At 44.3% G+C, this 55,450-nt stretch carries 60 protein-coding genes and 1 riboswitch (1 of these 61 running past the window's edge); of the genes, 38 read left to right on the forward strand and 22 right to left on the reverse strand.

Going from position 1 to position 55,450, the window contains the following annotated elements:
- Positions 1–150: 150 nt before the first annotated feature.
- Positions 151–1,119 carry a diaminopimelate epimerase gene (gene dapF / locus AS030_RS00380; protein WP_061967150.1) on the reverse strand — a complete coding sequence of 323 codons (969 nt, stop codon included), beginning with the start codon at positions 1,117–1,119 and terminating at the stop codon, positions 151–153.
- 155 nt (positions 1,120–1,274) lie between these two features.
- On the opposite strand from dapF, the gene AS030_RS00385 reads away from it, so the two are divergent.
- The 7 genes from AS030_RS00385 (at position 1,275) to AS030_RS00415 (ending at position 9,776) form a co-directional block, all read left to right on the forward strand.
- Positions 1,275–1,595, forward strand: coding sequence for a thioredoxin family protein (locus tag AS030_RS00385; RefSeq protein WP_061967152.1), 321 nt, complete (start codon positions 1,275–1,277; stop codon positions 1,593–1,595).
- 422 nt (positions 1,596–2,017) lie between these two features.
- Complete coding sequence (nfsA, locus tag AS030_RS00390; protein ID WP_061971367.1) at positions 2,018–2,764, forward strand: oxygen-insensitive NADPH nitroreductase; 747 nt, start codon at positions 2,018–2,020, stop codon at positions 2,762–2,764.
- Between the two features lie 88 nt (positions 2,765–2,852).
- Positions 2,853–2,998, forward strand: a riboswitch (FMN riboswitch).
- 178 nt (positions 2,999–3,176) lie between these two features.
- The gene (gene ribE / locus AS030_RS00395) at positions 3,177–3,824 is read left to right on the forward strand and encodes a riboflavin synthase (protein ID WP_061967155.1); all 648 of its coding nucleotides are present in this window, start codon (positions 3,177–3,179) and stop codon (positions 3,822–3,824) included.
- Positions 3,825–3,843: 19 nt separating this feature from the next.
- Complete coding sequence (locus AS030_RS00400; RefSeq protein WP_061967158.1) at positions 3,844–5,037, forward strand: bifunctional 3,4-dihydroxy-2-butanone-4-phosphate synthase/GTP cyclohydrolase II; 1,194 nt, start codon at positions 3,844–3,846, stop codon at positions 5,035–5,037.
- A gap of 19 nt (positions 5,038–5,056) precedes the next feature.
- On the forward strand, positions 5,057–5,527 hold the full coding sequence (gene ribH / locus AS030_RS00405; protein ID WP_061967161.1) for a 6,7-dimethyl-8-ribityllumazine synthase: 471 nt from the start codon (positions 5,057–5,059) through the stop codon (positions 5,525–5,527).
- 468 nt (positions 5,528–5,995) lie between these two features.
- Entirely contained in the window at positions 5,996–7,750 is a 1,755-nt protein-coding gene (locus AS030_RS00410) for an ABC transporter ATP-binding protein (RefSeq protein WP_061967164.1), read from the forward strand.
- Positions 7,751–7,754: 4 nt separating this feature from the next.
- The gene (locus AS030_RS00415; protein WP_141686997.1) at positions 7,755–9,776 is read left to right on the forward strand and encodes an ABC transporter ATP-binding protein; all 2,022 of its coding nucleotides are present in this window, start codon (positions 7,755–7,757) and stop codon (positions 9,774–9,776) included.
- A gap of 38 nt (positions 9,777–9,814) precedes the next feature.
- Here AS030_RS00415 and AS030_RS23305 read toward each other — a convergent pair whose 3' ends face one another.
- The 4 genes from AS030_RS23305 to AS030_RS00430 all read right to left on the reverse strand — a co-directional run bounded on the left by AS030_RS23305 (position 9,815) and on the right by AS030_RS00430 (position 12,260).
- Positions 9,815–9,976, reverse strand: coding sequence for a hypothetical protein (locus tag AS030_RS23305; RefSeq protein ID WP_156412538.1), 162 nt, complete (start codon positions 9,974–9,976; stop codon positions 9,815–9,817).
- Positions 9,977–10,100: 124 nt separating this feature from the next.
- Positions 10,101–10,436: a protein YmzB gene (gene ymzB, locus AS030_RS00420; protein WP_061967169.1), complete on the reverse strand. Its 336-nt coding sequence runs from the start codon at positions 10,434–10,436 to the stop codon at positions 10,101–10,103.
- Positions 10,437–10,528: 92 nt separating this feature from the next.
- Entirely contained in the window at positions 10,529–11,032 is a 504-nt protein-coding gene (locus AS030_RS00425) for a GDYXXLXY domain-containing protein (protein WP_061967171.1), read from the reverse strand.
- Entirely contained in the window at positions 11,019–12,260 is a 1,242-nt protein-coding gene (locus AS030_RS00430) for a DUF2157 domain-containing protein (protein WP_061967173.1), read from the reverse strand. The genes AS030_RS00425 and AS030_RS00430 overlap by 14 nt, the downstream gene beginning before the upstream one ends.
- A gap of 243 nt (positions 12,261–12,503) precedes the next feature.
- Here AS030_RS00430 and AS030_RS00435 point away from each other — a divergent pair, with 243 nt between their 5' ends.
- Positions 12,504–12,707, forward strand: coding sequence for an alpha/beta-type small acid-soluble spore protein (locus AS030_RS00435; protein WP_061971370.1), 204 nt, complete (start codon positions 12,504–12,506; stop codon positions 12,705–12,707).
- A 75-nt stretch (positions 12,708–12,782) separates the two neighbouring features.
- Positions 12,783–13,031: a hypothetical protein gene (locus AS030_RS00440; protein ID WP_061967175.1), complete on the forward strand. Its 249-nt coding sequence runs from the start codon at positions 12,783–12,785 to the stop codon at positions 13,029–13,031.
- A gap of 31 nt (positions 13,032–13,062) precedes the next feature.
- Here the strand turns inward: AS030_RS00440 and AS030_RS00445 are convergent, their stop codons facing one another.
- The 5 genes from AS030_RS00445 to AS030_RS00465 form a co-directional block, all read right to left on the reverse strand.
- A complete protein-coding gene (locus AS030_RS00445) occupies positions 13,063–13,716 on the reverse strand; it encodes an amino acid ABC transporter permease (RefSeq protein WP_205728262.1) in 654 nt (217 codons plus the stop codon).
- Positions 13,709–14,476, reverse strand: coding sequence for a transporter substrate-binding domain-containing protein (locus AS030_RS00450; RefSeq protein WP_061967179.1), 768 nt, complete (start codon positions 14,474–14,476; stop codon positions 13,709–13,711). The genes AS030_RS00445 and AS030_RS00450 overlap by 8 nt, the downstream gene beginning before the upstream one ends.
- Before the next feature lie 241 nt (positions 14,477–14,717).
- Entirely contained in the window at positions 14,718–15,818 is a 1,101-nt protein-coding gene (locus AS030_RS00455) for an ABC transporter ATP-binding protein (protein ID WP_061967182.1), read from the reverse strand.
- 135 nt (positions 15,819–15,953) lie between these two features.
- Positions 15,954–16,838 carry a PucR family transcriptional regulator gene (locus AS030_RS00460; RefSeq protein ID WP_061967184.1) on the reverse strand — a complete coding sequence of 295 codons (885 nt, stop codon included), beginning with the start codon at positions 16,836–16,838 and terminating at the stop codon, positions 15,954–15,956.
- Positions 16,839–16,920: 82 nt separating this feature from the next.
- The gene (locus tag AS030_RS00465) at positions 16,921–18,276 is read right to left on the reverse strand and encodes a YheC/YheD family endospore coat-associated protein (RefSeq protein WP_061967187.1); all 1,356 of its coding nucleotides are present in this window, start codon (positions 18,274–18,276) and stop codon (positions 16,921–16,923) included.
- Positions 18,277–18,391: 115 nt separating this feature from the next.
- Here AS030_RS00465 and AS030_RS00470 point away from each other — a divergent pair, with 115 nt between their 5' ends.
- The 4 genes from AS030_RS00470 to AS030_RS00485 all read left to right on the forward strand — a co-directional run bounded on the left by AS030_RS00470 (position 18,392) and on the right by AS030_RS00485 (position 22,643).
- Entirely contained in the window at positions 18,392–19,528 is a 1,137-nt protein-coding gene (locus tag AS030_RS00470) for a DUF445 domain-containing protein (RefSeq protein WP_061967190.1), read from the forward strand.
- Positions 19,529–19,578: 50 nt separating this feature from the next.
- Positions 19,579–19,941 carry a YlbF/YmcA family competence regulator gene (locus tag AS030_RS00475; protein ID WP_061967192.1) on the forward strand — a complete coding sequence of 121 codons (363 nt, stop codon included), beginning with the start codon at positions 19,579–19,581 and terminating at the stop codon, positions 19,939–19,941.
- A gap of 214 nt (positions 19,942–20,155) precedes the next feature.
- Positions 20,156–21,001: a Cof-type HAD-IIB family hydrolase gene (locus AS030_RS00480; protein WP_061967194.1), complete on the forward strand. Its 846-nt coding sequence runs from the start codon at positions 20,156–20,158 to the stop codon at positions 20,999–21,001.
- Positions 21,002–21,158: 157 nt separating this feature from the next.
- Complete coding sequence (locus tag AS030_RS00485) at positions 21,159–22,643, forward strand: aldehyde dehydrogenase family protein (RefSeq protein WP_061967196.1); 1,485 nt, start codon at positions 21,159–21,161, stop codon at positions 22,641–22,643.
- A 441-nt stretch (positions 22,644–23,084) separates the two neighbouring features.
- Here the strand turns inward: AS030_RS00485 and AS030_RS00490 are convergent, their stop codons facing one another.
- Together AS030_RS00490 and AS030_RS00495 are read right to left on the reverse strand one after the other, a co-directional pair.
- Positions 23,085–23,519, reverse strand: coding sequence for a GNAT family N-acetyltransferase (locus AS030_RS00490; RefSeq protein WP_061967199.1), 435 nt, complete (start codon positions 23,517–23,519; stop codon positions 23,085–23,087).
- Between the two features lie 77 nt (positions 23,520–23,596).
- On the reverse strand, positions 23,597–23,782 hold the full coding sequence (locus tag AS030_RS00495) for a YhzD family protein (RefSeq protein WP_061967201.1): 186 nt from the start codon (positions 23,780–23,782) through the stop codon (positions 23,597–23,599).
- 196 nt (positions 23,783–23,978) lie between these two features.
- Between AS030_RS00495 and AS030_RS00500 the strand changes: the two genes are divergently transcribed.
- The 7 genes from AS030_RS00500 (at position 23,979) to AS030_RS00530 (ending at position 33,343) form a co-directional block, all read left to right on the forward strand.
- A complete protein-coding gene (locus AS030_RS00500) occupies positions 23,979–25,193 on the forward strand; it encodes a metallophosphoesterase family protein (protein ID WP_162264533.1) in 1,215 nt (404 codons plus the stop codon).
- A gap of 12 nt (positions 25,194–25,205) precedes the next feature.
- Positions 25,206–28,235, forward strand: a complete 3,030-nt coding sequence (locus AS030_RS00505; RefSeq protein WP_061967205.1) for an ATP-binding protein — start codon at positions 25,206–25,208, stop codon at positions 28,233–28,235.
- Between the two features lie 57 nt (positions 28,236–28,292).
- On the forward strand, positions 28,293–28,964 hold the full coding sequence (locus AS030_RS00510) for a response regulator transcription factor (RefSeq protein ID WP_061967207.1): 672 nt from the start codon (positions 28,293–28,295) through the stop codon (positions 28,962–28,964).
- On the forward strand, positions 28,961–30,313 hold the full coding sequence (locus tag AS030_RS00515; RefSeq protein ID WP_061967209.1) for a sensor histidine kinase: 1,353 nt from the start codon (positions 28,961–28,963) through the stop codon (positions 30,311–30,313). Before AS030_RS00510 ends, AS030_RS00515 begins: the two co-directional genes overlap by 4 nt.
- A gap of 33 nt (positions 30,314–30,346) precedes the next feature.
- The gene (yhaM, locus tag AS030_RS00520; protein ID WP_061967211.1) at positions 30,347–31,306 is read left to right on the forward strand and encodes a 3'-5' exoribonuclease YhaM; all 960 of its coding nucleotides are present in this window, start codon (positions 30,347–30,349) and stop codon (positions 31,304–31,306) included.
- Between the two features lie 371 nt (positions 31,307–31,677).
- On the forward strand, positions 31,678–32,988 hold the full coding sequence (locus tag AS030_RS00525; protein WP_061967213.1) for an MDR family MFS transporter: 1,311 nt from the start codon (positions 31,678–31,680) through the stop codon (positions 32,986–32,988).
- A gap of 82 nt (positions 32,989–33,070) precedes the next feature.
- On the forward strand, positions 33,071–33,343 hold the full coding sequence (locus tag AS030_RS00530; RefSeq protein WP_082635661.1) for a sporulation YhaL family protein: 273 nt from the start codon (positions 33,071–33,073) through the stop codon (positions 33,341–33,343).
- A 112-nt stretch (positions 33,344–33,455) separates the two neighbouring features.
- On the opposite strand, the gene AS030_RS00535 is transcribed toward AS030_RS00530, so the two are convergent.
- A complete protein-coding gene (locus tag AS030_RS00535) occupies positions 33,456–34,334 on the reverse strand; it encodes a peptidylprolyl isomerase (protein WP_061967215.1) in 879 nt (292 codons plus the stop codon).
- A gap of 213 nt (positions 34,335–34,547) precedes the next feature.
- Here AS030_RS00535 and AS030_RS22780 point away from each other — a divergent pair, with 213 nt between their 5' ends.
- The 3 genes from AS030_RS22780 (at position 34,548) to AS030_RS22790 (ending at position 34,996) form a co-directional block, all read left to right on the forward strand.
- A complete protein-coding gene (locus tag AS030_RS22780; RefSeq protein ID WP_074440425.1) occupies positions 34,548–34,643 on the forward strand; it encodes a YjcZ family sporulation protein in 96 nt (31 codons plus the stop codon).
- A 117-nt stretch (positions 34,644–34,760) separates the two neighbouring features.
- Positions 34,761–34,856, forward strand: coding sequence for a YjcZ family sporulation protein (locus AS030_RS22785; protein WP_074440426.1), 96 nt, complete (start codon positions 34,761–34,763; stop codon positions 34,854–34,856).
- Between the two features lie 56 nt (positions 34,857–34,912).
- Positions 34,913–34,996, forward strand: a complete 84-nt coding sequence (locus AS030_RS22790) for a YjcZ family sporulation protein (RefSeq protein ID WP_074440427.1) — start codon at positions 34,913–34,915, stop codon at positions 34,994–34,996.
- A 36-nt stretch (positions 34,997–35,032) separates the two neighbouring features.
- On the opposite strand, the gene AS030_RS00540 is transcribed toward AS030_RS22790, so the two are convergent.
- Complete coding sequence (locus tag AS030_RS00540) at positions 35,033–35,218, reverse strand: hypothetical protein (RefSeq protein WP_061967217.1); 186 nt, start codon at positions 35,216–35,218, stop codon at positions 35,033–35,035.
- 89 nt (positions 35,219–35,307) lie between these two features.
- Here AS030_RS00540 and AS030_RS00545 point away from each other — a divergent pair, with 89 nt between their 5' ends.
- Positions 35,308–35,874 (forward strand): YpmS family protein, encoded by a 567-nt coding sequence (locus tag AS030_RS00545; RefSeq protein ID WP_061967220.1) that lies wholly within the window; start codon positions 35,308–35,310, stop codon positions 35,872–35,874.
- Positions 35,875–35,996: 122 nt separating this feature from the next.
- Positions 35,997–36,338 (forward strand): DUF1878 family protein, encoded by a 342-nt coding sequence (locus tag AS030_RS00550; RefSeq protein WP_061967222.1) that lies wholly within the window; start codon positions 35,997–35,999, stop codon positions 36,336–36,338.
- Here the strand turns inward: AS030_RS00550 and AS030_RS00555 are convergent.
- Both AS030_RS00555 and AS030_RS00560 read right to left on the reverse strand, forming a co-directional pair.
- The gene (locus AS030_RS00555) at positions 36,329–36,913 is read right to left on the reverse strand and encodes an HTH-type transcriptional regulator Hpr (RefSeq protein WP_061967224.1); all 585 of its coding nucleotides are present in this window, start codon (positions 36,911–36,913) and stop codon (positions 36,329–36,331) included. The two genes, AS030_RS00550 and AS030_RS00555, sit on opposite strands and share 10 nt — an antisense overlap.
- Positions 36,914–37,115: 202 nt before the next feature.
- Positions 37,116–37,472 carry a YtxH domain-containing protein gene (locus AS030_RS00560; protein ID WP_061967226.1) on the reverse strand — a complete coding sequence of 119 codons (357 nt, stop codon included), beginning with the start codon at positions 37,470–37,472 and terminating at the stop codon, positions 37,116–37,118.
- A gap of 452 nt (positions 37,473–37,924) precedes the next feature.
- On the opposite strand from AS030_RS00560, the gene AS030_RS00570 reads away from it, so the two are divergent.
- Positions 37,925–38,341, forward strand: coding sequence for a YkvA family protein (locus AS030_RS00570; RefSeq protein WP_061967231.1), 417 nt, complete (start codon positions 37,925–37,927; stop codon positions 38,339–38,341).
- Between the two features lie 23 nt (positions 38,342–38,364).
- Here the strand turns inward: AS030_RS00570 and AS030_RS00575 are convergent, their stop codons facing one another.
- The 3 genes from AS030_RS00575 to AS030_RS00585 form a co-directional block, all read right to left on the reverse strand.
- The gene (locus AS030_RS00575) at positions 38,365–38,916 is read right to left on the reverse strand and encodes a tryptophan transporter (RefSeq protein ID WP_061967234.1); all 552 of its coding nucleotides are present in this window, start codon (positions 38,914–38,916) and stop codon (positions 38,365–38,367) included.
- A 115-nt stretch (positions 38,917–39,031) separates the two neighbouring features.
- Positions 39,032–40,117: a 3-phosphoserine/phosphohydroxythreonine transaminase gene (gene serC / locus AS030_RS00580; protein WP_061967236.1), complete on the reverse strand. Its 1,086-nt coding sequence runs from the start codon at positions 40,115–40,117 to the stop codon at positions 39,032–39,034.
- A gap of 62 nt (positions 40,118–40,179) precedes the next feature.
- Positions 40,180–40,605: an HIT family protein gene (locus AS030_RS00585; protein WP_061967238.1), complete on the reverse strand. Its 426-nt coding sequence runs from the start codon at positions 40,603–40,605 to the stop codon at positions 40,180–40,182.
- A gap of 505 nt (positions 40,606–41,110) precedes the next feature.
- Here AS030_RS00585 and AS030_RS00590 point away from each other — a divergent pair.
- From AS030_RS00590 to AS030_RS00600, 3 genes are read left to right on the forward strand one after another with little or no spacing between them, the layout of a single operon-like run.
- Positions 41,111–41,854, forward strand: a complete 744-nt coding sequence (locus AS030_RS00590) for an ABC transporter ATP-binding protein (RefSeq protein ID WP_061967241.1) — start codon at positions 41,111–41,113, stop codon at positions 41,852–41,854.
- Positions 41,851–43,068 carry an ABC transporter permease gene (locus tag AS030_RS00595; protein WP_074440428.1) on the forward strand — a complete coding sequence of 406 codons (1,218 nt, stop codon included), beginning with the start codon at positions 41,851–41,853 and terminating at the stop codon, positions 43,066–43,068. Before AS030_RS00590 ends, AS030_RS00595 begins: the two co-directional genes overlap by 4 nt.
- 38 nt (positions 43,069–43,106) lie before the next feature.
- Positions 43,107–43,859 carry an EcsC family protein gene (locus tag AS030_RS00600; protein ID WP_061967245.1) on the forward strand — a complete coding sequence of 251 codons (753 nt, stop codon included), beginning with the start codon at positions 43,107–43,109 and terminating at the stop codon, positions 43,857–43,859.
- A 61-nt stretch (positions 43,860–43,920) separates the two neighbouring features.
- Here AS030_RS00600 and AS030_RS00605 read toward each other — a convergent pair whose 3' ends face one another.
- A complete protein-coding gene (locus AS030_RS00605) occupies positions 43,921–44,352 on the reverse strand; it encodes a ferritin-like domain-containing protein (RefSeq protein WP_061967247.1) in 432 nt (143 codons plus the stop codon).
- A 141-nt stretch (positions 44,353–44,493) separates the two neighbouring features.
- On the opposite strand from AS030_RS00605, the gene AS030_RS00610 reads away from it, so the two are divergent.
- The 3 genes from AS030_RS00610 to AS030_RS00620 all read left to right on the forward strand — a co-directional run bounded on the left by AS030_RS00610 (position 44,494) and on the right by AS030_RS00620 (position 46,131).
- Entirely contained in the window at positions 44,494–45,018 is a 525-nt protein-coding gene (locus AS030_RS00610; RefSeq protein WP_061967250.1) for a type 1 glutamine amidotransferase domain-containing protein, read from the forward strand.
- Between the two features lie 13 nt (positions 45,019–45,031).
- Entirely contained in the window at positions 45,032–45,370 is a 339-nt protein-coding gene (locus tag AS030_RS00615; protein ID WP_061967254.1) for a DUF3243 domain-containing protein, read from the forward strand.
- 77 nt (positions 45,371–45,447) lie between these two features.
- A complete protein-coding gene (locus tag AS030_RS00620) occupies positions 45,448–46,131 on the forward strand; it encodes a phosphatase PAP2 family protein (RefSeq protein ID WP_061967256.1) in 684 nt (227 codons plus the stop codon).
- 11 nt (positions 46,132–46,142) lie between these two features.
- On the opposite strand, the gene AS030_RS00625 is transcribed toward AS030_RS00620, so the two are convergent.
- Both AS030_RS00625 and AS030_RS00630 read right to left on the reverse strand, forming a co-directional pair.
- Positions 46,143–47,033 (reverse strand): diacylglycerol/lipid kinase family protein, encoded by an 891-nt coding sequence (locus tag AS030_RS00625; RefSeq protein WP_061967259.1) that lies wholly within the window; start codon positions 47,031–47,033, stop codon positions 46,143–46,145.
- Between the two features lie 141 nt (positions 47,034–47,174).
- Positions 47,175–47,669: an antibiotic biosynthesis monooxygenase family protein gene (locus AS030_RS00630; protein WP_061967261.1), complete on the reverse strand. Its 495-nt coding sequence runs from the start codon at positions 47,667–47,669 to the stop codon at positions 47,175–47,177.
- A 237-nt stretch (positions 47,670–47,906) separates the two neighbouring features.
- Here AS030_RS00630 and AS030_RS00635 point away from each other — a divergent pair, with 237 nt between their 5' ends.
- From AS030_RS00635 to AS030_RS00660, 6 genes are all read left to right on the forward strand, one after another.
- On the forward strand, positions 47,907–50,027 hold the full coding sequence (locus tag AS030_RS00635; RefSeq protein WP_061971375.1) for a transglycosylase domain-containing protein: 2,121 nt from the start codon (positions 47,907–47,909) through the stop codon (positions 50,025–50,027).
- Positions 50,028–50,249: 222 nt separating this feature from the next.
- Positions 50,250–51,287: a uroporphyrinogen decarboxylase gene (hemE, locus tag AS030_RS00640; RefSeq protein ID WP_061971378.1), complete on the forward strand. Its 1,038-nt coding sequence runs from the start codon at positions 50,250–50,252 to the stop codon at positions 51,285–51,287.
- Positions 51,288–51,292: 5 nt separating this feature from the next.
- On the forward strand, positions 51,293–52,231 hold the full coding sequence (gene hemH / locus AS030_RS00645; RefSeq protein ID WP_061967263.1) for a ferrochelatase: 939 nt from the start codon (positions 51,293–51,295) through the stop codon (positions 52,229–52,231).
- A 5-nt stretch (positions 52,232–52,236) separates the two neighbouring features.
- Positions 52,237–53,658: a protoporphyrinogen oxidase gene (hemY, locus tag AS030_RS00650; protein WP_061967266.1), complete on the forward strand. Its 1,422-nt coding sequence runs from the start codon at positions 52,237–52,239 to the stop codon at positions 53,656–53,658.
- Between the two features lie 112 nt (positions 53,659–53,770).
- The gene (locus tag AS030_RS00655; RefSeq protein ID WP_061967268.1) at positions 53,771–55,024 is read left to right on the forward strand and encodes an ATP-binding protein; all 1,254 of its coding nucleotides are present in this window, start codon (positions 53,771–53,773) and stop codon (positions 55,022–55,024) included.
- Positions 55,025–55,108: 84 nt separating this feature from the next.
- Positions 55,109–55,450: the 5' portion of a TetR/AcrR family transcriptional regulator gene (locus tag AS030_RS00660; protein ID WP_061967271.1), read on the forward strand. Its footprint extends 228 nt past the window's final position; the window shows 342 of its 570 coding nt (coding positions 1–342); it begins with the start codon at positions 55,109–55,111; its stop codon lies beyond the right edge, outside the window.

Raw genomic sequence — 55,450 nt, forward strand, 5'->3', positions numbered from 1 at the left:
ATTTAATTGTATTTTTTATGCAATTTTTCGTCAATGAGTTTATGAAATATTTTCGGGCAAAAAATGATCTTTTTCCTGTGTCGGTCCGTTAGCTTACTAAATAGTTTGTGTGCTAAAAAAGACAGGATCCACAAACAGGACCCTGTCATTCTATTGGACATTATTCGCGTAGGCTTCAAGCTTCCGGTAGCTTTCTTCTTCGTGCGGAAATTCTTCTTCCAAATGGAATTCCGAGTTTACGGGTTTGCTGAAGTCAAAATCAAGTGTTCCTGAGAAAACATACGTTGCATTCCCCTTGAGAAGAACGGAATAGCCTCCTTGTTTGAGATAATTGACTTTGCAGCGAACCATTCCGCCGTTGTTCAATACGGTGATTTCCTTTTCCGGATGATTAATGCCAAGCAGGCAGGTAATGAGGCTTGAGGCGGACATGGCTGTTCCGCAGGAATTGGTGATCCCTACTCCGCGTTCATAGGTCTGGACAAAGATCGTTGAATCGCCAAGGTCTTTTACAAAGCTCACGTTTACGCCTTTTGGGAACACATCCTTAATCTCATTGGCTTTTTTTCCGATTTCCGCTACCTGGTTTTCACGTATTTCATTTACCAGCGTAATAATATGGGGATTGGGCATACTGACAGCTGTAAACGTTAAGTCGGGTGAAAGTTTTGGTATAACGGTGTTCTGGAGCGTGTTTTCGCTATGGATAACGGGCAGAGTGGAAACATCAAAGGAAACTGGCCCGATCAGTACTTCAAAGGTTTGGATATCTTCATAAATGCTGTCCGTCTTTTGAACATTCAAGTTGGCTTTTTGCGTTTCAACCACAGCATGATCTCTTCCAAGAAGTTCCGTAATGTATCTTCCTGCAATGCGCAGGCCGTTTCCGCACATTTCCGGTTCCGTGCCATCTGAGTTAAAAATCCGCATTCGGGCATCCGCATTATCGCTTTTTTGGATAAAAAGAATGCCGTCTGCACCGATAGAGTGGTCGCGGTCACAAAGCGTTCTGGTCAGAGAAGTCCGCTGTTCATCATTTAATCCATAATCATGGCTATATTCATCAATTAAAATAAAATCGTTATAGGATCCATGTGTTTTCAGAATGTCGATCTTCATATGTTGTCGTCCTTTCGTTTCACTGTGTTTACTAGTATCATACCAGTAATCATGGAAAAATGTTAATATCATCATTTGGAAAGTGCATTATATTTCGTGTGGTGAACATGGCATGTTATATAATAGAAGTAAGAGTAGAAAGGGAGGTTATTTTAATGAAAGAAGTTCAAACGTTAGAAGAATTCAATGAGATTATTGCCGCAGATAAGGAAACGATCATGATTTTTACAGCAGGATGGTGCCCTGACTGCAGGCGCCTGGAAGTATTTCTTCCTGAAATTCTTGAAGAACATAAGGATAAAGCTTGGTATGAGGTTGATCGGGACAAATTTCCTGAGCTGGCAGAAAAGTATGAAGTGATGGGAATTCCAAGCCTGTTATTGTTCAAAGGCGGAGAAAAGCTGGCTCATTTGCACAGTGCAAACGCGAAAACACCAGAGGATGTTCGTGCGTATCTGGAAAGTCTCCCCGTTTAATCTGATCCCTCAAGCTGCGTTGCAGTTGAAAGTTTAGCTGCTTAACGCAGCTTTTTTTTTGTCTCTGACATGGGTAAAATGAATATATAATCATGTTTTAATAGCTAATGCCCGTTTCCATGTTTAACAAAGCGAATGATCCTAAGATCCAAATGGTTACTATTCAGGATGTAGATATCCTCAAGCACCTTGGGATTATTATGGAAAAGCAAAAATACAGAACATATGCCGTCAAAAAATTTATCCAGCACCTTCTGCAATATTAAACCTATAATCAAAAGGCATGATGGGCATTTCTTTTATGTATCTTACGAATGATGCCGCCAGAGGTCGCTTAAGCCGCTCTGCTTTTCGTTTTGATTAATCTTATGCTAGATTAGGTAACATAAATGATGTATCCAAAAGGAAAGGGTTTGAGCAGAATGAACGAAACGATAAAGAATATTCTTTCTCACCGGTCGATCCGCCGTTTTAAGGACGAACCGATTGAGCAGGAGACCGTGGAAACACTGATTCAATGCGCTCAGGCTGCATCTACTTCAAGCTATCAGCAGGTTTATTCGATTATTGGCATTGAAGAGCAGAGCATCAAGGACAAGCTGGCTGAGCTGGCGGGCAATCAAACCTATGTATCCCAAAATGGATATTTCTTTGTTTTTTGCCTGGATTATCACCGCCATCAATTGATGGCACAAATCGCCGGACAAAATGTCGATGATACGATTAAATCAAAAGAAGGTTTTATGGTCGGAATGATCGATGTTGCGCTTGCGGCCCAGAATGTGGCGGTGGCAGCAGAATCACTTGGATTAGGCATCGTTTATATCGGCGGCATCCGCAATAATCTGCCGGAGGTTTCAGAGCTTCTCCGCTGCCCCGATCATGTGGTACCCTTGTTCGGTATGGCTGTCGGCCATCCCGATGCTTCTCCAGGATTGAAGCCACGGTTGCCTCAGGCCGCAGTTTTCCACAAAAACCAGTATGTTGAAGATGAAAAAGCTCTTCCGGTCCTTAAAGAATTTGAACTTCAGTCCGCCGAGTATTACAGAGAACGCACGGGTGGAGCTCGAGATGAAGGCTGGGCTACACAAATGGCCAGAGTGATGAGCCAGCCCAAACGAACGTACATGAAGGAATTTATTGAATCCAAGGGCTTGGATAAGCAATAAACGCAGTGAATTGGCGAGTTTGAGATTTGATATTTGTAACGAGCGAAAAAGAAAGGTATACTTACATTATGCAAGTAATTAAATATTATATTTCCTTCGGGGTCGGGTGAAATTCCCAACCGGCGGTGATGAGGTGTAATCCTCTTAGTCCGTGACCCGGACGCTTTTTTAGCGGACGGTGGATCTGGTGAAATTCCAGAGCCGACAGTATAGTCTGGATGGGAGAAGGAATGACGAAATGCTTTTTTGGACTGCTTTTTTAGAAGTACACCAAAGGCTTATTTCGACATACTGTTTATTGATATGATGAGTATTTTCAGAATGCAATAGATAGAAACCCCCGGGAGCTTAATGACTTTCGGGGGTTTTTTCATTCCTTGAATAAAAGAACAGCACAGCAGGAGGTGAATCGATGTTTACTGGAATTGTCGAAGAATTAGGTACAATCGAAGGAATTAAAAAAGGCAACGAAACCATTGTATTAACCATTTCCGCTTCAAAAATTCTTAAAGATGTCCAGCTTGGGGACAGCATCTCCGTCAATGGCGTTTGTTTAACGGTGACCACCTTTTCCGAGAAAAGTTTTACCGTTGATATTATGCCCGAAACCTATCGCAGCACAGGGCTGAAACTTCTATCCTTTGGCTCCAAAGTAAATCTGGAACGGGCCATGTCATCCGGAGGGCGGTTTGGAGGACATTTTGTCAGCGGCCATATCGATGGTACCGGCGAAATTGTTCAAAAACGTCCCGAGAAGAATGCTATCTATTATGATATAAAAGTGCCAAAAAGACTGTTGAACTACCTGTTGCTGAAAGGATCAGTGGCGGTGGATGGAACAAGTCTGACCATTTTTGGTTTGACGGATGATACGTTTACGGTCTCATTGATCCCTCATACCGTTTCCCATACTGTATTAGGTGATAAAGCCAAGGGGGATTCGGTCAATGTGGAATGCGACATGCTTGGAAAGTATGTTGAAAAATTTATCACAGGCAAAAAAGAAGAAAAACAAAAATCAGCCATAACACTGGAATACTTAGCAGAGCATGGGTTTTAAAGCAGAGGAGGGATGATTGATGTTTCACAGTATAGAAGAAGCGATTGAGGATTTGATTAACGGCAAACCTGTCATTGTGGTGGATGATGAAGACAGAGAAAATGAAGGAGACTTTGTCGCCATCGCTGAAAAAGTAACACCTTCAACGGTTAACTTTATGGCAACTCATGGAAGAGGACTGATTTGCGCTCCGATTGACGAAAATCTTGCAGCTAAGCTGGAGCTGACACCGATGGTCACCAATAACACCGATCCCCATGGGACTGCCTTTACGATCAGCATTGACCATGAAAGCACAACAACAGGCATCTCGGCCGCTGAACGGGCCATTACCATTCAAAAAATGGTGGAAGAAGGTGCGAAGGGACCTGACTTCAAGCGTCCCGGCCATGTCTTTCCTTTGATCGCCAAAAAAGGAGGCGTGCTGAGGAGGGCAGGACATACGGAAGCGGCCGTTGATCTGGCTCTGTTAGCAGGCGCAAAACCGGCAGGAATGATTTGTGAAATTATGAATGCAGATGGAACCATGGCAAGGGTGCCGGAGCTGCAAAAATTGGCACTCGAGCATGATCTGAAATTCATTACCATTAAAGACCTTATTCAATACAGGAACCGGAAAGAAAAAATGGTTACAAAAGAAGTCGAAATTAAATTGCCGACGGATTTCGGAGATTTTACTGCCATTGGCTTTTCCAACCTTATTGACGATAAAGAACATGTGGCATTGATTAAAGGAAGGATCGATCCAGACCAGCCGGTGCTTGTAAGAGTGCATTCAGAATGCCTGACCGGCGATGTGTTCGGCTCTCATCGCTGTGATTGCGGTCCGCAGCTTCATGCGGCGCTTCAGCAAATCGAAGAGGCTGGTTCAGGTGTATTGCTCTATATGAGGCAGGAAGGACGTGGAATCGGCCTGTTGAATAAGATGCGCGCCTACAAGCTTCAGGAAGAAGGCTTGGACACGGTAGAAGCCAATGAAAAGCTAGGCTTTGCACCAGACCTTCGAAACTATGGCATCGGCGCACAGATCCTGAAGGAACTCGGCATAAAGAAAATGCGTCTTTTAACCAACAATCCTCGCAAAATTACCGGTCTTAAAGGTTACGATCTTGAAGTGGTTGAGCGAGTGCCCATTCAGATGCCGGCAAATAAAGACAATGAAAAATACTTAAAAACAAAGAAGATGAAACTGGGGCACTTGCTGCAGTTCTAACAGAGGAGGATGCACAACAATGGGAAACATTTTTGAAGGAAACTTAATCGGAACAGGACTAAAAGTAGGAGTCGTCGTAGGCCGGTTCAATGAATTTATTACAAACAAGCTGCTTGGGGGCGCACAGGACGCACTGAAACGTCATGGTGTGGAAGAAGAGAATGTGGACGTCGCGTGGGTTCCTGGTGCTTTTGAAATTCCTTTGATCGCCAAAAAAATGGCCGATTCCGGAAAGTACGACGCAGTGATCACGCTTGGAACAGTTATTCGCGGATCTACTCCCCACTTTGATTATGTTTGCAACGAAGCGGCAAAAGGTGTTTCAGCAGCTTCACTTCAGTCAGGAATCCCGGTCATTTTTGGTGTTTTGACCACTGATTCCATCGAGCAGGCCATCGAACGTGCAGGAACGAAGGCTGGTAACAAGGGCTGGGAAGCGGCTGCTTCTGCCATTGAGATGGCCAACTTAAATCGCCAATTTAATTTTTAAGTATAGGAAGTCCGCCTCTGGCGGGCTTTTTATTTTTGTGAATTGTTAGAAAATATACACTATTTTATATTGACACTTTAATTGAAATAGTGTTACTATTACTGAGGTCAAATGGAATTACAATTTATTGAAAGGATGGTTGTGTCATGAAAAAGACTATGAATGATTTACAGCATTTAACCAACGGCTCTTTTTCAATTTCATATGGTGACCGGCCATTCCGTAATAACGCATAATCTATAGACACACGGCCGCGCTTTTTCCTTTGTGACGTGACGTGTCTCTAATTTTTAGCATATCGCCTCCCTGAGGCGGTATGCTTTTTTGCATTTGGGGTTCTATTCACCGTTCATATAAAGGAGAGATGCAAAGATGAGATTAGTAACAGTAGTGAGATTAAAGTGGCAGCTTCATTTGGGCTCAGGGTAGCTTTCGTATCAGAGGATTCAGGATGAGAGGAGTGAAACGATGTTTTCTGTTTTAAGCAAATTAGGATGGTTTTTTAAAGAGCACTGGAAACGCTATTCGATAGCGGTTGTTTTATTAATCGTGGTTGGCATTCTAGAGGTTATCCCTCCAAAGATCGTCGGAAATGCGATTGATGCCATTAACCTGGGCAACTTGACAAAAGAAACACTGATCCAAACGATTTTAGTGTATACCGGTTTATTGACCATTACCTATATTTTAACGTATTTCATGATGTATCAGTTGTTTGGCGGGGCATTTGTTGTGGAACGGATCCTCCGCTCCAAATTTATGAGACATCTTTTAAAAATGACTCCATCGTTTTATGAAAAAAATAAGACAGGAGATCTCATGGCTCGGGCAACCAACGATTTGAAGGCCATTTCAGTTACCGCAGGGTTCGGAATTCTCACCCTTGTGGACTCGAGTGCATTTATGCTGGTCATTTTGCTTACCATGGGGTTATTTATCAGCTGGAAACTGACACTCGCGGCTGTTATTCCCCTGCCTCTGATGGCCATTGCCATGAATCGGTACGGAAAGAAGGTTCATGAACGGTTTCTGCTGGCACAGGATGCGTTTGGAGACATGAATGATCAGGTGTTGGAGAGTATTTCGGGAGTGAGGGTAATCCGTGCTTACGTAAAAGAGCAGGAAGATATGGCCCGCTTCCAAACTCTCACGGATGATGTCTATGGAAAAAATATCGCTGTTGCCAAGGTGGATGCGTTGTTTGAGCCAACCATTAAAGTGCTGGTTGGGATCAGCTATTTGATTGGATTAGGATATGGCGCATACCTTGTTTTTCACAACACCATCACTCTTGGACAGCTTGTCTCCTTTAACGTTTACCTTGGAATGCTGATATGGCCGATGTTTGCTGTTGGCGAATTGATCAATGTCATGCAACGTGGAAATGCCTCTTTGGACCGGGTGAACGAAACACTTGCCTATGAACCGGATGTAAATAGCCATCCCCACCCGATAAAGCTCGATCAGCCGGGAACCATTCAATTCCACAATGTATCGTTTCGATATCCGTCATCAGAAAGAGATAATTTAAAAGAAATTCATGTAAGTGTTAAAACAGGCCAGACGCTTGGCATTGTCGGACGAACAGGAAGTGGAAAAACAACGCTGTTCAAGCAGCTTCTTCGTGAGTATCCGCTAGGAGAGGGAACCATTAGTATCTCGGAAATCGATCTGGCCCAGCTTGCCATAGAGGATATTCAGGGATGGATCGGCTACGTTCCGCAGGAAGCTACCCTTTTTTCAAAAACAATACGAGAGAATGTGCTGTTTGGGAATAGCCAGGGGACGGAGAAGGAGCTTCAGCATGCTCTTAAAATGGCAGCTTTTGATCAGGATGTGAAGTATTTGCCGCAAGGACTCAATACCCTGGTGGGGGAAAAGGGCGTCGCTTTGTCAGGTGGCCAAAAACAACGGGTTTCCATTGCCAGGGCCCTTCTCATCGACCCCGAGATCCTGCTGCTGGATGATGCCCTTTCAGCAGTCGATGCAAAAACGGAAGCAGCCATCATCACAAACATAAGAAGAGAGAGAGCAGGGAAAACAACGTTGATTACAACCCATCGGTTATCAGCGGTGGAACACGCAGACTGGATCATCGTGATGAATGATGGGAAGATAGCCGAAGAAGGAACACATACCGAGCTTCTGGAGCAAGGCGGCTGGTACAGTGAACAGTATGAACGGCAAAAGGTCGAAGAACGTCTCGATGAAAGGGCGGTGTAAAAACGTGAAGCCTGGAAAACGATTATTTCAATACGCCTTAATTTATAAAAAAAGCTTTATAATTGGGCTTCTTCTGCTGGCTCTCGCGGTTTCCGCAGAGCTTACCGGTCCTTTTATAGCAAAACGGATGATAGATGTACACATTTTGGGCATAGAAAAGCCATGGTTTGAAACCAGGTCGGGTTCAAAAAACACGGTAGCTTTTCTGGGCAAGCAATATAAAAGGGAAGACCGGCTGCTGCCGGGTGAACGCAAGGGAAGGCAAGTCAGGATCACCCAGATCGGAAGAAGTTATTATTTCATTCCACAGCCTGCCAATATTAAAGGGGAGAAGAAATACAACAACCATAAAATTACCGTTTCAAATAAAGGTGTTACAAAAGAATACCCGGCAGTACTCATAAAAAACAAGGATCTTTTCAACTTCTACAAACCTGAGATTGGAGGACTCGTCAAACTGACCGGTTTTTATTTTATTCTGCTATTGTTTGCGAGTATCTTTCAATATGGTCAGCATTATATGCTGCAAAGCTCGTCCAACCTTGTGATCAAAAAACTGCGTCAGGATGTTTTCTCGCAAATACAGCGGGTGCCGATTACGTACTTTGACAATCAGCCTGCTGGGAAAACAGTGTCACGGGTAACGAATGATACGGAAGCGATTAAAGAATTATTTGTAAATGTACTGTCGAACTTTTTTACTGGAACCATCTATATGGCGGGGATCTTCACAGCTCTCTTTATCCTGGATGCCCGTCTCGCCCTGATCACCATGGTTTTGGTTCCTATTCTCCTTGTATGGATCAAGCTGTACAGAAAAGTCGCTTCTAAGTATAACCATATTATCCGTTCCACCCTGAGTGATATAAACGGTATGGTCAATGAGTCCATTCAAGGGATGACGATCATCCAGGCGTTCAAGCGGCAAAAAGAGACGGTTAAGGAATTTGAAGACATGAACAAAACGTATTATTCCTACCAGAACAAGCTGCTAAGCTTAAACGGCCTGACGTCCCATAATCTTGTAAGTGTTCTTAGGAACCTGGCGTTCGTAGCTCTGATCTGGTATTTCGGGGGGGCTTCTTTAAAGGCGGATGCCTTGATTTCCGTTGGTGTTCTGTATGCTTTTGTCGATTATTTAAACCGCTTGTTCCAGCCCATTACCGGGATGGTGAATCAGTTGGCACAGCTTGAACAGGCACTCGTGTCGGCAGAGCGCGTGTTTGTACTGCTCGACGAGCCAGGAATGGATGTGGAAGTGAAAAAGGCGCCGCGCTATGATGGGAATGTTTCCTTCAATGATGTAAGCTTCGCGTACATTGAGGGAGAAAATGTGCTCAACCATATTTCCTTTGAAGCAAAGCAAGGAGAAACCGTGGCGCTTGTCGGCCATACCGGATCTGGAAAAAGTTCCATCATGAACCTGCTGTTCCGTTTTTATGATATTAAGCAGGGAAAGATAATGATTGATAACAAAGATATCATGACGATGCCCAAGCAGGTTGTGCGTGAGCATATGGGCATTGTTCTGCAGGACCCGTTCTTGTTCAGCGGTACGATTGCTTCCAACATTAGTCTTGATGATCCTTCCATCACCAGGGAAAAGGTAGAAAAAGCGCTCACGGATGTAGGAGCCATGCCGTTTGTACAAAACCTTCCCGGCGGTCTGGATGAACCGGTTATCGAAAAGGGGAGCACCCTTTCTGCCGGGCAGCGCCAGCTTCTGTCTTTTGCCAGAGCACTCGCCTTTAATCCGGCCATTTTAATTTTGGATGAAGCCACAGCCAGCATTGATACTGAAACAGAAGCCATTATCCAAAGTGCGCTTGAAGTGCTCAAGCAAGGTAGAACGACCTTTATTATTGCCCATCGCTTGTCCACAATCAAAAATGCAGATCAGATTTTGGTCCTCGACCGCGGCAGAATTATGGAGCGGGGAACGCATCAGTCTCTGATGGAAGCGGGCGGACGTTATTATCAGATGTACCAAATACAGCAGGGGCAGCAGACAAGTAAAGCAGTATAATACAAAAGGGAGCCATTGAGGGCCCCCTTTTATTATATCTATTGTGCTGTTTTTTGTTCAGATGCTGCTTTTTCTGCTCCCATGATCTGTACTTCATGTTTCTGGACGGAAGTTTCATCATGTGCATTTGAAACGGATGAACCTCCCAAGGCTGTGGACATACCGCCGATCACGATTTTCTTTTTCCAATCAGGATGCATGCATACCCTCCTATTTAATGTGAAGAAAATCCGTTTTGAAAGCAATACCTGTTGTTAGAATATTTTAAACTATTTTACAACTTATATGACGAAAAAGCAAAAAAAGAACCCTCTGCGGGTTCTTTTACGATTTCATGATGGCATACTGCCCTCTGCTTGTTTTAAAGGTTATGATGCTTTGATCTGTATTGATTTCCTCAATGCCATCCAGCGGCACTTCGTACAGAACAGAAGGAAGCTCTGTTTTTTCGCCATCCTCGGTACTGTAGGCCGTGCCATGAAGGAACATGACATTGTCTGCAATGTAGTCATCAACAGAATCCCGCTGTTCAAAGGTGGCTTTTTCCAGTTGAATGTTGATTTGATCCAAATCTTCATTTTCTTCTTTTCGAATGGTAATCTGATTTCCTGCCCAGTCGTTTATTGTATTTTTAATATCAATGATTTTCATTTCACTCATTTGGGTCACCTCTCTAACAATGTACCCCTATTGCACAAGAATAAACCATTCGGATAGGAGAATGACTGGAAATGATGCGGACTGTAGCGGTCTTACTTTTCAGTCTGGATTTTCTGAATGACACCTTTGCCCCATGGCGCGACTTTTACTGCTACGGAGTATTCCTGTCCCGGTTCTTCAAACTTCTTTCCTGTATTTTCTTCGACATAAAAACGTTCCAGACCATATTCCAAATGAAGCATCCCAACCATTGAGGGGGTAGCCTTTGCTTTTAAGTAGACCTGGCTGCCTGAAACATCAGGAGAATGATTTGTTAACTTTTCAATGTGGTACTTCCCTTTTTCCAGAGCAAGAACCACATATACTGGTGTTGGCTCTTGAATAGGCTTTCCTTTCCAAAGGGAATCGGGAGCGTCACTGATTTCGTAATTCAAGGAAACATAGTCCCCGGAAAATACATCCGATGGGTCTACAGGCTTTGTTTTCAGATGGATCTCCTTGCCAAAATAATCAACTCCATAATAACTTCCGGCTATTCCGAGCAGAACGAGGACCTGAAGAATGATTAAACCAATCCACCATTTATTTTTTTTCATGTGGGGTCCCCCTTTCCTCTAACACATCTTTTTTCTTTTTCTGCAAAAAGAAGTACAGAGCAAACAGAAGGATTCCGCCAATCAGGAAGAATAGGGATTTCGGCATAAACGACCACGCCAAATTAATGTAAGCAATAAAGGTGACGAGCAAAAACAAAATGATGCCCCAATTGATCTGATATCGCTGTTCTGTCCGGTACCCTTCGGACAGCAGCAATCCGGGAAAAACGAAAGCAACGATTAAATACAGGATTCCCACCGCCAGATTTCCGGTGAAGGTGGACAGATAAAACCAGGGAATAAATAAAATGCCGCTTTTTAGTAATGCTCGCAAGGTACCTTTTTTCATTCTCGAATAAATAAGGAAAGCAGCTAAGAGAATAAAAATAAGTAAAAACCAAAGCGGCTCGGGATAATCAAAGGTATCCGATGGTGTATTCGTTAATGTAAAGTACAGCACCAGATTTATCCCAAATGCCGCTGCAGAAGCAAAAAACTTAAGGGAAGATCCAAGGCCTTGATCGAGCCATTCTGACAGGCTGTAAACACCGAGAAGAATAACGATCAGCCATAGCCAGTTTTCATCAAGGGTTCCTGCCAGGAAAACAAGATGCAAAATAAACCCGGCGGCAAAAAAGCGGGTATACAGACGGTTCTTTTCGTTCAGGGCCAACCAGCCCAATCCAAGTCCGAACAAAATCAGGAGCACATAGCTGTAGCTGGAGAACTCAGTCTGGGCGTAAATTTGCCCGCCGGTTAAAATGGCAAAGGTAAGAAAAAATAACAGCCTTCCATTAAGGAAGTACAGATAGATCAAGGCAGGCACGGACCAGATAATAAAGGTGCGTGCGTCATATGAAACAAAGTGGTACGTTTGGCCCAGCAGGATCAGAGATGCTCCAAAAGAGGCTATTCCAAGGCCAATACACGAATGTCCCAGAGCTTCCTTACCTTTTTGAAGAAATATATGGCCCAGCCCATAACTGGTACATAAAACGGCGATCAGCAATATCAGCCTGAAAGGAGGAGTAATGCCGCTCCAATTGGCTGCAATAAAGGACAAGATTCCGAGGGCGATCAGAATACTTGCGAAGATCGGTATAAGACCGATGCCCCGCTGTGAATGATTATCCTTATATTTTGCCACTATAAGACGGTATTGCTCTTCGCTGATAATATTTTCCGCTACCCATTTTTTTCCTTCTTTTTCTAACCATTGATCATTCAATGTTTCACCCCGCCTCTTTTTTATGGGAAAATTATAATTGCTGATTTATGTAAGGCTGATTTTTCCTCTCCACTTTAACAGAGTAGGAGGGAAATTTCAGTACCTCACAAGAAGATATGCCAATTGATTTTAGAGAATGCAGCAAGGAAAGGAAAACCAAAGAAAACTCCACATAATTTGGAAAATGGGGCAGCGTATATCCTTATTTTATTGAAGCACAATAGATTTAAGGAGGTGATATCAATGGCAAACAACAACAGCTCAAACCAACTATTAGTTGCTGGTGCTCAACAAGCTCTTGATCAAATGAAGTACGAAATCGCTTCTGAATTTGGTGTTCAACTAGGTGCTGATACAACTGCTCGCGCTAACGGATCTGTAGGTGGAGAAATCACTAAACGTCTTGTAGCAATGGCTCAACAACAAATCAGCGGTTCAGCTCGATAACTCTATAATCATGGCTGTAAGGGGTGGAGCGATCCGCCCCTTTTTAATTAACTGCATTTGGAAAGAGGAATGTTTATGAGCATGTGTCCGGTCTGCAATCAATTACATACGGTCGTTTTCCATTGCCCGGACTGCGGCAATGCGGGCGAGGACCAGGGAAAGCTGAGCGATTATTTTGATGACTACAGTCCATATGTGGATTCCGATGGTCTGAAGCTCGAAAATGGATATCCGGCAGATTTTAAGGAGTCCCAGTGCCCACATGTTTATTATTGCAAAATATGCCGGCAGGAAATGGTTGTTTTTATATCTGAGTGGACATAAAAAAATCACCAGCCCGTTTTGAGCTGGTGATTTATTTAATAATACGAAGTCGCCGTTCGAGACGTTCACGGCTCCATTCAAGCAGGGTGGATAATCCCCAATATATAAGTGCGGCTTCCAAAAGAATCGGCAGAACAATCAAGCTGGATGCACTGCGCTGATCGGCAATAGAAGTAAGTTCAGGTACAGTAATGACAGATGCTAGTGATGAAGACTTGGCAACGTCAATCAGTGAGTTCCAGATGGACGGGATGGCAATGCGCCATGCCTGAGGCAGGATAACCTCACGGAACGTCTGATAGTAGTTCATGCCAAGTGAATAGGATGCCTCCCACTGGCCGTTAGGTATGGATTGAATCGCTCCGCGGTAGGACTCCGCAATATAAGCACTGAAATGAAGGATTAATCCGACAAGTGCTGCCTGCCATCCTTCAGGAGTGATCGCAAACGTAAATCCGTTATACCAAATCAATAATTGAATAAGAAGGGGAGTTCCCCTGAAAAAGGAAATATAGATTCTTGCAATGCGGGAAAGGACGCTGTTGCTCGACATTCTGCATAATGCGATGACCAGCCCAAAAATTAATGAGCCGATAATGGACCCTAGACTAAGGAGAACGGTGATTTTGGCTCCCTCCAGTAAAAACGGGAGGGAGTCCACCATGTACTGGAGAGAACTACTCACTTACGTCTGCTCCGAAGTACTTTTTGGAAAGCTTGGAAAGCGTGCCGTCCTTCTTCATGTCAGCAAGAGCCTTATCCACTTTTTTCGCTAAGTCTTTATTATCTTTCTTGAAGGCAAAGGCCATTTTATTCTCATTGAATGGTTTGCCCACTGCTTTTACATTATATTTTGTGTTTTTCAGTTCTGTTAAAATGAACAGTTCATCATTCAAAGCCGCATCCACACGGTTAACGTCAAGATCGGACAGTACTTGTGCAATGCCTTTGTAATATTTAACCTTTGCGCCGGCCTTTTCAGCTTCCATGGCATAGTTGCTTCCTTGAGTGGTTCCGACCACCTTGCCTTTAAGATCTTTTATGCTTTTAATGTCTTTGTTACTTTTATTTACAATAACTTTCCCGCCAGAAACGGTGTAAGGAGTGGAGAAGGCATATTGTTTCTCACGTTCAGGTGTAATCGTTACCTGGTTGGCTACCATATCAAAACGGCTCCCAAGTGAAGTGAACATGTTCTTCCATTCTGTCGGTACGATTTTCGGCTTCATATCAAGGCGCTTCGCAACTTCTTTTGCTACCTCCACATCATAGCCGGTTACTTCGTTTGTTTTCTTGTCACGATAGGAGAAGGGAGGGTATGTAGCTTCCGTTCCGATCGTCAGTTCTTTTTTCTTTGATCCGTTGTCGCCGTCATTATTGCCGCAAGCGGACAAAATTCCTGCAAGCATGACGGAAACCATGAGGATCGCCCATAGTTTTTTCATGTGTGTGTACCTCCATAATATATCCATAAATGGATGATTTTTTAAGTTTAAATCCGATAAAACTCATCAGAATTCCTTAGTCATTTAATCAGTAAATGAAGGAATTGTCAATGATAAAACATTATTCCCTAATCAACCTTGTTTTTCACATGATTTGACAAAAAAAAATAAAAAATCTCCATCAAGGAGAAGGCAAGCCTTCTTCCTGATGGAGATTCCGATGTCCTTGCTGTTTTTTAACTTAGTGGATGCGTTGTTCTGAGTCGTTGTCAAAGAAATGAGCTTTGTTCATATCAAGAGCAAGGTCAATATTCTGGCCGTTTCGTACATCCGTACGGGAGTCCACACGGGCGATGAAGTCCTGGCCGGCAATTGTGGAGTATAGGAAAGTTTCCGCTCCCATAAGCTCCGCTACGTCGATGCGGGCGTTAATTTTGGTGTTGGCAGAAGACTCAATGAATACTGGCTCATCATGAAGATCTTCCGGACGAATGCCAAGTGTTACTTCCTTATTAAGGTAGCCATGGTCACGAAGGGTTTTCATTTTTCCTCCTGGAATCGCCACGCGGATATCATTGTTGATTACAAAATATCCGTCTTCTACTTTTCCGCTGATAAAGTTCATGGCCGGGCTTCCGATAAATCCGCCGACAAACATGTTTTCAGGTGTATCGTATACTTCCTTAGGTGAACCAACCTGTTGGATGTGTCCGTCCTTCATAACAACGATTCTTGTAGCCATCGTCATGGCCTCAGTCTGGTCATGCGTTACATAGATGGTTGTTGTTTGCAGGCGCTGGTGAAGCTTGGTGATCTCAGCGCGCATCTGTACACGAAGTTTGGCATCAAGGTTGGATAAAGGTTCATCCATCAAGAAAACCTGTGCATCACGAACAATTGCACGTCCAAGCGCCACCCTTTGGCGCTGACCGCCGGAAAGTGCTTTAGGTTTACGATCAAGGTATTGTTCAAGGCCGAGGATTCGGGCCGCTTCTTTTACGCGTTTTTCAATTTCTTCTTTGCTGAATTTACGGAGCTTTAGGCCGAACGCCATGTTGTCATATACATTCATATGCGGGTAAAGGGCATAGTTTTGGAAAACCATGGCAATGTCACGGTCTTTTGGTGCGACATCGTTTACCACGCGGTCTCCAATGACAAGTTCTCCTTCTGAAATATCTTCAAGGCCGGCAATCATACGAAGGGTTGTGGATTTACCACAGCCGGATGGGCCAACAAATACAATAAATTCTTTGTCCTTAATATCAAGGTTAAAGTCATGTACTGCGGTTACTTTATTGTCGTAGCGTTTTACGATTTTTTGTAGTTTAATTCCTGCCATTGTATTTCCTCCTTGGTTTTGCAAAAGAACGACCTTTGCTGATTGCCTTAATTGTAGCGAATGTAAGGGCTTTCGTATATTGGAGGCATGTCCGAAATTTTCAGTCAATTTTTTGTGCATTGTGCACAAAACGATCTAACTTATCGTTGTTTCACGGCTGATCAGCGCATGGTAAACAGCGACCGCCTGTTTAAACTGTTTCACATCTATTCCTGTTTTTTCGATGAACTTGTCTACACGGTATTGCAGGCTGTTTCGGTGAATATACAATTTTTTTGCTGCCATGGACAGGTTCATATTGCATTCGAGGAAAATTTTAATACTGTGAATCAGATCACGGTCTTTAAATAATTCATCCGGTATGAGATTGGAAATGAATTGACTGGCAGACTTGTCCAGATGAAGAAGAAGCAGGTAGGGAATCAAGTCCTCCCGGCAATATACTTCCTGGGGAGGGAGAAAAGGCCGGATGGAGGAAAACATTTCCCGTTCAATTCTGAACTGTTCTGCTCCCTCTGCATAGCTATCCATCCACCTGCCGATAAACAAATCGAGATCGGTATAAAAGTCAGCTGTGAGGACCGACTTAACCTGATCATACGGCAGCTCTTCCGTTTCATTGGTTTTGGGCTCGATCAGCACTCCGTGATGACCGGACATAAAAAGCACAGTCACTTCATCGGGAAAAATGCCGGAGACAGCTTCGAGAAAGGCATCTTGGTCACTGAGATCGTTTTTTAAGAAAAAATGAATGAACCGGAAACGGACCTGCGGGTGTTCGCCCTGAAGGTCGCCAGAAATAACGTTCTTCCAAAAAATCTGCTGCTCCGAAAGACGAGTATCCGTTTCTGCCTCTGTAAACAGCGAATGCAGCAAATCCAATTCACTGGAAGTAATTGCCGTTTTGGCTATGCCGAACGTAACACCTGCCTGATCTGCAAACCAGTAATACTGTTCCGGATGGTCGGCGGTATGTAAGGAAAAATGGTTGCCGTAATGTTGTTGAAGTTTAGATAGCATGCCAAAAACTCCTTTTCATGTTCTCACCCTAGTATACCAGTGCAAACAGTGTTCTAACAAAAAGAAGGGAGAAGGACAGGTTTTATTGGGCATGAATCAACGGTTTGGAAAGAAACGCTTGTTCAGCAAGGTGAATTCCATACTCTAGAGAAAGTCTCCGCGTTAAATAGTCTTCTTTTCGGAACAAGGAATGAGAAAGAAGACTTCTGCCCGGCCTTGAATTTGCTTCGATTAGCCATATACGCCCCTGCTTGTCGATTCCCATGTCAAATCCGATTTCTCCTATGAGTCCGTCTGTTTTGGCATCAATTTGTTTGCTGATTTTAAGAGCTGCCTGCTTCAGTTTTATGAGCAATTGAGATGGCATTCCTGCCAGCTCCAGTGCATTTTCTGGACGTCGTGCTTCGCCTCCATAGGACAGGTGGGTGGTTAGCGCCTGGGATCCGGCGACCTTTGCGGCAATTGCACTGATCACCCACTGGCCATGACGGTTTTTATTGGAATGTATTCTGAAATCGACAGGCGAATGTCCGATGGTGATCAAGTCAATTCCTTGCTGTACAAGGACCTTTTCTTTTTGAGAAACAAGCTTTCGCGAATGAAGAAGATCGGATAAACGACCAAAATTCATGGATTGAAGTCGGGGACCATCCTGAAATCTGCAGATGTAATTTCCGTTTTTCAACTTGCTGACTGTGGAAATGCCACGGCCAAAACTGCCGCCTGCGGGCTTGAAGAAAATAACAGGATAAGTGTTCAACATTCGCTCGATTTCATAGACATCTGCATCGATGAAAGTTTCGGGCAGATAGTGCCCAGTTTCACTGTCCCCGGACATCATCTGGGAAATTTCCTGTTTGTTGAAAAAGGAAGGATTGAACACGGGAATTTTCCACTCGTTTTGAAAAAGGTGAAGCGCTTTTTGAATTGAGGGACTGTTTTCGGTTTTGCGCGTTGGAATCTGGTTGTAGATTACAGAAGGAAGCGGAACGCTGTGCGTGGTCCAACGTGTTCCATCGTGAAAGTAACCATAGACAATACTGTTTTTTAAATCAATCTGCTTTGGGCCAAACAGAAAATAGTAGGAACCGACAGGCCTGGCAGCAGAAAGCAGCTTAGCAAAAAAGGAGGAACGCTCCCCGGCAGGGCGTGAAGATGAGAAACCGACATGGGATGTGAAAATACCAGCCAAAGGACCGATTTCGAGCGAAGAGCCGTGAATATGTATATGAACCCTTGAAGCAAATGGAATCTGCAGGGCAGTCCAAAGGGGTGAAGAAAGACGAAGCTCATCCCTGGCATGTGCGATTGCGGTGCATGTCACAGTGCTTGAACCGAAGGACAGAGTAACCGGCTTACCTGTATCCAAAAGCAGCCATTCGGGGATGAAAAGTACAGCCTTTTCCGTCTTGTAGGGATAAAGAGGAAGAATCGTCATTTCTTTCGCTCCTTGTTTATCATTTTAAAAGGGCATTCCCGTTTGATTAGGCCGATGCCCATATCGTATACTATGAAAGCAGCACGAAAATAGTGTTTAAACTAGGAGATTAACAATGGATACATGGATAAAAATAGTGTTTTTGGTTGTGATGGGGGCGTTAATTGGCGGATTAACCAATCTGATCGCCATCCGGATGCTGTTCCGTCCTTATAAACCTTGGAAAATTGGAAAGTATCAAGTGCCCTTTACCCCGGGGCTGATTCCCAAGCGGAGGCATGAGTTGGCCATAAAGATGGGGGAAACCGTCAAGAACCATCTGTTAACTGCTGAAGGGATTCAGAGTAAAGTCACGGATCCAGCTTTTATAGATGAAATTACTTCCCTTGTAAAAACCGAAGCAAGGGGGGTTCTTGAGAGTGATATTACGCTTCAGCGATTTTTGGCGGAACAGTTGAATGTTTCAAATGCGGAGGCTGTCATTTCTGAAAAAGCAAAATCCTTTGTTCAGGACAAGCTGAATGCCATCCTGGATGAGGTAAAGGAGCAGACAATAAGCGAACTCCTTCCTTCAAGTATGACGGCTGCGGTCGACGGAAAAATCGGGGGAGCTGCCCAATTTATCGTCGATAAAGGTATCGCCTTTCTTCAAAGCAAAGATGGTAAAGAAACCCTATCCAAGGGCATTGATGCTTTCTTGGCAGAAAGAGGCATGCTGTTGAACATGCTTTCGATGTTTTTTGGTAATGTAAAAATGGTAGATAAGCTTCAGCCAGAAATGATCAAGCTGTTAAAACAGCCACAAACGAAGGAAACCATTGAAAAGTTAATCCGGCAGGAGTGGGAGGCAGCTCAGCAGCAGAAGGCAGGAAAGCTTCAGGACATAATGAATGCCGAAACATGGATCGAACCAGGAGCTTCCCAAATTGTTTCGCAGCTTCCGATTACCAACCTTTTGCATCAACCGCTCGATGGCATCCCGGATCAGTACAAGGAAGCCATTCTGGAACGTTTCATTCCAAGAATTGTGGACCTATTCATGAAATCGTTAAACGACCGTTTAGCCATGATTTTGGATAAACTGCAGATTGCAAAAATTGTGGAGGAACAGGTAGAAACGTTTTCGCTTGAACGGCTGGAGCAAATCATTATTGATGTAGCCAAAAAAGAACTCACCATGATCACCTGGCTCGGTGCATTGCTCGGAGGAATCATCGCCGTGTTCCAGGCTTTGATTTTGATGTTCCTCTAAGGTTTGTTATAGTGGTAGAGACATTTAGAGTCTGAGGAGGAAAACAAACTATGTCTAATCTTTATGATTTAGCGTACGATCTTGAAAACGCCTTGCGCAACAGCGAGGATTTTCAAACCTTGAAGGATAGCTATGCGAAGGTAAATGCGGATCCGGAAGCCAAAAAAATGTTTGACGAGTTCCGCACGATTCAAATGGGCCTTCAGCAAAAGCAAATGTCCGGCGAGCAGATCACACAGGAGGAAGTGGAAAAGGCACAGGCTTTATTCCAGTCAGTGCAGCAAAACGAGGTAATCAGCACATTGATGAACACTGAGCAGCGCATGAGCGTAACCATCTCTGATCTGAACAAAATCATTACAAAGCCGCTTGAAGAGCTTTATGGACCGATGGCGGACGAAAAGCAGCAATAAGTGTCCATGAGAAAAAACGTCTTTCTGCATCCTGCTGAAAGGCGTTTTTTGGTATGAACAGTGAGAATTGCACGTTTTCAAGAACAATTGCACGAAATCAAATTAATTGCGAACGCGATAAATCACCATGGAGGGGCTCCATGTTCTATCTCGGCTTCATTCGGAATATAGTTTGACAGAGAGAGTCTATCTTTCAGTCAGAGGGGGGATTGCCTTGATTTACCGAATGCTGGTTCTGGACATCGATGGGACCCTGTTGAGAAGCAACTTTCGCATGGATAAGGAAACAAGGGAAGCGATCGATTATGTAAGAAAAAAAGGGGTTTATGTTACGCTTGCTTCCGGCCGCAACTTTCCTTCAACCAAAAAAGTCGCCAAGGCTCTCAAGCTGGATGGTTATCTGATCAGCCAAAATGGCGGTTTTATTGCAGCCAATCAGGATGAACCTTTTTTTGAATCACATATTTCCAGAGAAGATACAAACAAGATGGTTTCCATACTTGAAAATTACAATTGCCATATTCGGCTGGTTCATGAGCGCTTCTCTGTGGGGAACCAGGTCCATCAGAAAAATCAGCTCGTTGCCAGACTGACCCTCGGAGCAGGGGATCCGTTGTTTTATCCTGTAACCTTTACAGAAAACTTAAGTCATCATGTTCTTGAAAAGGAAATTACACCTTCCAAGATTGATGTGCAATTTTTTGAAGAAAGAGAACGCCGATCCGCAGAACAACATTTGAAAAACCACTTTGCCAATTTTGAATACACCTCCTCCACTAAATGCAATTTCGAGATTACATCTCCAAATGTGACCAAAGCCAATGCCTTAAGGATGCTTGGATTAAAGCTTGATATAGCTCCTGAAGAAATGGTGGCGGTGGGTGATTCGCATAATGACCGTGAAATGATTGAGATGGCTGGTCTTGGGGTAGCCATGGGGAATGCGCCGGATGATGTCAAACACGCCGCCAGCTGGATTACACGCACCAATGACCAGCTGGGAGTTCCTTATATGATTAAAGAAGTATTCAGAAAGCAGTTGAGAGTAGGGTTATACTAACCAGAAAGCTCCATTCAGGGGCTTTTTTTATATGAATATAAATCCCAGAATATTTCAATTATGTTACAAAACAAGAAAACGACATTTTTTGAAAGGGTTTTCAATAACTTTGTCGAACGGATATAAGGTAAGAAACAAGGATATGAGGAGGATTAAAATGGAAAAAACTGTTAACCTGAATCTGAAGCCGAAGGTGGCCGAATTCTTAAACGGAACAAAAAAGTTTTTCATCAATGGAGAATGGGTAGAAGCGAAATCAGGAAAAACGTTTGAAACTCTGAATCCTTCAACAGGAGAGGTTTTGGCGCTTGTTGCAGAAGGTGGAAAAGAAGATATCGATCTTGCGGTGCAAGCGGCACGCAAAGCCTTTGATACTGGATACTGGTCACAAATGAGCGCCGCAAAGCGCAGCTATTTAATTTATAAACTTGCGGATTTAATGGAAGAAAATAAAGAAGAGCTCGCACAGCTCGATACGCTGGACAACGGAAAACCAATCCGTGAAACCATGAACGGTGATGTGCCTTTGGCGATTGAACATTTCCGTTATTATGCAGGATGGGCGACTAAAATTGTCGGACAAACTATCCCTGTGGCAGGAAGCTTCTTCAACTATACACGCCACGAGCCGGTTGGTGTTGTCGGCCAGATTATCCCTTGGAACTTCCCGCTCTTGATGGCAGCATGGAAACTGGGCGCAGCCCTGGCCACTGGTTGTACGGTTGTATTGAAACCTGCAGAGCAGACGCCGCTATCCGCTCTTTATCTTGCGAAGCTTGCTCAGGAAGCCGGATTCCCAGAAGGTGTGCTTAACGTTGTAACGGGTGCCGGAGAAACAGGAGCAGCGCTTGTCGACCATCCGGAAGTTAACAAAATCGCATTTACCGGTTCTACTGAAGTCGGTAAAATGATCATGAGAAATGCAGCGGACTCCCTCAAACGTGTAACGCTTGAGCTCGGAGGAAAATCACCGAACATTATCCTTCCGGATGCGGATATGACGCGTGCCATTCCTGGTGCTTTGAGCGGTATCATGTTCAACCAGGGACAAGTTTGCTGTGCGGGTTCCCGTTTGTTTGTTCAGAAAAAAGCGTTCGACAATGTTATGGCGGACATGGTCTCCCATGCGAAAAGCATCAAGCAGGGACCAGGTCTTGATCCGGATACTACAATGGGGCCGCTCGTTTCCGAGGAGCAGCATAACCGCGTAATGAGCTATATCTCCAAAGGTAAGGATGAGGGAGCTGAGCTTCTGACTGGAGGATCCAGACCGTTTGAGCAAGGTTATTTTGTGGAGCCGACTATTTTTGCGGACGTTGATGACAAGATGACCATTGCCAAAGAGGAAATCTTCGGTCCGGTTGTAGCGGCAATGCCGTTTGAGGATATTGATGAAGTAATCGAGCGTGCGAACCGTTCTGAATATGGACTTGCTGCAGGTCTTTGGACAGAAAATCTCAAAACGGCTCACTATGTGTCCAACAACCTGAAGGCAGGTACAGTTTGGATTAACTGCTATAATGCCTTTGATGCGGCTTCTCCATTCGGAGGATACAAGCAATCCGGTATGGGCCGTGAAATGGGATCTTATGCGTTGAATAACTATACAGAAGTAAAAAGCGTGTGGGTAAACCTGAAGTAAGATTAAGACCAAAATGATTCGGAGAAACAATCGGGGAAAAACAAAAAGATAGGCATGAAAAAGGGGTCAACAACTGCGCGGAAACAAAAACCCGGCTGTCCAATCCAGACAGCCGGGTTTTTGGTTTTGCAATCAGCAGTTCCAACGCTTGTCGGATTTAAACGGGTGCTGGAGTATTCGAGGAAGACGCGTCCAGCTCCAGCACCCAAATCCTCTAGGTCGTTTCACTCCTTCTCGACAACACAAAGAACGTGTTGCAGATCAGGAGTTCCAACGCTTGTCGGATTTAAACAGGGTGCTGGAGTATTCGAGGAAGACGCGTCCAGCTCCAGCACCCAAATCCTCTAGGTCGTTTCACTCCTTCTCAACAACACAAAGAACGTGTTGCAGATCAGGAGTTCCAACGCTTGTCGGATTTAAACAGGGTGCTGGAGCTTTGGTTTATAACATCACCTTGATGAAGCGGAGGCCGGTATCATCATAATCCAGGTTTCTGTAAAATTCGTGGGTTTCTTTGCGCTGTTTTCCACTATGCAGAACAATGGCAGTGCAGCCCTGTTCCTCTGCCCAGTTTTCCGCATGCCCGACAAGGGCCTTTCCAAAGCCATTCCCCTGATATTCTTCGGTTACGACAAGGGCAATGATCCGCAGGCATGTCCCGTTTTTTTCGAAGTAGTATTCTTTGACGACGCCAATCATTCCAATCACCAGATCGTCACAGCAAGCGACAAAGCAGGTATAGGCGGGGTCTTGCAGAATATACGTTAACCTGTCTCTCATTTCCTCTTCGGTGGTGGGATAGCCGAGATCACCCATTAGATAAGAGAGAGACAGACTATCCTCAATGGTTCCCCGCCTGATGAAGAATTCACTCATCCTCGCACCTCTTTCACAAATAATGAAAATCTGATAAAAAGCACCGTGACCAGGTTGGCATCAGGGCAGGCTGCTCGTTAACGGTGAAACAGCAGAAGAGCTCCTGATGGCGATGTGAGGCGGTGTGTACGGTCATTGAATTGTTCTTCTGTTAAGCGTTTTTCTCCCAGTTTCTTTGCCTGCCTGTCATCGGCAGCCTGGATGGTTTCATCGAGCAGTTTTTCCCCGCTTTTGTCATAGACAGTAAGAAAGTATTTTTTCATAAGGTGTGAAGCTCCTTTCAGGATTTCCTCTCTTGTATTTCTGTTTTTTCGTCAATTTTCCTGCTTTTTTTGTACGGTTAATTGGCCTTTCAACATTTCTGCCGAAAATATGTGTATTTTCCCAAATACGAGAACGTGTTTTCGTATATATGGTAAAATAAAGGTTAGAATGATTAGGGAAAAGGAGGCGATGGTGTTGAAGTTTTTGCATTGTGCCGATTTGCATCTGGACAGCCCTTTTAAAGGGTTATCTCATTTACCGAGGGAAATCTTTGAACGCATCCGGCACAGCACCTTCAGAGCCTTCAGTGAAATTGTCAGTGTGGCCATAAAAGAACAGGTGGATTTTATCGTGATTGCGGGTGATATTTATGATGGTGATTCCCGCAGCCTTAGAGCGCAAAGCTATTTCCGCAAGGAACTTGGCCGGTTGGACGCCCAGGGAATCGCTGTATACATGATTCATGGAAACCACGACCATCTGGAAGGAACATGGATTGATCTGGAGTGGCCAAAGAACGTGCATCTGTTTGACGGGGGACATCCGCAAAGTGTGCCTTTTTATAAGAATGGAAGATTGAAAGCAATGCTGCACGGATTCAGCTATGAAAAGCGGTCGGTTGCTGAAAACCGTGTCCCTTTCTATCCTGCAAAGTCCGGAGATGATGTGTATCATATTGGTATTCTGCATGGGAATGCAGAAGGGCAGAATGGCCACGAAGCCTATGCGCCGTTCCGGGTTGCGGAACTTTTTGAAAAGGGATATGACTATTGGGCCCTTGGTCATATTCATAAAAGAATGGAACTACACCACGATCCGCCAGTTATTTATCCTGGTAACATCCAAGGCAGGAATCAAAAAGAAACAGGACCAAAAGGTTGTCTTATTATTGATCTGCAAAATAAAAGGCGGACGTTTCATGAAACAAACGATATTTATTGGCTGGAAAAGAACATAGACCTCACTGATTTATCCTCTGTATCAAAAATGATTGATCACTGCCTGGACATAAAGGAGAATGCGAGAATACAAGGAAAAGGAATTCTACTGAAATTGGTCCTGAACGGGCATTCTGCTTTATTTAACGAAATGGAACAAGAGGGATTGCTTGAGGAACTGTTGGAGACACTGCAGGCCGGGGAAGGGGATCAAACATCCTTTGTCTATACCTTTGCCATTATCAATCAGACCAGACGAAACTGGAACCGCGAAGAGCTCCAGAACGACGGCGGGTTTATCGGTGCCCTATTAACCAACGGCACGGAATATATACAGACTCAAAAGACCACAAAGGAGCTCTACCTGCACAGGAAGGCGAGGAAATACATAGATCCTCTTACTCCAAATGAGGAAAAAGAGATAGTCGATGAGGCGGAAACACTGCTCTTGCAATTTTTACTGAAAGATTAGGAGGAACGGGATATGTGGATTAAAAAGCTGCACATCTATCATTTTGGCAAGTTTCACAACCTCAAAATCGATCAATTATCCCGGGGTCCTCTTTTCATTTCAGGAGAAAATGAAGCAGGAAAAACGACGCTCATGAATTTTATTACCTGTATGCTTTTTGGCTTTCCTTCCAAGGTGACGAACGAGAGGCGGTATGAGCCGAAAGATGGAAACCGGATTGGCGGTTCCATCAGCATTCATACCGATGCATATGGGGATTTAACTATTGAACGGGTTGCCGGCAAAGCAGCCGGGAATGTGACGGTTTACGGTGAAAATGGACTTCAGGGAGGAGAAGAGCTTCTTCGTATGGTGCTGAAAGGAATGGACCGTCCCCTGTTTCAGGGCATTTACTGTTTTGGTCTTGAAGGGCTTCAGGAAATTGAAAAATTAAGCTCTGAACAACTGGGGAATTACCTTTTGGGTGCGGGAATGACCGGCAGCAGGGAACTGCAACAGCTTGAAGGTCTACTGGAGAAAAAGCAGACCACGCTGTTTAAACCGGGAGGAAGAAAACCGGTAATTAATGAATTGCTTCAGCAACTGGAAAGCACGGAAGAGGAACTCAGGAAATGGAAAAGAAAAAATGAGGAGTTTCAGCCTTCCCTTCAAGAACTTAAAAAAACAGAGGAAGCGATCAGGGAGGCAGAAGAAGAGAAGAAGCAACTTCAGGATCATTGGTACAACACAAAGAAGTGGAAAAATGTACTTCCTGCTCTTCGAAAGTGGAAAGAGCATCAGCTTGCACTTCGAGCACTGCCAGAGAACAGCTTCCCGGAAAACGGACTTCACCTATTGGAACAGCTTCAGGAGAAACGGCTGGATGTGGAGGGAGATTTGACTGTTTTTCAAAACAAGGTGCACGAAATCGAAAAACAGCTTAATGCCCTTCGAATCAATGAAGATGTGCTGCTATCCGAAAGCCTCGTCGTTTCCGCCGGTCAGAAGAGCCACGATCTTGAACAATTGCTGGAGGAAAAACGCGGCTGGGTCCAAAAAGTAGAATTCGTTCAAATGGAAGCCCGGCGCTTAAAAGATGAAACCGGCTTTTTGGGAACAACAGAGGAGTTGGAACGGCTCGATACGGGGCTGGCTTCCAAAAATGAACTTCTCGTATTAATTAAGAAGGCGGATTTGCTGAATCAAAAGAAAGGCTGGCTGGATCAGGAGCTTGAGAACGCACGTGAGCGGCTTGAATCCGCTGAAGAAGGGCTGCGCCAGCATGAAGGAAGAGTACTGGAAGAACAGGAGTTTCATAAATTAAAAGAACGATCGGAGAGGGATTCAACCAACAGGCGACTGTTGGTTGAAAAGGAGCAGCTTCAGGCACTGATGGCGCAAACCAATGGGAAACGTCAGCACACTCCTTCTGCTTCTATACATTTGCTGCCCTTTCTGGTGTTCGGCTTTTTGGCGGCAGGCTGCCTGATGTACCTTGCCGTCAAAGGGGAGCTCTTTGGGACGGCACTTTTTGCCGTGGCATTGGGAGCAGGTGCCTATTTATGGATCAAGAGTTCAAACCGGAAAAATGAGTCTTACTCAGCTGGCACAAATGATGTAGAGCTTTTAGCCAAAATCCGGACACTTGAAGGTGAACTCTCAGGTGTTTCCAGCTTATCAGAACTGGACATGATTAATGAAAGATATGCGGATGAAAGAGCGAAGCGAACGGAGCTTGAAAGAATGAGAGAAGAAGCCAAACGGCTGGAACACTCTTACCAGCAGCAGGCTGCTAACTATGACAAGCTGGAGCTTGATCAATATGATAACGAAGCCGCGGTTCAGCAATGGTGCGAGAAAAACCATTACACCGGACCCTGGAGCTATCTTCTTATCCCGGGATACTTCGAAAAGATCGAAAAGCTGAAAGAAATTGTTTTGGAAAGAAAACAGCTGCTTTTAAACATTGCACAAGCAGACAAACGGATTTCCGTCATTCTTGAAGAGGCTGACACACTGACGCACCGGCTCCGCCTGCCGGAGGAATCCTCCTATCTGGAGAAGGTTACGGAGGCACGGCTGCTGCTGCAGCAAGAAAAAGAGAAAGTCCAGGCGCAAGAAACGCTGCAGGATAAATTAACGACCGCCAATGAACATCTAAATGAAGTGATCACAAAACAACAGAGTTACGGTTTGGAAATTAACAAACTCCTATCGCAGGCAAAAGCCCAGAACGAGGAAGCTTTCAGGCTCAAAGGAAAGCAGGCAGAGACACGAAAAAGAACAATCGAACTGCTGGAACAGGCTTCTTTTCAGTTGCAATCGTTTGGCTATACAGGGGAAGAAGTACAAGAGCTGGCGGACATTTTGCTGGATAAGGACTTTAATGTGGACAAGGAAAATGCTTCGGCAGAAGCGGAGCTGAAAGAAAAAGAACAGCAGCTGGAGCAGCTGCAGCGAAAAAGTGCAGAGCTTTCCCTTGTTCTGCAGACACTTCAAAACGAGGAAAGTTATTCGGAATGCCTGCAGCGATATGAAAATCTCCGCAATGCATTGGGAGAACAGGCTAAAATGTGGAGTGTGTACAAAATTGCAGCCGATCTTCTAAAGAAAACCAAAGAACAATTTCATGCCGAGCGTCTGCCCGCCATCATCAAACAGGCCTCGCTTTATTTTTCAAAAATGACAAACGCAAGGTATGTCCAGTTGTATTTGTCGGGAGGCGGCCAGAACAGTCTGGAGCTCGAGCGGCATGACGGCGTACGATTTCATCCGGGAGAACTGAGCAGAGGCACGGCGGAACAATTGTATTTGTGTGTACGGCTTTCTCTAGCGTCCCTCTATCAAAAGGAGAGCATGCCATTGATCATGGATGACATTACGGTTAACTTTGATGCGGTACGGACTAAGCATACGCTGGATCTTCTGACTTCGATGGGTCCGGGCCAGCAAATGATATTTTTCACATGCCATGAGCATCTGTTTCAAGACCGGCCATCCGTTCCGGTCATCTCGTTAAAGAAGCAAGAGGGTGCCTACCGCCAGGAAGGTGCTTTTTCATAAGCGGATGCGTTATGATATAAAGAAATGAAAGAAGCGCAAAACAGGAGGGGACAATCAATGTCTGACTACCAAATTTACCTTGTGGAAGATGAAGAAAATCTTGCGCAAGTGTTAAAAGCCTATATGGAACAAGAAGGTTGGAACGTGACCGCCTTCAATAATGGGGAAGAGGCAGCCCGGAATGTAACGGATGCCCCTCACCTATGGATTCTGGATATTATGCTGCCCGGTATTGACGGGTATGAAGTACTGCGGAAAATCAAACAGCATGCTGACACCCCGGTCATTTTTATTTCTGCAAGAGACCAGGATCTTGACCGCATCGTAGGACTTGAGCTGGGAAGCGATGATTATTTGGCGAAGCCTTTTATGCCGCGTGAACTTGTCATTCGCGCCAAAAAACTGTTAACCCGGATTTACGAAACCGGAGCAATGGCGCCGAAGAAGATTGAAATTACCGGTTATGTGATCGATCCTGTCGCCAGAAAAATCACGTTTGATGACGAACTAATCAACCTGACATCAAAGGAAATGGATGTGCTTTTGTACTTGATCGAAAATTTGGGAACATCCAAGGCAAGGGAAGAGATTCTGTCCCATGTGTGGGGGACCGATTATTTCGGTTCAGAACGTGCTGTGGATGACGTGATCCGGCGGGTCAGAAAGAAAATGCCCCGCTTAAACCTTGAAACGGTCTATGGCAACGGGTACAGGATTGTAACTTCATGATTCGGCTGAATCTGACGCAAAGAATCTGGATCTCGTTTGCCCTGCTCATTTTGCTGATCGGGCTTGTACTCGCCATTATTTTTCCTCTTTCCATAAAAAAAACGATGACAGATGAAACCTACAAAATTATCTCACTGGAGCAGGATAAACTGATGGACCAGGACAAGGAAGTTCCTGATCCCGACTCTTCCATTGATTTTATAGAACGAAGAAAACTGGGCCGCTCTGTCGGCCATGTAGTGATCAAGAACGATTACCTGGGAACAAAAGGAGATTATATTCCGGAGCGGGTGCTAGGTGAAATGAGCTCCCATGCCTATAAACAAAAAAAGTCGCAGCAAAAATATGAACTTACGTATGGGGATGCCACCCTTTTTTACATTGTGAAAAGACTTGAAACTCACTCGCAGGGCAATTTTTACCTGATTTCCTACATGTGGGATACGTATCGCGACCAGATGGTCGACCGGTTGTGGACGCGCCTCTTGTGGATTCTGTTTTTCACCGGAATGATTGCCGTGATCCCCGCGCTCTGGATGGCACGGTATTTGCGGGCACCGCTTACCATTCTTGGGAAACGTTTTGAACAGATCGCCAAACGAAACTGGAAAGAGCCGTTTATCTGGCATGAAGATGATGAATTTCAGCGGCTGTCTCAGCAGTTTGAAACGATGCGGCAAAATTTGATCCGCTATGATACTGCCCAGAAAACCTTTATTCAGCATGCTTCCCACGAACTGAAGACACCGGTGATGACCATAAAAAGCTACGCACAGTCGGTGAAAGACGGAATCATGCCGAAAAACAATGTAGAGGATATGATGGATGTCATTTTGAGTGAAGCGAACCGTATGGAAAACCGGGTGAAAAACATGCTGTATTTCACAAAGCTTGATACACTTAAGCAGCAGACTCTTCAATGGGAACTGATCTATTTTGGAGTGCTCGCCGAAGAGATTATCAGCCGCTTCCGGTTTCAGAGGGATGACATTGAATTCACGATTACAGGTGATGAAGTGCTGTTCTGGGGAGATCGTGAGCAAATCACCATTGTTTTTGAGAACTTCATTCAGAATGCCATGAGATATGCCAATTCCCGGATTGTTTTATCGGCAAAAGAAGAAGGCAGCAACATTGCCCTTGGCGTTTGGAATGATGGGGAGCAACTATCCGATCGTGACCGCGAAACGCTTTTCCTGCCGTTCCGCAAAGGCAATAAAGGACAATTCGGCCTTGGCCTGGCGATTGTGAACCGGATTGCGGAGCTGCACGGAGGGAAACCAAAGGTAACCAATGTTGATGACGGCATCTTATTTGAAGTCATTCTGCCCAAAGACAGGCTGTCATAGACTACTATACTTATTAAAAGATGAGGTGCGCATATGAAAAAAGGTTTGGCCCATTATAAAGTGGGAGAGATGATAGATTCCTATCTGATGATTAAATCTTCCTCGAAATCAACTGCCAGTAACGGAAAGCCATTTTTAAACTTAACGCTTCAGGACCAGACGGGAGATATTGAAGCAAAATTATGGGACTGCTCTCCCGAAGACGAGCAGCAGTATGTTCCTCAGGCACTGATCAAGATCATAGGGGAGATGAGCAGCTACAGAGGCAAGCTTCAGCTGAAACTAAAGCACATCCGTCCCGCTAATGATATGGACGGCATAAAAATCGGAGACTTTGTGGAAACGGCTCCGCTTTCAGAAGATGTGATGATGGAAAAAATCACGCAATACATCTTTGATATGCAAAATCCCAATATCCAAAGGATTACGAGGCATCTTCTGAAAAAGTATCAGGAAGACTTTCTAAAGTATCCTGCAGCCGTGAAAAATCATCATGAGTTTGTTTCGGGCCTCGCCTATCATGTCGTCTCCATGCTTGATTTGGCAAGAGGGATTGCAAGCCTCTATCCATCATTGAACACCGATTTGCTGTACTCTGGCATTATTCTGCATGACCTTGGAAAAGTCATCGAGCTTTCCGGGCCTGTGGCGGCAAATTATACACTCGAAGGCAAGCTTCTTGGACATATCTCCATTATGGTCAACGAAATTGGGATTGTCGCCAAAGAGCTCGATATTGAAGGAGAAGAAGTGACGGTCCTTCAGCACCTGGTGCTTAGCCATCACAGCAAGCCGGAGTGGGGCAGCCCCAAGGCCCCAATGATCCGGGAAGCAGAAATCCTTCATATGATCGATAACTTTGATGCTAAAATCAACATGATGGACCGTGCACTGGGCAAAGTGGAACCAGGGGAATTCACGGAAAAGATTTTTCCTCTGGAGAACAGAAGCCTCTACAAACCGCTTTTTGAACAGGAATTGGTAAAAAAGTAATTGTCTTAAAGCGGGGGAGTATGGTAAATTGTAAGAGAGATTAATGAGATGGAGGCTATGACAGATGAAACCCATTGTTCAAGTAAAGGTGTCTGCTAAATAACTGAGTAAATCAACCATGTACCATGATGGCCAAAAAGAACATCTGTTTCTTTGCGTTTTTCATGTACAGTATTGATTTATTCAGTTATGACCCTTTCTCTTGAGTGTTGGTTTATCTGTCAGCTCACGGGCCTTCTAAAACGTACGGTGAAGCCTGTAGTTGACGTGGAATTGCGCAGCTGCAGGCTTTTTTATGCTTTCCTGCCCTTCCCTCAAGAGACCGGGAGAATTTGTAATGGATTTTAAACGATGAAAAGAGTGTGATGGGAATGAAATGGAAAGATTGGGACAGAAACATTAAGGTCCGCCTGCTTGGCGAGTTTGTTATTAATTTATTATTTTGGATGTTTTTCCCGTACATGGCGATTTATTTTTCGGATCAACTTGGAAAAGAACAGGCAGGGATGCTTTTGGTGGCTTCCCAGCTTGTCGGCGTTGTTACCAATCTGGTTGGCGGCTATTGTGCGGATACGTTTGGCAGAAAAAGAATGATGGTAATTGCCGGTGCGGGCCAAGCGGTGTCCTTTGCCGTTTTTGCACTTGCCAATTCTCCATGGCTGGATTCACCGGTATTAACCTTTTTGGCGTTTACCGCTTTAGGATTATTCGGTTCATTGTACTGGCCTGCCAGCCATGCGATGATTGCAGATGTTGTACCTGAAAAGAACCGCAGTGAAGTATTTGCTGTTTTTTATACAAGTATCAACATATCAGTGGTTTTTGGCCCTGCGCTGGGCAGTATTTTCTTCTTTGATTACCGGTTTGAGCTGCTGCTGGCCTGTACGATTGTCGGTATTATTCTGACATTTGTACTGCAAAAGTATATCAGGGAAACGGTGCCGGAGAAAAAGCCGATTGCAGAGGACCAGGCAGGAAGCCCGAAAAAGTGGAACCAGGTTGTCCTCAATCAGCTTAAGGACTACCGTGTCATTGCAAAGGATAAGCTGTTTCTGCTGTTTATTCTTGCAGGTATCCTAGTGGCACAGACGTTTATGCAGCTCGATTTATTGATTGCTGTTTATACGACCGAAAAGGTGCCTGTCCAAACGCTTCTGCATCTTGGGAATTGGTCATTTTCCCTTACCGGTGAAAAGGCATTTGGGTACATTGTTTCGACAAACGGGCTGTTGGTCGCTTTGTTCACCGTATTTATGTCAAAGTGGATGAACAAATATAAAGAGGGGAATGTGTTTGTAATTTCTTCTCTTTTATATGGAGTGGCGATGCTTTTATACGGGAATACAACGATTCTGTGGTTTCTGTTATTGGCTATTGCGATCTTTACCGCTGCGGAGCTCATGGTGGTTGGGATTCAGGAAAGCTTTATCTCCAAGCTTGCTCCGGAGCATATGCGCGGTCAATACTTCGCCGCAGCAGGACTTCGTTATTCAATCGGCCGCAGCCTTGCGCCATTGGCGATTCCGCTTACGCTGTGGATTGGTTTCCGATGGACGTTCTTTCTTCTGTTTGTGTTAACGGTAATCAGCGCCTTTATGTACCACGTGATGTTTCGTCTCCATGATCAAAAACGGGCGGCGGAAAACAAACAGGAGGCAGTGGCTCCGCAATCGGCCGGTTAATAAAAAGACCATCAGGGTGACATATATTCCTTTCTCCTTTCATAAGATGGAAATACGAAGCTTGTCTATGGGAGGAAGGGAAATGAAAGGATATGTAGCCCTGGGTCTTGGCGTTTTGCTGGTTGTTCTGTTTGTTTTAAAGCAATTTTTTGCTCCTATTCAGTATTTCTTTGATCTTACGCCATTTTGGGTTTATTTTGTGGTGGCAGGCATTATATTCAGCGCCTACCGCAGTTACAACTTGGGATCTGAACAAAAGAAACTGGACTTGAAGGTGATCGAACAAGAAGGGGAAGTTTTCATGAAGCGGATCGCTGAAGAGCGGGAGCGGAGAAACAAATCAGTAAATGAATAAAAAACCGGCCAATTGGCCGGTTTTTTTATTTTGATCTATAGTGAGCAGGAGTGGTTGAAACAAAAAGAGGAGACTCTTAAATGAGCCATCCTCAAACGGGTAGATACCCGGATTACTGTGTTTGCTGCGGTAATTGTGTATCTTGCTTCTTAAGGGCATCCTTAAGATCTTTGTCATTGATCTTGATGTCTGCATCCTTCTGAAGCTTGGAAATGACTTCGTCAGTTGATTTTGCTTTTTGCTGCTGCAATTCTTCCTTGATTTGTTTCTTTTTATCTTCAAACTTATTGCTCTTTTTGTCTTCGACTTTAATAATGTGGTAGCCGAACTGGGTCTTGATCGGATCGCTGACTTGTCCAGGCTTAAGTTTGAATGCAACCTTGTCAAACTCAGGAACCATCTGGCCCTTGCCAAAGTAGCCAAGTTCTCCACCTTTGGTTTTAGAACCTGGGTCTTTGGAATATTGCTCAGCAAGTTTTTTGAAATCTCCGCCTTTATCAAGCTTCGCCTTTACTTCATCTGCTGTCTTTTTATCATCCACCAAAATGTGGCTCGCTTTTACTTCTTCTTTGTACTTGTCATTGAAGAGCTTCTGCATTTCTTTATCGGTTACTTTTACGCCATCCGTTGCCGCTTTTTTATTTAACAGCTGGGTTTTAACAAGCTTTTTCAAGTCTTTTTCACTCTTGATGCCGTTTTGCTTCAACGCTTGTTTAAACTGGTCGTCGCCGCCCAGCTCTTTTTTGATTTTATCGATTTCGGTGTTAATTTCTTTATCTGTAACCTTGTACTTTTTTTCGAGAAGCTTGTTATCTACCATTTGCTTAAGAACCTGATCGCCGTACTGGGCCTTAAGCTCATTGTAGAATTGATCCTTGGTGATGTCTCCAGCTTTGGATTCCACAACTTTCTCTGATCCTGCACCTGAGTTGCACGCAGACAGCGACAGAACTCCGGCAGCAAGTCCAAGGGACACTAACCATTTTTTCATCTGACACACTCCCACTGTTCGAGTAATATTTTCACTGTTTCTACTATAGCATAAACATTCAAAAAAGTACTATGCATCATGACAATTATGAGAAAAATTACACATATTTACTTTGCAAGCGAAGAAGAAATTTTAGGAAACCGTGACATTCGTCTAATCAAACCGTGACATATCACTATATGATGTGGAGAAGAACAAAGGAGGAGATTTAGAATGGGGTGCGGTACAGGATTGGGCCATAGCTTTTTACTCCTGATTATTCTATTCATTTTGCTGATTATCATTGGTTGTACCTGCTTTGCATGCTAAGGAACCAAAAGGACGAGTAGGCATGAGTTTAAAAAATCTTCACGAATTCAGGCATTCGCCTAGGCCCCACGGGAATAGGCTGCATAGGATACCGTAAGAAATAAAGGAGGTGGCATCATGGGTTTCGCACATGGAAGAGGCTTCGCGTTAATCGTTGTGTTGTTTATTCTGTTGATCATCGTCGGATGTGTATGTTGGGGAGGCTGGTGCTAAGCACCTGCCGTGCACTACAGTAGTAAACCGGTGATTTTCGCCGGAGGAGGTAAACAATGAGCGGTATAGCTGGTGGCTTTGAGCTGATTGTTGTATTGATTATTCTACTCATTATTATTGGCTGTATTTGTTTTTGCTAATGAAGCACGGAGGGGAGGCGCATGCCATCCCCTTTGTTAGTATGTAAAAATGTTTTCTACATAGGCACTGACTAAAAGCAATGTGATTAAAACATTGATTGTACGGAATACATTGGGCTGACTTTCAGCCGGAATGGATTTTTTTGCACAGAGTTCATTCGTCAGGGCATTAAAGATGAACAAAAATATAGGTGCAAGAATTACAAATATTAATCCTGGCATGTTACAATACCTCCATAAAAAGCTACCATTCTTACTTTAACAAAAGTTGGAGAATAAGAATAGAAAAAAAGCACGGATGGAGGATATAAATGATAAATAAATGGAAGTGGGCCTTTTTGACCTTGGCTGCTCTAGTGGTCATCGGGCTCATCATCGTTGTTTCTTTGCTGTTTTCCGGAGGAGAGAAGAATTTTGATCAAAATGCCAATGATTCATTGCCGGCAGGGAAAAAGTTGTTCACCATACATACAGGCAAGGAGCAGGCTGCTTTTTTAATGAATAAAGAGCTCGAAGACCAAAAAGGTGTGAACATGAAAGCTGAGCTCACCGATCAGGTAAAACTGCTCGGTAAGGCAGACTTGTTTGGACGGGAAATCATGTACCAGATGGACCTCGATCCTGAAGTAATGAAAAACGGAGATTTGGTTCTTCATGAAAAGAATGTCCGGGTAGGAAGGCTGAACCTGCCGGGAGAACAGGTTCTCACTCTGGTATCCAATACGGTGGATCTGCCGAAGTGGGTTAAGGTTTATCCGCAGGAGGAACTGATCCAGGTCCAGCTGACAAAGATGAAGGTGAAGAAACACATTGAAGTAAAGGCAAAAAAGGTGGATTTAAAAAACGATGAAATTATCATCGATGTATTGAGCAAGTAATTGCAGACAAGCAGGCAGTATATGGAGAAATTTTGAAGAAAACAAGAAAGCCGCCTTACAAAAAAGGCGGCTTTGCTATACAATAGAAAGTATAGATCGACGATAAAGAAAGCAGGATGAAGATGGAAACGATTGAAGAACGTGTTGAACGGCTGGAGTATTATAACTGGCTGACTGTACAATCGATTAATTTAAGGACATATCCCTTCTACACACTGGTGATGGAAAAACACCTCACCGAGGCAGAAGTGGAAGATGTCCTTTCATTGTGTAATGAACTTCACCGGCGTTTCACCGCTCAGACGGAGAACGGCTATGTCCAATACCTTCCTCTTCTTCTCCATTTCGCCGGAATGCTCAATTCAAAGTTGAAGCCGGGAGAAACCATCGAAGTTTTGCGTCTCCAGGGAATTCATCCAGAACTCATGGATAAACTCTATGAACTGGCACGGCGTTATGAATGAACGCTGGCCAGCTCTGGGGTCATCGGAATGACATTGCTCGGTGTTTTCTCCTCAAGGCTTTCCTCTATTTTTTCTTCCAGTTTGTTAAAAATGGTCATAAAATCCTCACCATAAATATTTCGAAGCATGCTCATAATCTCAGGGAATTCGGGAAACTTCCCAAAAAGGTCCTTGATCGGCAGTGCTGATGTATAAACACCAAATTTGGCTGGATCATACGTTTCCATTGTTTTTAAGAGCAATTCTTCACCCTTATCTGTCAATTGAATGTATGTATTCCGCTTGTCGTTTTCTCTTTTGGAAAAAGACAGATATCCTTGTTCTTCCAGCTTTTTCGAAAAATTGAATGCAGTGGAAACATGCATGACACCAAACTTTGCGATATCGGAAATGCTTGCCCCTTCCAGATGGTGAGCAATCCATAAAATATGGTGTTCATTTATGTTTAACCCAAAATCCTTGATCCAATTTTGCCAGTCTTTTTCCACGCTTTTCCATAGCGCCTTACTGATTTGAGCGAATGTCTGACTGAAAATCATCGCTTCTTTTAAACTCGTTAAATTATTCTTATCCATACCAAATGCCCTCCATTACAACATATAAGAACATCAATCTATTCCTCATTATGCCAGTGTTTCCTATAATAAGAAAGTAAAATTTTTGAAAAACGCAAGAAAAATTGGTAATAAAGGCGCGAAACTTAAGTATGATAAGATAGCAACGATGATTTCGTCCGTAACAAAAGAAATCTCCTTTTTAGGAGATCCCTGGTGAATTTTATTTTGCCACAGTGCTTTTTGTCTCTTCAATGGTTCCCTGGATTTCCTTTACACCCTCCTGAATATGTTCCATGTTGGGCTGGACACCTTCCTTCCAGTGGCTGATGTCCTTTTTCAGATCAGCTGATGCCTGCTTGAAGGCATCTTTACCTTCCTTTGATATAAACATCACTTTTTCCTTCAATGTGATGCTGTTTTGTTTCATTTTGGAAACCGATCCTTTCAGCTTGGCCGCCCCGTTTTTAATATCCTGTCTGACGTCCTTGCCCGATTTGGGAGCGGAGAGAAGCGCAGTAGCACCTGTAATAATTGTTCCGATCGCGAAACCGTAAAGTAGAGATTTTGTTTTAGCCATGATTAATTCCTCCTCTTTTATATTTACTAATTACTTTCTTGCTGTTAAAGAAAAATTCCTATTAAAAAATTTCCCGAAATGAGAAATATTTAACGATGTTTTTCGGCATGTTTGGACAGGCGCCTGAATATCTTAATAGGGGGTGAGGACAGATGAGCTGGATATCTTGGTTTTTTCTGGCTGCAGGACTGTTTCTGATTATACGTATGCTGTACTCATTAAACACTACCCGCCATTACTCTTTTCGTAACACACAGATTATTAGACAAAGAAAAAAAGCTTTATTTGTCGGTCTTATGGGAATTAGCGGACTTTTGCTTTTTTTGATTGTATTTGTCATAAAATAACGAAAAAAGGGGAAAGCTGATTCTTTGTGAATCGGCTTTTTTATGTTAGAAATAAAGGAGATAAAGGTATAATAACAACAAGTCAAGAGGAAGGGGTTTAGTATTATGGAGCGTCACACCATTGGCAACTATTTTAACAAAATGAAAAGCAAAGCTTCTGTCATTCTCGATGATGATAAGCAAACGGGCGAGCTGATCACGGATGCGGAGAAGAAAACTGAAACCGCACAGAACAACAGCGGCCTTCGCGAGCTGATTACCCAGGTGAGAAGCTTGATCCGGCTGGTGAAGCATTACCGTGACGGCACGTACCGCGAAGTATCCAAAAAATCAATGATGCTTGTGGTTGCTGCCTTGCTTTACTTTGTCAGCCCGATTGATGCGGTTCCCGACTTCCTGGTGGGAATTGGATTATTGGATGATGCGGCTGTACTCGCTTTTTTATACAAAACAATCAAGGAAGAAATCGATCACTACATGGAATGGGAAGAAAAAGAGCAAACAATAAAGCCGGCACCTTAATTCCAGGTACCGGCCCTTTTTTGTTATGCTTTTTTTGCTGTATTTTGAGCTGCAACCGCTTTGCTGTTCTGCGGCGCTGTACGTTTACGCACGCTGTTTGCCACAGGATAAATCACAAACATGACCACACAGTTAATAGCAGCTGTCGGCAGAACAACTGTGAGGAACAGGGCTGAAAATGTTCCTGGAAGTCCGGCTACGAGTAGAGCCGTTCCTAGGAAAATGGACCCGCTCACCATGGTTCCGACAAGTGTGAGGATCGCAGCGGTCAAGGCATTTAGTTTAATACGGGAAATCAACAGGAATAGTGCCAGAAATACGAGTGCACTGATTGGTTTGTCTACCAGGTTGGCAATCTGCCCTCCTGGAAAAGTGGTTGTAATGGCTGTAATGACCCCTGTTGCCAGTGCAGCGACAATCACATTGGACAGCGCCGGAAACATGATAATGGTCAAAAATAGCATAGTCAGCATCATGTCAGGCCTCATGCCCAAAAATAAAGGGGGCATAACGGCATGCAGGACATACCCCAAGGCTAAAAGTACAGCAGTTATTGCTAAAGATCTTGTTTTCATATCTCATCTCTCCTCAACTCAACTAGTTACTTCCTTCATAGGTGCTCTCGTGCCCTCTGCAAAGAAGTTCATCTTATTTTAACAAATTTCACAAGCGTTGAACAGGCAACAAGCCCTAATTACCTTGTTTTTCCTGAAACTCATTCATAAATTTCTTTAGTGCCTTGCAGGCTTCCATAGGAACCGCATTATACGCCGAAGCTCTGCATCCCCCAACTGAACGGTGTCCGGCAAGTCCGGAGAATCCTTGCTCCTGTGCCTCTTTTAAAAATTGCTTCGTCAGCTCTTCGTTTTGCAAGGTGAAGGTAATGTTCATCAAAGAACGGCTGTCTTTTTCGGCATGGCCGGTATAAAAGCCGCCGCTTTCATCAATAGCGTCATAAATAAGCTTTGCTTTTTCCTTGTTTCGTCTTTCCAGTTCTTCAAGACCGCCCAGGTCCTTTGCCCACTCGAGTACCAGCTTTAGCAGATAGATTGAAAAAGTAGGTGGTGTATTATAAAGCGAACGGTTTTTGATATGTGTTTCATAAGAGAGTATAGTCGGAAGTTCTTTATTTGCTTTGTCCGCTACATCCTTTCGCATAATAACAACGGTAACACCAGCTGGCCCCAGATTCTTCTGTGCGCCTGCATAGATCATTCCAAATTTTTCAACAGGGAATCGTTTGCTGAGAATGTCACTGGACATATCAGCGATCAAGAAAGGGTGCTCCAGGTTGTCGAACGAAGCCCATTGCGTACCGAAAATGGTGTTGTTGCTTGTCACGTGTACATACGTATAGTCATCGGAAGAAAGAGAAGGGATTTCGGGGATGGAGGAATAGTTGGAAGATTTCCCCGACACGATTTCCTCAGCTTCCCCAATTTTTTTCGCTTCCTTCAGGGCTTTCTCTGACCATGCCCCTGTGAGGATGTAGCCCGGCTTTTCGTTTTGTTTCATGAAATTCATGGGAATCATGGCAAACTGCAGGCTTGCACCGCCCTGTAGAAATAGGATCTCATACTCATTGGGGATGGATAAGAGCTCCTTTAACAAGCTTTTTGCCTCCTCATGCACCGCTTCATAATGCTTTCCGCGGTGACTGTGCTCCATGATGCTGATTCCGGTATCCTCAAAGTCCAAAAGCTCTTCTTTCGCTTTTTCCAATACTTCCCGCGGCAAAGCAGCGGGACCGGCGTTGAAATTATACACTTGTTTCATGAATGAAGTTCCTCCTCTGGTGAAATAAAAAACTGCCTTTAGACAGGCAGTGATCGGTTTGATCAGGAAAGACGGGATGCTATATTGTTTGATATTTCCTCAAATTGTTCTTTGGTGTAATCATGTGTTTCCCAAACAGCTCCAAAGCCATCACCTTTCCCATAGCGCGGGATAATATGTACATGATAGTGGAATACAGATTGTCCGGCTGCTTCGCCATTATTGTTCAGCACATTTAAACCGATCGGGTCAAACGCTTCTTTAATGGCAGTAGCGATTTGGGGTACAGCAGAGAACAATTTTCCGGCTGTCTCAGACGGCAGGGCAAACACATCTTTGTGATGAGATTTCGGAATTACCAGGGTGTGTCCCTTTGTAACCTGGCTGATATCCAAAAACGCTACTACATTTTCATCCTCATAGACCTTGTAGGCAGGGATTTCACCTTGTACAATTTTACAAAAAATGCATTGATCATCATGATTCATTCCATCACCTCGAATGTTTTTTCTCATTTTAGCACAACTTGGGACCATATGTTATTGGAACATTTAGAAATTACATAAGAAAAAGAGCCCTGCGTAAGCAGAGCCCTTTTCCTATAGAGGTTAGAGAAGAAAGGAGAACCTGGAAACATACATTCCGATTTTTTAGCGAACACCTCATTCCATTGGATTATATGCCTGGGTAAGCCATAATCTTTTCCAAGAGAATCATCTCCCTGAATTTGGTTGTTCAAATCGTGATATAGTACCTGAAATCTCCCTAGAAGAAGGGGGGATGCCTTCTTCTTTTTTAGGGTTGCCAGATCTGTTGAAGTTTATCCATACAAATTGCGACGGTTGGAAAACAAAAACGAAAAATAGTATGATGAAAAGGAATTCAGACAGGAGTGCAGGCTGTGCTTTACCAAAAGGACAGCTTTTGTTGAAATAATATTGAAACGTTTTTACCAAACTAGAAACAAAGGTCCAAAAGAAGGGATATTGAATAATGAAAAAAATTCTCGAAATTACCGGTTTAACAGGGGGATATTCTCCCGACAGGCCCGTCCTGCACGATGTCTCCTTTGATGTACATGCCAATGAAATCGTTGGGTTGATCGGATTAAACGGCGCAGGAAAAAGTACAACGATTAAGCATGTATTGGGGCTGATGGAGCCGAGCATGGGAACAACTAAGATTAACGGAAAAACGTTTCAGGAGGAACCGGAAGAATATAGAGGACAGTTGTCATACATACCGGAAACACCCATTCTTTATGAAGAGCTTACCCTGTGGGAGCATCTCGAAATGACGGCGATGGCTTATGGGCTTGAAGAACAGACCTTTTTAACGAGAGTTCGGCCGCTGTTGGCGGAATTTAATATGGAAAACAAAATTAAATGGTTTCCGGGTCACTTTTCAAAAGGAATGCGCCAGAAGGTAATGATTTTGTGTGCCTTTCTCGTTGAGCCCGAACTTTATATCGTTGATGAGCCATTTGTCGGTCTTGATCCGCTTGGCATCCATTCTTTTTTGGAGCTTATGGTTAGCTTTAAAAACAATGGGGCGGGAATCCTGATGTCCACGCACATTCTTGCGACGGCTGAACGGTACTGTGACCGGTTTATCATCCTGCATGAAGGCAAAATCGCGATGCAGGGAACCCTTCAGGAGCTAAAAGGCCAGATGGGCAACCCCGATGCCACCCTGGATGACATCTATATTCATGCGAGCAGAGGGAAGCGGCCATGATGGATTTCACAAAAATTTGGCGGGTGAGGAAGGATCAATATTTCAGCCTGGCGCTTCGGTATTTCAGGCTGATTGGGAACAGCGGATTCATGTTGTCTTTGTATATTCTTTTTGTAACCGGAAGTTTCTATTACGCCCGTATTCTGAAACAGCTTCCTGAAAATTTCCCAGCACTGTGGCTGTTCATTGCTGTTTTTGCCTATTTACTTACGAAAAGCCCGGTCCGCACCTTCTTAAGGAAAGGAGACCTTGTGTTTCTTTTGCCGGTTGAATCGCGAATGAAGGAGTATTTCAGACATTCCATCCGGTATTCCATGGTAGTTCAATCGTTTATTGTGGTTCTTGTTTTTGTGGCATTGGGACCATTGTTTTCGAAATATATTTCCGGCAGAGGGCTGGAAATGCTGATTACCATTGCTCTTTTGCTCGCTGCCAAGCTGTGGAACATCAAAACATCGTGGGAGGAGCAGCGGCTGCCCTTTCATAGGAACAGAAGGAATTACACTCTCCTCCGCCTGGTCGTTAATGCTGTATTTCTATATCTTTTGTTTCAGATGGCCTATGTGTTTTTGATCGCTGTTCTGGCTATTATGTACGTTTTATCGAACTTTGTTTTTGGCTATATAAAAAAGGTTCATGGCTACAAGTGGGAGCATCTCCTGGAAGTGGAAAACGGAATGATGATGAAGCTTTACCGTGTAGCCAACCTGTTTACCGATGTGCCGCAGCTGGCTCAAAGGGTACGGCCGCGAACATGGCTGTCTTCGCTATCGAAAGTTTCTTACAGGCACAGCCACACGTTTGACGGTTTATACCGAAAAACCTTTTTCCGATCCAACGATTATTTCGGCATTTATATTCGCCTGATTCTTATCGGAGGACTGTTTCTTTTCTGGATTCCACAAGGCTGGTGGCATACCGTCCTCGTTCTTCTTTTTCTGCATGCTACAGGGATACAGCTTCTGCCTCTGTATAAGCATCATAAGGGGAATGTCTGGTTTGAACTTTATCCGGTGAAGCACCACTGGCGCTTTCAGGCATTCCAGAGATGGCTGCGCCTGCTGATGCTCATTCAGGCTTTTCTTTACGTAGCCTTCCTTCTTGCTATGGGGGGGACATGGACCAATGGAGTGGTTTCTGGCATTCTTGCTGTTATTTTTGTCTGGTTGTTTTCCGAATACTATACTAAAAAGCAGCTCTTGCGAGTAAGGTAGAATAAAACAACCCTGAAGTTCATGAAAGAGGCGAGTCCATGGGCAGGTATGAAACCGAAATTTTGGCAGAGCTTCACAGGTGGGAGCAAGAGATGAGAAAAGAGCCTTCTCTTTGGGACCGCTCCTCAAAAAAATTGCAGAATAGGTTCAACAGCATGCTCCCGGAAAAGGTGCATCTGATGATCACGAAAAGTATAAAGAGCATGGTGCATGGGACATTGATCGGATCGGAGTATATTTCGAAAAAACAGCCGATGCCTCCCCGCAGTCTCAGGGAAAGTGATGAAACAGCGGATGCTTTGATCGTTTCTTACCGGCGCACAGCAGCGGTGGAAGGAGCAGGTACAGGAGCGGGCGGATTCCTGCTGGGGCTTGCCGATTTCCCTATCCTTTTGGGTATTAAAATGAAATTTCTGTTCGATGCTGCCGGGGTATACGGGTTCGATGTGAAGGATTACCGGGAGCGGCTTTACATTCTTTATATTTTTCAGCTGGCTTACAGCAGTCCGTTTAAACGGGTGGAGCTACTTGAACGGATTTTGAACTGGGAGGACACCACCGGTGATTTCCCGACGGAGCAGCAATACTTGCGGGGGATTGACTGGCAGACACTGCAACAGGATTACAGAGATCACATTGACTTGGTGAAGATGCTGCAAATGGTTCCGGGCTTTGGTGCAGTGGTTGGCGCCTTTGCCAATTATCGCTTTCTTGATGAGCTGGGAAAGACGGCTAAAAACTGTTTTCGACTTCGTACAGTCAATGAACTGAAACAAAAAGGCTGGCTTTAAAAAAAGCTGCTGCTTTCCTCAATGGGTGAAAGCAGCAGCTTTTTATCGCATTTCCTGTTTTTTAAAATCGATTATCTTTTAACAAGCGATCCATTTCTTCTTTGTGTTTAGTTTCATCCGCAATCATATCCTCCAGCTGCACAACCAATTCAGTCATGTTAAGCTTGGACGCCTGTTCTTTTCGCTCTTCATAACGGCGGATGGTATCAATCTCCGCATTGCGGGCTTCTTCCAGCATTTGGCGGACATCATTTACCTGTTTTACTTCTTTTGGAGTGGTAGTTGGGGTACCGCCGAGCGTGCTGATTTTCTCGGCAAGATACAAGGCATGTCCTTGTTCGTCACCAATTTCAGACTCGAAAAACGGTTTCAGAACCTGGCGGAAAATTCCGGATACGGTGGCTGCATTATGGTTGTACATAATGATCGCTGAATATTCGTTGGCTAGGTCTTCGTTTAGTCCTTCAATCAATACTTCTAAATCTTTTTCCATTTATACATTACCTCCCAATATTCATTCAGCTATATACTTCCCTATTTAAACATGTAATAAACTCCAGAAAAAACGGGTTTACTTCTTTTGTCAAAAGGAAATGTTAAAGGGTGTAGATTACTGAAGAGGAGAGGATTGTAGATGGCTAAAATTGCAACTGTATTAACTAACTTGTTTGAGGACGTCGAACTTACCGATCCAGCAAAAGCTTACAAGGAAGCAGGGCACCAAGTAACGGTAATCGGGTTTGAAAAAGGACAAACACTAAAAGGGAAACAGCAGGAAGCAACCGTGACTTCAGATGCAGGAATCGGTGAGGTCAGCCCTTCTGATTTTGATGCGCTGTTTATCCCAGGAGGGTTCTCTCCGGACCAGTTGAGAGATGATGAGCGTTTTGTCAGCTTTGCCAAAGAATTTGCAGACAACGGAAAGCCCATTTTTGCAATCTGCCATGGGCCTCAGCTGCTCATTACGGCAGGCGTGCTAAAGGACCGGAAAGTAACGGGCTATAATTCCATCAAGGTGGACTTAAAGAATGCGGGCGCCAACTTTGTCGATGAAGAGGTTGTCGTTTGCGGCGGAAATCTTGTAACAAGCAGACAGCCGGATGATATTCCTGCGTTTAACCGAGAATCACTCTCTATCCTTTCAAAATTAAATCGATAAGGAGAAAAAGGCCATGGGCAATGAAGAAAAACATATTTTGCACAAAGACGATACAGTAAACCTCAACAAGGTCGATGACACCGTTGAACGCATCAGTGATGAGCGAAAAGATGAAATTCTGCACAATTTTGAAGAATTTAAATCTTACCTCCACACAAGAGTAGCGCTTGGCGAAAAATTGGGATTGGATGAAGAAACATTGGCCAAAGCGGCACAAAAGGTCGCTGAACATCTCGCACAATCAGAAGATCCACGCAACGCGGAAGAAAATCTTCTGAAAGAGCTTTGGAAGGTTGGAGATGATCAGCAGAAGCACCAACTGGCCCATATGCTCATTAAACTTGTACAATAGAGAAAGAAGCTGCCATTTTGAAACCCTTGGCAGCTTTTTTTCGTTTAATAAGATATTCTTTTGCAAGAGGTGCCGCAATGATTAAACGTTTGATTAAAAAAGTATCTTTTCCTCTCATCCCGACGCTTTTGCTTCTGGCCGGTTTTGGACTGGCTACAGCTTGCCTTTTGATTTTTGCCGAATTATCGGAGGAGGTATTGGAAAAAGAAGCGTTTGGGTTTGATCCCGTCATTATTGATGCTGTTCGTTCGTATTCATCACCAGCCATGGACCGGGTCATGCTTGTTTTTACAGAAATCGGATCGAAATTGGCGCTGGGGATTCTGGTTGCAGCAGGAATGCTGTGGCTATGGCTTAAACACAAAAATATTTGGGGAATGCTCTTTTTTCTGATTGCCGTTGGCGGGGGAGGCTTGCTGAACCTGATCCTGAAAAATGCCTTCCAAAGAAAACGGCCCGACACAGATCCGATTGTTGAAGCTCTGGGCTTCAGCTTTCCTAGCGGACATGCGATGGGCAGTTTAGTTTATTATGGATTTCTGGGATACTTGGTTGTCAGGAGTAAAAGAAAGACCGGTATTAAATTCTTCTGGGGCTTTCTTTTCGGAATTGTGATCATTTTGATTGGAATTAGCCGAATATATCTTGGTGTCCACTATCCATCAGATGTGGTTGCCGGTTATGCTGCTGGTCTCGTATGGCTTCTTTTATGCGTAGCTGCACTTGAAGCCGTTTATTTTTATAAACAGCGTAACTCTTAAGGACAACAGAATCAAACCGGGAATTGGCCGACGATAACCGACAAGTAGTTCTTCAAGTTTTCGAGTGTTGCCGGCGTTCGTGCATTACGTTCTCCGTCACAGTCAATCAATTGGTCGGGTGTGGCGGTCACGGAAAGTGAACTGGTTTTATAGTAAAGCAGGTCTTCATTGGCAGGTGTGGTGTTCAGTAATTTGGATTGAACCGCATCCCAGATTAATCGTAGCGAAGGCTCTTTGACAATCAGGATGTCAAACTTCCCGTCCTGAATATCCGTGTCAGGAAAGAACGCTCTAATGCCTCCGGTAAACGGGCCGTTTCCGACAATGAGCATGGAGGCATCTCCGCTATAGGTGAAGTCAGGGCTATCAATTTCGAGGTGAAACGATTCATAATTCTTCACCGTTTGGGCAGTTGAAAGGTAGTAGGACAAGCGCCCAAATCGGTCCTTAACCTGGCTGTCAATATTCGCAGAAACTTGAGTGATTAAGCCGATTCCCCAAAAGTTAAGGAAGTAGTTTGTGCTGCAATGGCCGACATCCAGTTTTTCGATTCTGTTCTCGAGAATTTGATCCACGGCCTTAAAAGGGTCCTGATCCATGCCAATGGCCCTTGAAAAATCGTTGCATGTGCCTCCGGGCAATATGGCGAAGGTTGGACGGTTTTCAAGAGGGCAAAGAGCGTTGACAAGTTCGTGGATCGTCCCGTCTCCACCGGCTCCGATAATCAGATCCACATCGTCAGCAATCTCTGCCAGAAATCTTCCGCCGTCTCCTTCATCCTTTGTTTTGTGGAGAATAACCTCGCCGTAGGCTTCTTCTATTTTTTTTACCACATCATCTATATTGTCAACGAGCTGTTTGTTGCCCGCATACGGATTCAGGATAATTGCTGCTTTTTTCATATGAACCCCTCCTCATCTCCTAAAAGTAATTGCACGCTCCTATAGATTTATCATATCTTCCAGAATTTATTTCTCATAAGGAAAAACCTGCATGCTTACGGATGCCTGCAGGCTTAGATGAATGAATGTATATGATTTTTTTTAGGAAAGTACTCGGTATTGCTTTACATACGACGGTCCGGAAAACAAGGTTTGTGGAAGACCGCCACCTGTGCCCCTGTCCTTGTGGGCTTCCGCATAGGCGGAGGATTGCTGCCAATTGATAAAGTCTGATTGGGACTCCCATAACGTCAATATGATATAAGGGTCATTTTTGTCTGGCCGCAATACGCGAATCGCTGCAAAGCCGGGTTCCTTTTCTACAAGGCCCGCTCTCTGGTGGAATCGTTCCTCAAAGAGGACACGTCCTTCATCGGTTACCTGGATGTGGTTCAACACGGCAAATGAACCATTTTTCAGGTTTCCGCGTGAATTCAGGATTTCATATGAATGTCCTTCTTCAAAAGGATTGGTTTCCTCGTTTTCCGCTATTAATGCCGCATCTCCTCCGCTTTCAAGCAGTATGGCATGTTCATGAGAGGCTTCCGGCAGTTTTTCTAGAAAATGCTGTGTTCCGAAAGTGATAAATAGCTTCATATATAACCGCTCCTTTTTGGTCAGATAGTAGTGGGAAGAAAGCTTCTAATTCATGAATTACCCGCTGAATGCAAATAATAAACGAGTGTTAAGTTAATGAATAGCGTCTGCAGTATTATGTGATTTATCCTTCTTTTCGCGTAATCTGTAATAATATAGTAAAATAAGCAATCAGAATGGCATGTTGATAGGGAAACTTTGTCATAAAGAGAGGTACATGGCGTGTTTAAAAATGGAATGCTAGGTATTGGTTTATTAATCGGGATTTTTATAGCGGGATTTATGGGCTATTTATTTATACTCATGGCCGGGGATTATGTGGTGGATGAGAATGACCTCGTCATGAACTCTGCTTCAAAACTGGTGGATATGAAGGGGAATACAATTACACGGATCTATTCTGAAAACCGGGAGCTGGTATCCGGGAAAGAGATACCGGATGAGGTGAAAGATGCATTTGTGTCGGTGGAAGATACGAGATTCTATGAGCACCATGGCCTTGATTTCCGCTCCATCGCCCGTGCCGTTTACCGGGATATTGCCGCGGGGCATAAAGTAGAGGGAGGAAGCACGATTACTCAGCAGCTGGCAAAGAACGTTTTTCTTTCCCATGAAAAATCACTGCTCCGAAAAACGAAAGAGGCAGTCATCGCTATTAATCTTGAAAGAAAATACAGCAAAGATAAAATTTTGGAAATGTACCTTAACCAAATTTATTTTGGGCATGGTGCTTATGGAATTCAGGCCGCTTCCAAATTCTATTTTAATAAAGATGTGAGTGATCTGACGCTTGAAGAAGGGGCTATGCTTGCAGGAATGCCAAAAGCACCAAGCTACTATTCACCGATTGAGCATAGAGAGGCCAGTAAAAAAAGAAGGGACCTTGTGTTGGATTTGATGGCCAAGCATCATTTCATTACGGCTGAACAGGCGGTAAGAGCGAAGGGCAAAACAATCTCTCTGAATCTTCATAAAGAAGAACGAAATCCGGCCCTGACCACCTATATTGATATGGTGCTTGATGAAGCAAAGGACAGATATCATCTTTCACGCGAGGAAATGCGCAAAGGCGGCTATAAAGTGGTCGTGCCGCTGCAAAAAGCCACACAGGAAACCCTGTATCAAACCTTTTTAAAACCTGACTATTTTGTCGGAACGGGGAAAGAGCCGCCTGAAGGCGCAATGGTGATGATGGACGCAGACACGGGCGGTATAATTGCTGCCCAGGGAGGAAGAGGATATTTAAGAGACGGCCTTAACCGGGTGAATGTTAATCGCCAGCCAGGTTCTGCCTTCAAACCGCTTGCGGTTTATGCGCCAGCTCTGGAAACCAAGGCGTACAAACCGTATTCGATGCTTAAAGACGAGCAGCTTAGCTACAAAGGCTATGCGCCCAAAAACTATGACGGAAAATACCGCGGCAAAGTATCCATGGCCGAGGCCATAAGGGATTCAATCAATGCTCCAGCGGTATGGCTTCTCAATGAGCTGGGCATCGACCAGTCTAAAGCAGCACTGAAGAAGCTTGGCATGGACATCCCGGACAAAGGGCTCGGTATTGCGCTTGGCGGTCTGGACAACGGTGTATCACCCTATCAGATGATGGCCGCCTACCGGTCGTTTGCCAGGGAAGGGAAGACGGTCAAACCGTATGCGATTGCCAAAATCTATGACCGGAACGGAGAGCTTGTCGGAAAAGCCAGCCATAAGGAAAAGAAAGTATTTAAAAAACAAACCGCATGGTATATGACCCGCATGCTTCAGCAGGTGGTTGAAAAAGGGACCGGAAAATCCGGAAACGCCGGCACAGAATTGGCGGGCAAAACCGGTACGACGAATTATGAAGGAGTTCCTCATGCAAACAAAGATGCCTGGTTTGTCGGGTACACGCCCAAAGTGGTAGGAGCCGCATGGATTGGATATGACAGAACCACAAACGAAAGCTACCTGAACACATCAAGTGAAAAAGCGACACTGCTTTTTAAAGATGTGATCTCCCAGATGCCGTCTCAACGGGGGCTGACGTTCAAGAAACCAAAAGGTGTGAAAGAACTCGATCCACCAGTGGATTTGATCAAAATCAGTGATTTGAAAGCCAACTTTGCTCTTGGGAGTTTCGGTGTGCCTGGAATTAAACTTTCCTGGACGCCATCTGACGATGAACGTCTCCAGTACAAGATTTACGCAATAAAAGACGGGGAATCCACCCATGTCGATACAGTAACCGGAAAGGGCTCTTATACCGTTTCAGGACGATATCTGTTCACCCTGCCTAAATTCTACGTAGTACCACTGAATCCGCAAACCGATCAGGAGGGTGAACCTTCCAATTCTGTTGCGCTTGATCTGTTCCGTTAAATTTTTACCGGCTGTAAATGACATTCGTCCGTGGCCGCATGTCGAATTCATGACATTTAAATCGGTACCCTATACATTTATTGTGAATTCTTTTACAATGTTTTATGGATAATGGAGCGAACGGGTTTCTTATCATCATATTAAAGGAATTCATAATAGGTCGGGACACAAAGCAGGGAAAGTGTGGATCGGGCTTTTGCTTCAAAGCAGAAAGGTGTGTTGATGTTGATGATGAATGAGGAGTTTTTAAAAGCCTGTCGAAAAGAGGAAAACAGTTTTGTACCGGTATGGTATATGCGCCAGGCAGGGCGATCTCAACCGGAATACCGAAAACTGAAAGAAAAATATTCGCTTTTTGACATTACTCACCGCCCGGAGCTTTGTGCCCAGGTTACTAAATTGCCGGTTGATCAGCACGGTGTTGATGCGGCCATCCTCTATAAAGACATTATGTCTCCCGTTCCCGCTCTTGGAGTAAATGTTGAGATCAAGACCGGCATCGGACCGGTGATTGATGCACCGGTCCGGACGATGGAAGATGTTGAGAAATTGGGTACAATTGAACCGCAAAAGGATGTTCCTTATGTTCTGGAAACGATCCAGCTTCTCCGCCAGCAGCTCGAGGTGCCGTTAATTACTTTTGCGGGGGCCCCGTTCACGATCGCAAGCTATATGATTGAAGGAGGCCCATCAAGGGATTACCATCATACAAAAGCATTCATGTATTCAGATCCGGAAGCCTGGTTTTTGCTGATGGACAAACTGGGTGACATGTCGATTGCCTATGCAAAAGCACAGATTGCTTCAGGTGCACAGGCGTTCCAGATCTTCGATTCATGGGTAGGTGCCCTGAACGCCGAAGACTTCAGACACTACATCAAGCCGGTGATGAACCGTATCTTTTCTGAACTGCGCACCGAAGGAGTTCCGCTCATTCTTTATGGAACTGGGGCACGCCATCTTCTGCAGGATTGGAATGACTTGCCTATCGATGTGATTGGGCTGGATTGGAGAACGTCTCCAAGGGAAGCAAGAGAAATGGGAGTGACCAAAGCACTTCAGGGCAATCTGGATCCTTCCATCTTGCTGGCTCCGTGGAAGGTTATTGAGGAAAAAGCCAAGCAAATCCTCGACGAAGGAATGGAAGAGCCAGGGTTCATCTTTAATGTAGGGAAAGGGATTTTCCCTCAGGTACAGGTAGAAACATTGCAGCGGCTGACCGCATTTATACACGACTACTCTTCTGAAAAATTGGGGTGACACAAATGGGAAAACGAAAAATGGGATTGCTTGTCATGGCTTACGGCACACCACGAAGCCTTGATGAAGTAGAATCCTACTATACTCACATTCGCCGCGGAAGGAAGCCATCCGAAGAACAGCTTCAGGATCTCACACACCGTTATGAGATGATTGGGGGAATATCCCCGCTGGCCAAAATTACAGAGGAACAGGCTTTGAGGCTGGAAGAGGAGCTGAACCGCCGCTTTAGTGATGTGGAATTTAAAAGTTATTTGGGCTTGAAGCACATTGATCCCTTCATTGAGGATGCAGTAAAGCAAATGAAGGAAGACGGAATAACCGAAGCGGTATCCATCGTTCTTGCGCCGCACTATTCCACCTTCAGTGTGAAATCCTATAATGGGCGTGCCGCTGAAGAGGCAGAGAACGTTGGTATTCAACTGACCTCAATTGACCAGTGGTATGATCATCCGAAATTTATAGACTATTGGGTAACGGAGATTAATAAGGTCATGGGCGGGATTCCATCGGCCGAAAAAGAAAAAACAGTCGTTATCTTTTCAGCCCACAGCCTGCCTGAACGGATTTTGAAAATGGGAGACCCTTATCCCGATCAGCTGAAAGAAACAGCCGACTTGATCGCGGTCAAAGCTGGAATTCCTCATTATACAATCGGCTGGCAAAGTGCGGGAAATACGCCTGAACCCTGGATCGGTCCCGATGTACAGGATTTGACAAGAGATTTATATAAAGAACATGGATATACATCCTATGTGTATTGCCCGGTCGGCTTTGTTGCTGATCACCTCGAGGTTTTGTTTGATAATGATTATGAATGCAAGGTTGTAACCGAAGAACTGGGCGTAAATTATTACCGCCCGGCAATGCCGAATGCCAAGGATGAATTTATTGGCGCACTCGCTGATGTTGTATCAGAAGCTTTAACCCAAGAAGGAAAGTGATAATCATGCCCAAACGGCAGCATGTGGTAATAATTGGCGGCGGAATAACCGGCCTGACGGCAGCCTTCTACCTGCAGCAAGAGAAGGAAAAAGGCCTTCCGGTAACCTATACTTTGATTGAAGCTTCAAGCCGGCTTGGCGGAAAGATCAAAACCATTCATCGCGAAGGGTTTGTGATCGAACGGGGGCCGGATTCCTACCTTGGGCGGAAAAAAAGCATGACACGTCTGATTGAGCAGGCAGGACTAGCTGACAAACTGGTCAACAATGAAACCGGACAAGCTTATGTGATGTCCGGGGGGGCTCTTCATCGCATTCCCGAAGGCGCGGTTATGGGTGTTCCTACGAAAGTCGGTCCCTTTATTAAAACCAAATTGTTTTCTCCGGCTGGCAAAGCCAGGGCCGCGCTTGATCTCGTTCTTCCACGGCGTGAAGAAGCAGACACCGACATTTCGGTAGGCCACTTTTTCAGGAGAAGGCTGGGTGACCAAGTGGTGGAGAATTTGATCGAACCTTTGCTTTCGGGCATTTATGCCGGCGACATCGACCGGCTGAGTCTGCAATCGACATTTCCGCATTTTCAGGATGTTGAAAAAAAATCAAGAAGCCTTATTCTTGGTATGAAACAAAACATTCCGAGGCCGTCCGACCGTCCGGGTGCGTATGGAAAGAAAAAAGGGCAGTTTCTCACGCTGTCTTCCGGGCTTGAATCGCTTGTGGAAAGAATTGAGGAACAACTGGAACCGGAAAGCATTTGGAAAAATAAAAAGGTGTCAGGCGTGGCAAGGGAAGAAACAGGCAGATACCGGATCGATTTGGAGGATGGAACCAATACACATGCGGATGCTGTGATTTTGGCTTCTCCTTATTCGGTGACTAAACATCTGCTTCCGGAACAATTGAGAGTAGATGGATTCCATGCAACCCCATCTACCTCTGTAGCAACAGTAGCGATGGCTTTTCCTGCTTCAGCATTGAAAACGGATATTAACGGAACAGGGTTTGTTATCTCCAGAAAAGAGCCGACAACCATTACCGCATGCACGTGGACTCATCGGAAATGGCCGCATACTACGCCTGAAGGAATGGTGCTGCTGCGTTGTTATGTGGGTCGGGCCAACAATCAGGATATTGTTTTTGAGTCTGATGAGACGATATTGAAAACCGTATTGAAGGATTTAAATATCATCATGGATATTGCCGCTGAACCGGAATTTTATTATGTGTCCCGCTGGATTCAATCCATGCCCCAATATGAAGTCAACCATAAGCAGCAATGGGAAAGGCTGCAGGCCAACCTTTCTGAGCATTTTCCCGGTGTTTATGCGGCAGGTGCTTCCTATGAAGGGGTGGGGCTTCCCGATTGTGTGGCTTCAGCTGAAAAAGCAGTAATGCATATTGTTAAAAATTTGCGGTCGGCCCATTAGCGCCTGCCGCTTTTTTATTTTTTTCCAGCATTGCCGGTGTATCTCGCTTTTAAACGGTTATTTCAGTATAATTCTATAGTGGTATAGGGATTTTTGAAGGAGATTTAATAAAATGAGGGACTTTTTACAGCCATTGTTTGTGAATATTGCGATTGTGTTTTTATTGACCTATTTAGCCAACACGCTGATTCCATTTATGATCAGGCGGGAGTTTACCCTTCGCATGAAAGGCATTTATGGCATGATCGCGACTGCATGTGCTCTGCTTTGCATGGTCTATCCAATCCAGACGCTTCAGGATTCTGTCTTTGATTTACGAAACGTTCCAATTATGGTGGCCACCTTATACGGAGGACTGCTCCCTGGAGTTATTTGTACCTTGTTTGTCTGTGCGGCACGCTTGTTTATTGGCGGGAATTTTGCAATGGTTGGTGTAGGGCTGGCATTGATCGCATTCATTATTGCGGCAGCCTACAAGGGATTTTTTACAGAGAACAAAAAGAAAGGGAAAGCAGGCATCGTGATTGCTTCCATTTATACGGTCATTTATATGATGATCATCCATAACCGCTTAAACTTTTTGCCTGTTGATTTTTACTGGGTGTATTTTATCTCTTTTCATATTTCTTTTTTCTCTACTATTTTGTTGATTGAAAGACTGACTGCGGTGAACATGAGACTGGAAGAAACCGTTTACCTGGATAAACTGTCGGTCGTGGGGCAAATGGCTGCAGCTATTGCCCATGAAGTGAGAAATCCGATGACCACGGTGCGGGGACTGATTCAGTTTTTAGCGGAAGACACGGAGGATAAGAAACTCAAGGAATTTTCACCGCTTATTTTGGGAGAACTTGACCGTACAAATAAAATTATTACGGATTATCTTACGCTGGTCCGACCTTCCGCTCCGGAGCTGACGGTTCTTTCCTTGAATGAAGTGGTTCATGATACGCTGGCGCTCATTACTCCATATGGTGCTTTGCATAGTGCTTCTATTCACTATAAAGAAACAGAGCAGCCTTACAAGATTGTCGGAGATTCCCAGCATATCAAGCAGTGTTTGATTAATATTATAAAAAATGCCATCGAGGCCACAGAGGGGAAAGAAGGAAAGATTGATATCTATAAGCACTCTTCTTCGAAAAACTCCGTTACGCTTGTCATTGAGGATAATGGCAAAGGAATGACGGAAGAAGAGCTTCAAAATATCGGTTTGCCCTTTTATACCACAAAAACAAAAGGTACTGGCCTCGGAACCATGATTATTAACCGGCTGATCAGGGAAATCGGAGGCAGTGTACAATTTGAAAGCAAAGCCCTAGAGGGAACGAGAGTCTTGCTTACATTGCCTGTTTCTTCTCCTTAAATGAATCTTGTATAAAGATCGGTTACATGGTAAAGTGAGGAATTGACCAGTTCTAAAAAATGGTCAGTGAAAGGAAATGTGCCCATGGTTGATCGTAGACAAAATATCTTAGAAGCTGCTGCAAAGTCTTTTACATTGTTTGGTTACAAGGCAACCACAATGGACCAGGTAGCGAAAATTGCCAATGTTGGAAAGGGAACGATTTATACTTTTTTTGAGAACAAAGAGGAGCTTTTTAAAGAAATTGTATCAGACCTTGTTCAGCAAATTAAACATGTAGCGGTGGAGGCGATCCGGCAAGAACGTCCATTTCATGAAAACCTTCATGCTGCCCTCTATGGCGTTCTTGACTTTCGCAAGTCTCACAAGCTTGCCATCAAAATTTCGCAGGAAGGCAGAGAGATGAATACTCCTGCTGTAAAAGAG

Origin of the sequence: Fictibacillus enclensis (assembly GCF_001457035.1) — a bacterium.
Lineage (GTDB): Bacteria > Bacillota > Bacilli > Bacillales > Fictibacillaceae > Fictibacillus_C > Fictibacillus_C enclensis.

What these genes read in the sequence shown, in the direction of transcription:
- AS030_RS00410 (WP_061967164.1), top strand. Translation starts at nt 5,996, where the DNA reads ATGTTTTCTGTTTTAAGCAAATTAGGATGGTTTTTTAAAGAGCACTGG.
- AS030_RS00600 (WP_061967245.1), top strand. Translation starts at nt 43,107, where the DNA reads ATGGGCAGGTATGAAACCGAAATTTTGGCAGAGCTTCACAGGTGGGAG.
- AS030_RS00575 (WP_061967234.1), bottom strand. Translation starts at nt 38,916, where the DNA reads ATGAAAACAAGATCTTTAGCAATAACTGCTGTACTTTTAGCCTTGGGG.
- AS030_RS00455 (WP_061967182.1), bottom strand. Translation starts at nt 15,818, where the DNA reads ATGGCAGGAATTAAACTACAAAAAATCGTAAAACGCTACGACAATAAA.
- AS030_RS00515 (WP_061967209.1), top strand. Translation starts at nt 28,961, where the DNA reads ATGATTCGGCTGAATCTGACGCAAAGAATCTGGATCTCGTTTGCCCTG.
- AS030_RS00525 (WP_061967213.1), top strand. Translation starts at nt 31,678, where the DNA reads ATGAAATGGAAAGATTGGGACAGAAACATTAAGGTCCGCCTGCTTGGC.
- AS030_RS00560 (WP_061967226.1), bottom strand. Translation starts at nt 37,472, where the DNA reads ATGGCTAAAACAAAATCTCTACTTTACGGTTTCGCGATCGGAACAATT.
- AS030_RS00490 (WP_061967199.1), bottom strand. Translation starts at nt 23,519, where the DNA reads ATGAGTGAATTCTTCATCAGGCGGGGAACCATTGAGGATAGTCTGTCT.
- AS030_RS00425 (WP_061967171.1), bottom strand. Translation starts at nt 11,032, where the DNA reads ATGAAAAAAAATAAATGGTGGATTGGTTTAATCATTCTTCAGGTCCTC.
- nfsA (WP_061971367.1), top strand. Translation starts at nt 2,018, where the DNA reads ATGAACGAAACGATAAAGAATATTCTTTCTCACCGGTCGATCCGCCGT.
- AS030_RS00595 (WP_074440428.1), top strand. Translation starts at nt 41,851, where the DNA reads ATGATGGATTTCACAAAAATTTGGCGGGTGAGGAAGGATCAATATTTC.
- AS030_RS00570 (WP_061967231.1), top strand. Translation starts at nt 37,925, where the DNA reads ATGGAGCGTCACACCATTGGCAACTATTTTAACAAAATGAAAAGCAAA.
- AS030_RS00550 (WP_061967222.1), top strand. Translation starts at nt 35,997, where the DNA reads ATGGAAACGATTGAAGAACGTGTTGAACGGCTGGAGTATTATAACTGG.
- AS030_RS00610 (WP_061967250.1), top strand. Translation starts at nt 44,494, where the DNA reads ATGGCTAAAATTGCAACTGTATTAACTAACTTGTTTGAGGACGTCGAA.
- ribH (WP_061967161.1), top strand. Translation starts at nt 5,057, where the DNA reads ATGGGAAACATTTTTGAAGGAAACTTAATCGGAACAGGACTAAAAGTA.
- AS030_RS00540 (WP_061967217.1), bottom strand. Translation starts at nt 35,218, where the DNA reads ATGCCAGGATTAATATTTGTAATTCTTGCACCTATATTTTTGTTCATC.
- AS030_RS00635 (WP_061971375.1), top strand. Translation starts at nt 47,907, where the DNA reads ATGCTAGGTATTGGTTTATTAATCGGGATTTTTATAGCGGGATTTATG.
- AS030_RS00655 (WP_061967268.1), top strand. Translation starts at nt 53,771, where the DNA reads ATGAGGGACTTTTTACAGCCATTGTTTGTGAATATTGCGATTGTGTTT.
- AS030_RS00625 (WP_061967259.1), bottom strand. Translation starts at nt 47,033, where the DNA reads ATGAAAAAAGCAGCAATTATCCTGAATCCGTATGCGGGCAACAAACAG.
- AS030_RS23305 (WP_156412538.1), bottom strand. Translation starts at nt 9,976, where the DNA reads ATGCATCCTGATTGGAAAAAGAAAATCGTGATCGGCGGTATGTCCACA.
- yhaM (WP_061967211.1), top strand. Translation starts at nt 30,347, where the DNA reads ATGAAAAAAGGTTTGGCCCATTATAAAGTGGGAGAGATGATAGATTCC.
- AS030_RS00530 (WP_082635661.1), top strand. Translation starts at nt 33,071, where the DNA reads ATGAAAGGATATGTAGCCCTGGGTCTTGGCGTTTTGCTGGTTGTTCTG.
- AS030_RS00545 (WP_061967220.1), top strand. Translation starts at nt 35,308, where the DNA reads ATGATAAATAAATGGAAGTGGGCCTTTTTGACCTTGGCTGCTCTAGTG.
- AS030_RS00615 (WP_061967254.1), top strand. Translation starts at nt 45,032, where the DNA reads ATGGGCAATGAAGAAAAACATATTTTGCACAAAGACGATACAGTAAAC.
- AS030_RS22790 (WP_074440427.1), top strand. Translation starts at nt 34,913, where the DNA reads ATGAGCGGTATAGCTGGTGGCTTTGAGCTGATTGTTGTATTGATTATT.
- AS030_RS00400 (WP_061967158.1), top strand. Translation starts at nt 3,844, where the DNA reads ATGTTTCACAGTATAGAAGAAGCGATTGAGGATTTGATTAACGGCAAA.
- AS030_RS00585 (WP_061967238.1), bottom strand. Translation starts at nt 40,605, where the DNA reads ATGAATCATGATGATCAATGCATTTTTTGTAAAATTGTACAAGGTGAA.
- AS030_RS00470 (WP_061967190.1), top strand. Translation starts at nt 18,392, where the DNA reads ATGGATACATGGATAAAAATAGTGTTTTTGGTTGTGATGGGGGCGTTA.
- AS030_RS00555 (WP_061967224.1), bottom strand. Translation starts at nt 36,913, where the DNA reads ATGGATAAGAATAATTTAACGAGTTTAAAAGAAGCGATGATTTTCAGT.
- AS030_RS00435 (WP_061971370.1), top strand. Translation starts at nt 12,504, where the DNA reads ATGGCAAACAACAACAGCTCAAACCAACTATTAGTTGCTGGTGCTCAA.
- AS030_RS00475 (WP_061967192.1), top strand. Translation starts at nt 19,579, where the DNA reads ATGTCTAATCTTTATGATTTAGCGTACGATCTTGAAAACGCCTTGCGC.
- AS030_RS00630 (WP_061967261.1), bottom strand. Translation starts at nt 47,669, where the DNA reads ATGAAGCTATTTATCACTTTCGGAACACAGCATTTTCTAGAAAAACTG.
- AS030_RS00620 (WP_061967256.1), top strand. Translation starts at nt 45,448, where the DNA reads ATGATTAAACGTTTGATTAAAAAAGTATCTTTTCCTCTCATCCCGACG.
- AS030_RS00505 (WP_061967205.1), top strand. Translation starts at nt 25,206, where the DNA reads ATGTGGATTAAAAAGCTGCACATCTATCATTTTGGCAAGTTTCACAAC.
- AS030_RS00605 (WP_061967247.1), bottom strand. Translation starts at nt 44,352, where the DNA reads ATGGAAAAAGATTTAGAAGTATTGATTGAAGGACTAAACGAAGACCTA.
- AS030_RS00510 (WP_061967207.1), top strand. Translation starts at nt 28,293, where the DNA reads ATGTCTGACTACCAAATTTACCTTGTGGAAGATGAAGAAAATCTTGCG.
- ribE (WP_061967155.1), top strand. Translation starts at nt 3,177, where the DNA reads ATGTTTACTGGAATTGTCGAAGAATTAGGTACAATCGAAGGAATTAAA.
- AS030_RS00450 (WP_061967179.1), bottom strand. Translation starts at nt 14,476, where the DNA reads ATGAAAAAACTATGGGCGATCCTCATGGTTTCCGTCATGCTTGCAGGA.
- AS030_RS00440 (WP_061967175.1), top strand. Translation starts at nt 12,783, where the DNA reads ATGAGCATGTGTCCGGTCTGCAATCAATTACATACGGTCGTTTTCCAT.
- AS030_RS00495 (WP_061967201.1), bottom strand. Translation starts at nt 23,782, where the DNA reads ATGAAAAAATACTTTCTTACTGTCTATGACAAAAGCGGGGAAAAACTG.
- AS030_RS00485 (WP_061967196.1), top strand. Translation starts at nt 21,159, where the DNA reads ATGGAAAAAACTGTTAACCTGAATCTGAAGCCGAAGGTGGCCGAATTC.
- hemE (WP_061971378.1), top strand. Translation starts at nt 50,250, where the DNA reads ATGTTGATGATGAATGAGGAGTTTTTAAAAGCCTGTCGAAAAGAGGAA.
- AS030_RS00590 (WP_061967241.1), top strand. Translation starts at nt 41,111, where the DNA reads ATGAAAAAAATTCTCGAAATTACCGGTTTAACAGGGGGATATTCTCCC.
- serC (WP_061967236.1), bottom strand. Translation starts at nt 40,117, where the DNA reads ATGAAACAAGTGTATAATTTCAACGCCGGTCCCGCTGCTTTGCCGCGG.
- hemY (WP_061967266.1), top strand. Translation starts at nt 52,237, where the DNA reads ATGCCCAAACGGCAGCATGTGGTAATAATTGGCGGCGGAATAACCGGC.
- AS030_RS22785 (WP_074440426.1), top strand. Translation starts at nt 34,761, where the DNA reads ATGGGTTTCGCACATGGAAGAGGCTTCGCGTTAATCGTTGTGTTGTTT.
- ymzB (WP_061967169.1), bottom strand. Translation starts at nt 10,436, where the DNA reads ATGAGTGAAATGAAAATCATTGATATTAAAAATACAATAAACGACTGG.
- AS030_RS00535 (WP_061967215.1), bottom strand. Translation starts at nt 34,334, where the DNA reads ATGAAAAAATGGTTAGTGTCCCTTGGACTTGCTGCCGGAGTTCTGTCG.
- AS030_RS22780 (WP_074440425.1), top strand. Translation starts at nt 34,548, where the DNA reads ATGGGGTGCGGTACAGGATTGGGCCATAGCTTTTTACTCCTGATTATT.
- AS030_RS00460 (WP_061967184.1), bottom strand. Translation starts at nt 16,838, where the DNA reads ATGCTATCTAAACTTCAACAACATTACGGCAACCATTTTTCCTTACAT.
- AS030_RS00465 (WP_061967187.1), bottom strand. Translation starts at nt 18,276, where the DNA reads ATGACGATTCTTCCTCTTTATCCCTACAAGACGGAAAAGGCTGTACTT.
- hemH (WP_061967263.1), top strand. Translation starts at nt 51,293, where the DNA reads ATGGGAAAACGAAAAATGGGATTGCTTGTCATGGCTTACGGCACACCA.
- dapF (WP_061967150.1), bottom strand. Translation starts at nt 1,119, where the DNA reads ATGAAGATCGACATTCTGAAAACACATGGATCCTATAACGATTTTATT.
- AS030_RS00385 (WP_061967152.1), top strand. Translation starts at nt 1,275, where the DNA reads ATGAAAGAAGTTCAAACGTTAGAAGAATTCAATGAGATTATTGCCGCA.